This window comes from Paenibacillus spongiae, assembly GCF_024734895.1.
Taxonomy (GTDB): domain Bacteria; phylum Bacillota; class Bacilli; order Paenibacillales; family Paenibacillaceae; genus Paenibacillus_Z; species Paenibacillus_Z spongiae.
The window spans coordinates 6,555,557-6,613,227 of sequence record NZ_CP091430.1 but is presented as its reverse complement, the minus strand read 5'-3'; the positions used below and the strand labels follow the sequence as shown (position 1 = coordinate 6,613,227).

At 54.1% G+C, this 57,671-nt stretch carries 52 protein-coding genes (2 of these 52 running past the window's edge); 36 read left to right on the top strand and 16 right to left on the bottom strand.

Annotated features, from left to right (window positions below; all coding sequences use genetic code 11):
* The 14 genes from L1F29_RS29735 to L1F29_RS29670 form a co-directional block, all read left to right on the top strand.
* Window positions 1–948 carry the 3' portion of a hypothetical protein gene (locus tag L1F29_RS29735; protein ID WP_258385623.1) on the top strand. Its footprint begins 156 nt before the window's first position, so 948 of the gene's 1,104 nt are visible here — the last part of the coding sequence; the start codon falls outside the window, past its left edge; it ends in the stop codon at window positions 946–948.
* Window positions 949–1,031: 83 nt separating this feature from the next.
* Window positions 1,032–2,492 carry an ABC transporter substrate-binding protein gene (locus L1F29_RS29730; protein ID WP_258385622.1) on the top strand — a complete coding sequence of 487 codons (1,461 nt, stop codon included), beginning with the start codon at window positions 1,032–1,034 and terminating at the stop codon, window positions 2,490–2,492.
* Between the two features lie 117 nt (window positions 2,493–2,609).
* Window positions 2,610–3,722: an ABC transporter ATP-binding protein gene (locus L1F29_RS29725; protein WP_258385621.1), complete on the top strand. Its 1,113-nt coding sequence runs from the start codon at window positions 2,610–2,612 to the stop codon at window positions 3,720–3,722.
* 16 nt (window positions 3,723–3,738) lie between these two features.
* A complete protein-coding gene (locus L1F29_RS29720) occupies window positions 3,739–6,570 on the top strand; it encodes an extracellular solute-binding protein (protein ID WP_258385620.1) in 2,832 nt (943 codons plus the stop codon).
* Window positions 6,567–7,547, top strand: coding sequence for a carbohydrate ABC transporter permease (locus L1F29_RS29715; protein ID WP_258385619.1), 981 nt, complete (start codon window positions 6,567–6,569; stop codon window positions 7,545–7,547). The genes L1F29_RS29720 and L1F29_RS29715 overlap by 4 nt, the downstream gene beginning before the upstream one ends.
* Window positions 7,548–7,552: 5 nt before the next feature.
* A complete protein-coding gene (locus L1F29_RS29710) occupies window positions 7,553–8,425 on the top strand; it encodes a carbohydrate ABC transporter permease (RefSeq protein WP_258385618.1) in 873 nt (290 codons plus the stop codon).
* Window positions 8,426–8,442: 17 nt separating this feature from the next.
* Window positions 8,443–9,885 carry an NHL repeat-containing protein gene (locus tag L1F29_RS29705; protein ID WP_258385617.1) on the top strand — a complete coding sequence of 481 codons (1,443 nt, stop codon included), beginning with the start codon at window positions 8,443–8,445 and terminating at the stop codon, window positions 9,883–9,885.
* Window positions 9,885–10,511, top strand: coding sequence for a YIP1 family protein (locus L1F29_RS29700; protein ID WP_258385616.1), 627 nt, complete (start codon window positions 9,885–9,887; stop codon window positions 10,509–10,511). Before L1F29_RS29705 ends, L1F29_RS29700 begins: the two co-directional genes overlap by 1 nt.
* Window positions 10,504–12,810 (top strand): DUF5696 domain-containing protein, encoded by a 2,307-nt coding sequence (locus L1F29_RS29695; protein WP_258385615.1) that lies wholly within the window; start codon window positions 10,504–10,506, stop codon window positions 12,808–12,810. The genes L1F29_RS29700 and L1F29_RS29695 overlap by 8 nt, the downstream gene beginning before the upstream one ends.
* The gene (locus L1F29_RS29690; RefSeq protein WP_258385614.1) at window positions 12,807–13,709 is read left to right on the top strand and encodes a carbohydrate ABC transporter permease; all 903 of its coding nucleotides are present in this window, start codon (window positions 12,807–12,809) and stop codon (window positions 13,707–13,709) included. The genes L1F29_RS29695 and L1F29_RS29690 overlap by 4 nt, the downstream gene beginning before the upstream one ends.
* Window positions 13,710–13,728: 19 nt before the next feature.
* A complete protein-coding gene (locus tag L1F29_RS29685; RefSeq protein WP_258389852.1) occupies window positions 13,729–14,715 on the top strand; it encodes a carbohydrate ABC transporter permease in 987 nt (328 codons plus the stop codon).
* A 180-nt stretch (window positions 14,716–14,895) separates the two neighbouring features.
* Window positions 14,896–16,074, top strand: coding sequence for a prenyltransferase/squalene oxidase repeat-containing protein (locus L1F29_RS29680; protein ID WP_258385613.1), 1,179 nt, complete (start codon window positions 14,896–14,898; stop codon window positions 16,072–16,074).
* A gap of 310 nt (window positions 16,075–16,384) precedes the next feature.
* Window positions 16,385–18,346 (top strand): FAD-dependent oxidoreductase, encoded by a 1,962-nt coding sequence (locus tag L1F29_RS29675; protein WP_258385612.1) that lies wholly within the window; start codon window positions 16,385–16,387, stop codon window positions 18,344–18,346.
* On the top strand, window positions 18,346–18,645 hold the full coding sequence (locus tag L1F29_RS29670) for a hypothetical protein (protein ID WP_258385611.1): 300 nt from the start codon (window positions 18,346–18,348) through the stop codon (window positions 18,643–18,645). The genes L1F29_RS29675 and L1F29_RS29670 overlap by 1 nt, the downstream gene beginning before the upstream one ends.
* A 656-nt stretch (window positions 18,646–19,301) precedes the next feature.
* Here the strand turns inward: L1F29_RS29670 and L1F29_RS29665 are convergent.
* Genes L1F29_RS29665 through L1F29_RS29655 form a run of 3 tightly spaced genes read right to left on the bottom strand, consistent with a single transcriptional unit; the run spans window position 19,302 to window position 21,806 of the window.
* Window positions 19,302–20,867, bottom strand: a complete 1,566-nt coding sequence (locus L1F29_RS29665; RefSeq protein ID WP_258385610.1) for an MFS transporter — start codon at window positions 20,865–20,867, stop codon at window positions 19,302–19,304.
* Entirely contained in the window at window positions 20,864–21,304 is a 441-nt protein-coding gene (locus L1F29_RS29660; RefSeq protein ID WP_258385609.1) for an SRPBCC family protein, read from the bottom strand. The genes L1F29_RS29665 and L1F29_RS29660 overlap by 4 nt, the downstream gene beginning before the upstream one ends.
* Window positions 21,297–21,806 (bottom strand): MerR family transcriptional regulator, encoded by a 510-nt coding sequence (locus tag L1F29_RS29655; RefSeq protein ID WP_258389851.1) that lies wholly within the window; start codon window positions 21,804–21,806, stop codon window positions 21,297–21,299. The genes L1F29_RS29660 and L1F29_RS29655 overlap by 8 nt, the downstream gene beginning before the upstream one ends.
* Window positions 21,807–22,174: 368 nt before the next feature.
* Here L1F29_RS29655 and L1F29_RS29650 point away from each other — a divergent pair, with 368 nt between their 5' ends.
* Window positions 22,175–22,948 carry an SDR family NAD(P)-dependent oxidoreductase gene (locus L1F29_RS29650; protein ID WP_258385608.1) on the top strand — a complete coding sequence of 258 codons (774 nt, stop codon included), beginning with the start codon at window positions 22,175–22,177 and terminating at the stop codon, window positions 22,946–22,948.
* 198 nt (window positions 22,949–23,146) lie between these two features.
* Here L1F29_RS29650 and L1F29_RS29645 read toward each other — a convergent pair whose 3' ends face one another.
* Window positions 23,147–23,512 (bottom strand): winged helix-turn-helix transcriptional regulator, encoded by a 366-nt coding sequence (locus tag L1F29_RS29645; protein ID WP_258385607.1) that lies wholly within the window; start codon window positions 23,510–23,512, stop codon window positions 23,147–23,149.
* Between the two features lie 132 nt (window positions 23,513–23,644).
* Between L1F29_RS29645 and L1F29_RS29640 the strand changes: the two genes are divergently transcribed.
* From L1F29_RS29640 to L1F29_RS34565, 5 genes are all read left to right on the top strand, one after another.
* Window positions 23,645–24,364, top strand: a complete 720-nt coding sequence (locus L1F29_RS29640) for an NAD(P)-dependent oxidoreductase (protein ID WP_258385606.1) — start codon at window positions 23,645–23,647, stop codon at window positions 24,362–24,364.
* A gap of 25 nt (window positions 24,365–24,389) precedes the next feature.
* Window positions 24,390–24,845, top strand: a complete 456-nt coding sequence (locus tag L1F29_RS29635; RefSeq protein ID WP_258385605.1) for a DUF2269 family protein — start codon at window positions 24,390–24,392, stop codon at window positions 24,843–24,845.
* 385 nt (window positions 24,846–25,230) lie between these two features.
* Window positions 25,231–26,703, top strand: coding sequence for a glycerol kinase GlpK (glpK, locus tag L1F29_RS29630; RefSeq protein WP_258385604.1), 1,473 nt, complete (start codon window positions 25,231–25,233; stop codon window positions 26,701–26,703).
* A gap of 65 nt (window positions 26,704–26,768) precedes the next feature.
* Window positions 26,769–27,053: a YqkE family protein gene (locus L1F29_RS29625; RefSeq protein ID WP_258385603.1), complete on the top strand. Its 285-nt coding sequence runs from the start codon at window positions 26,769–26,771 to the stop codon at window positions 27,051–27,053.
* Window positions 27,054–27,158: 105 nt separating this feature from the next.
* Entirely contained in the window at window positions 27,159–27,284 is a 126-nt protein-coding gene (locus L1F29_RS34565; protein WP_373876449.1) for a DUF2203 family protein, read from the top strand.
* Between the two features lie 64 nt (window positions 27,285–27,348).
* On the opposite strand, the gene L1F29_RS29620 is transcribed toward L1F29_RS34565, so the two are convergent.
* Together L1F29_RS29620 and L1F29_RS29615 are read right to left on the bottom strand one after the other, a co-directional pair.
* The gene (locus tag L1F29_RS29620) at window positions 27,349–29,151 is read right to left on the bottom strand and encodes an MBL fold metallo-hydrolase (protein WP_258385602.1); all 1,803 of its coding nucleotides are present in this window, start codon (window positions 29,149–29,151) and stop codon (window positions 27,349–27,351) included.
* A gap of 179 nt (window positions 29,152–29,330) precedes the next feature.
* A complete protein-coding gene (locus L1F29_RS29615; protein WP_258385601.1) occupies window positions 29,331–30,200 on the bottom strand; it encodes an SDR family oxidoreductase in 870 nt (289 codons plus the stop codon).
* A gap of 267 nt (window positions 30,201–30,467) precedes the next feature.
* Between L1F29_RS29615 and L1F29_RS29610 the strand changes: the two genes are divergently transcribed.
* Window positions 30,468–30,734 carry a hypothetical protein gene (locus L1F29_RS29610; RefSeq protein WP_258385600.1) on the top strand — a complete coding sequence of 89 codons (267 nt, stop codon included), beginning with the start codon at window positions 30,468–30,470 and terminating at the stop codon, window positions 30,732–30,734.
* 171 nt (window positions 30,735–30,905) lie between these two features.
* Here the strand turns inward: L1F29_RS29610 and L1F29_RS29605 are convergent, their stop codons facing one another.
* Window positions 30,906–31,820: a glycoside hydrolase family 25 protein gene (locus tag L1F29_RS29605; protein WP_258385599.1), complete on the bottom strand. Its 915-nt coding sequence runs from the start codon at window positions 31,818–31,820 to the stop codon at window positions 30,906–30,908.
* Between the two features lie 256 nt (window positions 31,821–32,076).
* Here L1F29_RS29605 and L1F29_RS29600 point away from each other — a divergent pair, with 256 nt between their 5' ends.
* The 4 genes from L1F29_RS29600 (at window position 32,077) to L1F29_RS29585 (ending at window position 36,304) form a co-directional block, all read left to right on the top strand.
* Window positions 32,077–32,691: a phosphatase PAP2 family protein gene (locus L1F29_RS29600; protein ID WP_258385598.1), complete on the top strand. Its 615-nt coding sequence runs from the start codon at window positions 32,077–32,079 to the stop codon at window positions 32,689–32,691.
* A 410-nt stretch (window positions 32,692–33,101) separates the two neighbouring features.
* Complete coding sequence (locus L1F29_RS29595) at window positions 33,102–34,466, top strand: N-acyl-D-glucosamine 2-epimerase (RefSeq protein WP_258385597.1); 1,365 nt, start codon at window positions 33,102–33,104, stop codon at window positions 34,464–34,466.
* Window positions 34,467–34,783: 317 nt separating this feature from the next.
* A complete protein-coding gene (locus L1F29_RS29590; protein ID WP_258385596.1) occupies window positions 34,784–35,389 on the top strand; it encodes an RNA polymerase sigma factor in 606 nt (201 codons plus the stop codon).
* A 69-nt stretch (window positions 35,390–35,458) separates the two neighbouring features.
* On the top strand, window positions 35,459–36,304 hold the full coding sequence (locus L1F29_RS29585; RefSeq protein ID WP_258385595.1) for a phosphotransferase family protein: 846 nt from the start codon (window positions 35,459–35,461) through the stop codon (window positions 36,302–36,304).
* On the opposite strand, the gene L1F29_RS29580 is transcribed toward L1F29_RS29585, so the two are convergent.
* A complete protein-coding gene (locus L1F29_RS29580; protein ID WP_258385594.1) occupies window positions 36,291–36,623 on the bottom strand; it encodes a winged helix-turn-helix transcriptional regulator in 333 nt (110 codons plus the stop codon). The two genes, L1F29_RS29585 and L1F29_RS29580, sit on opposite strands and share 14 nt — an antisense overlap.
* A gap of 372 nt (window positions 36,624–36,995) precedes the next feature.
* On the opposite strand from L1F29_RS29580, the gene L1F29_RS29575 reads away from it, so the two are divergent.
* The 7 genes from L1F29_RS29575 (at window position 36,996) to L1F29_RS29545 (ending at window position 45,825) form a co-directional block, all read left to right on the top strand.
* Window positions 36,996–37,934: an aldo/keto reductase family protein gene (locus tag L1F29_RS29575; protein WP_258385593.1), complete on the top strand. Its 939-nt coding sequence runs from the start codon at window positions 36,996–36,998 to the stop codon at window positions 37,932–37,934.
* A 284-nt stretch (window positions 37,935–38,218) separates the two neighbouring features.
* A complete protein-coding gene (locus tag L1F29_RS29570; RefSeq protein ID WP_258385592.1) occupies window positions 38,219–38,905 on the top strand; it encodes a response regulator transcription factor in 687 nt (228 codons plus the stop codon).
* Entirely contained in the window at window positions 38,902–40,404 is a 1,503-nt protein-coding gene (locus L1F29_RS29565) for a sensor histidine kinase (protein ID WP_258385591.1), read from the top strand. The genes L1F29_RS29570 and L1F29_RS29565 overlap by 4 nt, the downstream gene beginning before the upstream one ends.
* 209 nt (window positions 40,405–40,613) lie before the next feature.
* Window positions 40,614–42,044, top strand: a complete 1,431-nt coding sequence (locus L1F29_RS29560; RefSeq protein ID WP_258385590.1) for a SulP family inorganic anion transporter — start codon at window positions 40,614–40,616, stop codon at window positions 42,042–42,044.
* A 263-nt stretch (window positions 42,045–42,307) separates the two neighbouring features.
* Window positions 42,308–43,120 (top strand): type II pantothenate kinase, encoded by an 813-nt coding sequence (coaW, locus tag L1F29_RS29555; RefSeq protein WP_258385589.1) that lies wholly within the window; start codon window positions 42,308–42,310, stop codon window positions 43,118–43,120.
* 133 nt (window positions 43,121–43,253) lie between these two features.
* Window positions 43,254–44,741 (top strand): stalk domain-containing protein, encoded by a 1,488-nt coding sequence (locus L1F29_RS29550; protein WP_258385588.1) that lies wholly within the window; start codon window positions 43,254–43,256, stop codon window positions 44,739–44,741.
* Between the two features lie 166 nt (window positions 44,742–44,907).
* On the top strand, window positions 44,908–45,825 hold the full coding sequence (locus L1F29_RS29545; protein ID WP_258385587.1) for a phosphotransferase family protein: 918 nt from the start codon (window positions 44,908–44,910) through the stop codon (window positions 45,823–45,825).
* Between the two features lie 152 nt (window positions 45,826–45,977).
* Here L1F29_RS29545 and L1F29_RS29540 read toward each other — a convergent pair whose 3' ends face one another.
* The 3 genes from L1F29_RS29540 to L1F29_RS29530 are packed head-to-tail and all read right to left on the bottom strand — an operon-like array spanning window position 45,978 to window position 47,463.
* Window positions 45,978–46,223, bottom strand: a complete 246-nt coding sequence (locus tag L1F29_RS29540; RefSeq protein ID WP_258385586.1) for a hypothetical protein — start codon at window positions 46,221–46,223, stop codon at window positions 45,978–45,980.
* Window positions 46,216–46,758, bottom strand: a complete 543-nt coding sequence (locus tag L1F29_RS29535) for an RNA polymerase sigma factor (protein WP_258385585.1) — start codon at window positions 46,756–46,758, stop codon at window positions 46,216–46,218. The genes L1F29_RS29540 and L1F29_RS29535 overlap by 8 nt, the downstream gene beginning before the upstream one ends.
* A 9-nt stretch (window positions 46,759–46,767) precedes the next feature.
* Entirely contained in the window at window positions 46,768–47,463 is a 696-nt protein-coding gene (locus L1F29_RS29530) for a hypothetical protein (protein WP_258385584.1), read from the bottom strand.
* Between the two features lie 751 nt (window positions 47,464–48,214).
* Here L1F29_RS29530 and L1F29_RS29525 point away from each other — a divergent pair.
* Window positions 48,215–48,355: a hypothetical protein gene (locus tag L1F29_RS29525; RefSeq protein ID WP_258385583.1), complete on the top strand. Its 141-nt coding sequence runs from the start codon at window positions 48,215–48,217 to the stop codon at window positions 48,353–48,355.
* 78 nt (window positions 48,356–48,433) lie between these two features.
* Here L1F29_RS29525 and L1F29_RS29520 read toward each other — a convergent pair whose 3' ends face one another.
* From L1F29_RS29520 to L1F29_RS29510, 3 genes are all read right to left on the bottom strand, one after another.
* Window positions 48,434–50,992 carry an outer membrane protein assembly factor BamB family protein gene (locus L1F29_RS29520; protein ID WP_258385582.1) on the bottom strand — a complete coding sequence of 853 codons (2,559 nt, stop codon included), beginning with the start codon at window positions 50,990–50,992 and terminating at the stop codon, window positions 48,434–48,436.
* A gap of 123 nt (window positions 50,993–51,115) precedes the next feature.
* On the bottom strand, window positions 51,116–52,201 hold the full coding sequence (locus L1F29_RS29515) for a HupE/UreJ family protein (protein ID WP_258385581.1): 1,086 nt from the start codon (window positions 52,199–52,201) through the stop codon (window positions 51,116–51,118).
* A 186-nt stretch (window positions 52,202–52,387) separates the two neighbouring features.
* Entirely contained in the window at window positions 52,388–52,570 is a 183-nt protein-coding gene (locus tag L1F29_RS29510) for a hypothetical protein (protein ID WP_258385580.1), read from the bottom strand.
* Between the two features lie 611 nt (window positions 52,571–53,181).
* Here L1F29_RS29510 and L1F29_RS29505 point away from each other — a divergent pair.
* On the top strand, window positions 53,182–53,925 hold the full coding sequence (locus L1F29_RS29505; RefSeq protein WP_258385579.1) for an alpha/beta fold hydrolase: 744 nt from the start codon (window positions 53,182–53,184) through the stop codon (window positions 53,923–53,925).
* Between the two features lie 418 nt (window positions 53,926–54,343).
* Complete coding sequence (locus L1F29_RS29500; protein WP_258385578.1) at window positions 54,344–54,706, top strand: hypothetical protein; 363 nt, start codon at window positions 54,344–54,346, stop codon at window positions 54,704–54,706.
* Window positions 54,707–54,848: 142 nt separating this feature from the next.
* Here L1F29_RS29500 and L1F29_RS29495 read toward each other — a convergent pair whose 3' ends face one another.
* A complete protein-coding gene (locus L1F29_RS29495; RefSeq protein WP_258385577.1) occupies window positions 54,849–55,652 on the bottom strand; it encodes a hypothetical protein in 804 nt (267 codons plus the stop codon).
* Window positions 55,653–55,922: 270 nt separating this feature from the next.
* Complete coding sequence (locus tag L1F29_RS29490) at window positions 55,923–57,149, bottom strand: peptidase (protein WP_258385576.1); 1,227 nt, start codon at window positions 57,147–57,149, stop codon at window positions 55,923–55,925.
* Between the two features lie 365 nt (window positions 57,150–57,514).
* Here L1F29_RS29490 and L1F29_RS29485 point away from each other — a divergent pair, with 365 nt between their 5' ends.
* Window positions 57,515–57,671, top strand: the beginning of a protein-coding gene (locus L1F29_RS29485; RefSeq protein ID WP_258385575.1) for a VOC family protein. The gene runs 218 nt beyond the window's last position; 157 of the gene's 375 nt are visible here — the first part of the coding sequence; the start codon lies at window positions 57,515–57,517; its stop codon lies off the right edge, out of view.

The following is a 57,671-nucleotide window of genomic DNA, read 5'->3' as shown; positions in this document are numbered from 1 at the left end:
CCATTAGCAAGCCACGGAGGCGAATATCGGGTCATCCCGTACTTCACGCATCTCGCGCTGCTGGGTCTGCTGGAACAGCCGGAGCATTCGCCCGTTGTGCGCAAGTATATGGACTGGTATTTCTCCCGTCTGATCCGAACGGCGACCGAGACGGCGCCTGCAGGCGCCGTATTCGATCATACGGTCGCAGCGGACCGGCTTACCTTCACTGCGACAGGCGATTTTGACTCGACCGACTCATATGCTTCAACGTTTCTGAACGTGCTGCGCAAATATGCGGAAACGACTGGCGATACCGCTTACCTGCTGGAGCGCCGAAGCGATATTGCTCTGATAGCGGGCGCAATGCTTGCCACGAAGCAGTCCGACGGATTGACTTGGGCGAAACCGAGCTACCGGGTCAAATATTTGATGGACAATGCCGAGGTTTACGAAGGCTTGGCCGATATGGAATGGATCTGCAGCGAGGTATTCGGCGATAGGACCGAGGCGGCCTTCTACCGGCACCATAAAGATGAGGTGGCAGCAGGCATTCAAACCGGGCTCTGGAATGAATCGCTGCAAGCGTATGCCTATGCGAAGAACGAAGACGGCTCGCTGCTTGAGCCGGAATGGGGCCGATTCTATCCGGATGCGACAGCCCAGCTGTTCCCGATCTGGACGGGGATGCTCCCGCCGGAGAGTGAGCGGGCGAGGAGGCTGTACGCCAGCTTCAACGCGCATTTTCCGCAATGGCCGCAGCTAAATAAGCGGGATTCGTTCCCGTGGGCGCTTCTTGCCTATACGTCGGCCGTCATGGGCGATGCGGAGCGAACCGTCCAGTTTCTTGAATCGGCCCAAGCAGCATTCATCGAACGGGGTCATCCATGGCCATGGTACGTGATGGAAAGCGGCGTCACGATGCTCGCTGCGGCCAGGATGAAGCGGCTTTCGGCGAACACGGCTTAACCTGTCTTCGCGATTATGCCTCATACTCAGCTCTTGGTTATCGATTGCGATTGGTATCATCCAAATCATGGGGAGGGCTTATTTTGAAAGCAAAGAAGTGGATCGCATTATCGTTGATTCTCATGCTTGTTACCGCCGTACTCGCAGGTTGTTCCGGGAACTCGTCCGAGAAACCGAATAATTCGGGCAACAAGGAGCCTGTCGCCGACGATAAGCCGTCGGAAGATAAGAAGGACGGGGAGAAGACAGCTCCGGAAGCGGCCGGGGATGGACTGATCCCGGATGTGAAGGGCGAGCTCACGACGCTTGTCGTGATGGGGCAGCTGAACGCTTCGGACCCGGATCTGGGCGGCGTATACGATTATTTCAAAGAATTTTACCCCAACCTGAAGCTGAAGCAGCTGGACATCGTGCATGAGGAATATGCGCCGGATGAGCTGACCAAGGCGATCGCTGCAGGGAATACGCCCGATTTGTACGTCACCGTTCCAGGCGATATCCCGGATCTGATCAGTAAGAAATATATCGAGCCTCTCGGCAGCCTGCTCGATGCGAATCCGAGTTATGTCGAGACGCTGAATCCGGCTGCGCTCGATATGAACAAGATCGGCGGGGAGACCTACGGCATTACGTGGATGACCTTGCCGCAAACCTGGATGATCAATACGGATCTATTCGAGAAGATGGGCGTTCCGGTGCCGACGGACGATTGGACGGTCGACGAGTTCATCGAAATCAACAAACAGATGGTCGACAAGGCGAACGGGATTACGGGCTCCAACCCGAACCCCGTAGATCCGTGGCTGCTGTTCTCCTTCCTGGAGGCTTATGGCGTCAAAGGGGTCAAGACGGTGGACGGGAAGCCGGTCTCCAGCTTCGCCGAAGAGCCGAACGCGATTCAGGCGGTGGAGAAGTGGATCGAGTATACGACGAAGAGCAACATCGCCTTCACGGCGGAAGAGATGTCCAAATTCGGCATTGCCGACCCATGGTCCGCTTATTGGCACAAAGGCCATGCCGGCATGGTGCCATGGTCGTTATGGGGGCAGCCTTACAATAACGATACGAAGAAGAACTCCTTCAACTGGACGGTTGTCCGGCAGCCGCAAGGTCCCGGGGGCAGAGGCGCTATCGCTTACGGCATTACGATGGCCGTCTTCCCGACTTCGGAGAAGAAAGAGCTGGCGATGAAATATATCCAGATCGTGACAAGCAAGCATTTCTACGAAAATGCGAAAATGAAGGATCCGAAAACGGGCATTACGAGTCCGCTTACGCTCAGCCCGAACGAGCCGATATTCCCGGTCGGCATTCCGGCAATCAACGTGCAATTCAAGACGGCGGAGGAAAACCAGTCCGCTCTCGACGGGTTCGTCAGAGCGATGCAGGATGCCAAGATCGTCGACTACGGCGGCTTCGGTCAGACTGCCCTTAATGAAATGACCGCCAGACTCCCGGACGTCGCAGCAGGCAAAGTGCAAATTCCGGATATGCTGAAGGACCTGGATCAGGTCATGAACACCACCTATTACAAATCGAAATAACCGCAATTCCTTAGCATGAAGAGCAGCGGGCCGATCGAGCTTATACGGCCCGCTGCGCCCTCATGCGGCTGCGGAAAGGCGGCGCTTCACCGACTCGGATGATAAGGGGAGAGAAAGTTGGCGAGAGTCGTACTCAGAAACTTGTGGAAAAGGTATCCGGGCGCCAAGCATGTGTCGCCGGCGGTGCAGGACTTCGAATTGGACATAGCCGATCGTGAGTTCGTTGCCCTGATCGGTCCGTCGGGCTGCGGCAAATCGACGACGCTTCGCATGATCGCGGGCCTCGAGAGCGCCTCGCAGGGGGAGATTTACATTGACGATCAGCTTGTCAACGATTTGACGCCCAAAGAGCGCAACGTATCGATGGTCTTTCAGAATTACGCGTTATATCCCAGCCTCAGCAACTTCGAAAATATCGCCTTCGGCCTCAGAGTCGGCAGAATTCAAAAATATTTGATCGAGGAGAAAGTAAAGCGGACGGCCAAAAATTTGGAGATCGACCATCTGCTTGAAAGGTATCCGCGCCAGGTGTCCGGCGGACAGCGCCAGCGGGTTGCGCTGGGGCGCGCGATCGTTCGCGATCCGAGAGTGTTTCTAATGGATGAACCGCTCTCCAATCTCGATGCGAAGATGCGCGTGCAAATGCGGATCGAAATTATCAAGCTCCACAAAACGTTGAATGCGACCACGATATATGTAACCCACGATCAGATCGAAGCGATGACGATGGCAGACAGAATCGTGATTATGGATAAAGGCGTCATTCAGCAGGTCGGCACGCCCGAGGATGTGTACAACTATCCGGCCAATACGTTCGTAGGCGGGTTTATCGGCAATCCGCCGATGAATTTCATTCCGGGCAGCATCGAATGGCGGCCGGACGGCTGCTTCTTCGAGAACAAGACGATGTCGCTGTCTATTCCCCGCGACATCGCGGTACAGCTTGAACGCCGGAAGGTCCACTCGGTTCTTGGCGGCATCCGGCCCGAGCAAATGCGGATCGAACGCGGAGCGGGCTCCGGCGGAGATAATGCGTTCACAGGGAAGGTAGAGGTAACGGAGCTTGTCGGGGCGGATCGCCATGTGCATGTCGATCTGGGCAACGCCGGAAGCGTCATTGTCCGAACCGGGGCCGAAACCCGGTTCAACGAGGGCGAGAGCGTCACGCTGAGCGTCAATCTGGCTAAATTTTTGTTCTTCGACCCGAACACGGGAACCCGCATCCAGTAAGGGAGTGAAACGAAAATTGATTCCGTTCAAGAAGATGGTGCCCTTATTGTGTCTCTTTGTGCTGGGGTCCGTGTTTCCGCCGCATTCGGTTGCGCAAACGGAAAAACAGCCGAGCACAGAGGTTTACCCGGTAATGGTGAAGGAGCTCGAACGGGCGGGCACCGCAGACACGGCCGGCCAGAGGATTGAAGTCGAGGGGGGACGGTTTGCTGCCATATCCGGCGACGGCATACGTGCCGGCGAATGGGAGGACAAATCGAATGTGCTTCTATGGGATAGCGCAGCCGGCGAGGTGGAATATGCCGTTACCGTCCCGGTAGGCGGCTTCTATAACGTGTATGTGGAATACGCGGATACGAACGCGTATACCGAAACGATTGAAAGAGGTTTGCTCATCAACGGAGCGCCCGCCTATGCAGGCAACGAATCCTTCATTCTCGGGCAGCGGTACCGGTACGATGCGTATCCGTTCGTCAAGGATGCCGCAGGGAACGAGAAGCGGCCCAAGCAGCTGGCCGTCAAAGAATGGCTGACGGAGCCGGTCCGGGACAAGTCCGGCATGACGAGCACTCCGCTCAAGTTTCCGTTCGAGCAAGGCGTCAACTCTGTAAAGCTGACCGGAATCAGAGGCAGCGTGGCGATCGCCAGGCTGATCGTCCGTTCGCCCGAGCCGTATCCGGCCTATGACGAGTATGCGTCCGGACAGCCTCCCAGCACGTCGCCGGCATCGTTCATTCAGACGGTCGAGGGCGAGAATCCGGCGCTGGTTTCATCCAAAGGCATTCAGCTCTTCGGCATTTCCGAGGCGGGCGTAAGCCCTGAAGCTTACGGGAAACGAATATACAACGCCATTGGAGGGCTGTCATGGAGACATCCCGGGCAGTGGGCGGAATGGGAGATCGAGACGCCCGAGGACGGCGTGTACCAGCTCGGCATCAAGTACAAGCAGAGCGACAACAATGCGCTCAGCTCCTTCCGGATCGTCGAGATCGACGGTCATGCGCCGTTCCGGGAAATGCTGAACGTCTCCTTCCCCTTCAGCGCGTCATGGGCGATCAAGACGCTCGGGGACGAGGAGCCTTACAGCTTCTATCTCACGAAGGGCAAGCATCGGATCCGGCTGTCCGTTACGTCCGAGCCGTATCAGGAGATCCATGGGGCGCTGCTGCAAATGGCGGACGCGCTGAACGAGACCGATCTGGAGATCAAGCGGATTACAGGCATATCGACGGACAAACAGATCGACTTGTTCAAGCGGTACGACTTGAAGAAATATATTCCCGATCTAGATCAGAGGCTGACCGGCATGGCGGAGGAAATCGAGAAGCAAATTGCCGCCCTCTCTGCGCTCACCGGCTCCGCCAAGAGCGGGTTCGACGTGCTGGGAACGGATGCAGCCCGGCTGAGAAGCTATGCGGCCGATCTGAACGACATTCCGAGGAGCGTCGATTCGCTCAGCAGAATACAGGCAAACGTGGCCAACTTTGCGGCAAGTCTGGCGTTTCAACCGCTGCTCGTCGACTATTTGACCGTGAAGAGCACGGATGAACGATTCCCCGACGCGAAAGCAGGCATGTGGAAGGCGACAAGCTATTTCTTCAAGAGCTTTTTCGCTTCCTTTACGAATGATTACGACACGAAGAAAGGCTCCAAGGGCTCGATCGAGGTTTGGGTGCAGCGCAACCGGGACTACGTCGACTTGATGCAGCAATATGCGAATGAATATTTCACACCGCTGACGGGCTACAAGGTCAACATCAACTATATTCCGGGCGCGGACGTGCTCGTGCTGGCGAACGCCGCAGGCAAGCAGCCGGACGTCGTGACCGGCGCCTCGATGGATACGCCGTTCAATTTCGCATTGCGAAACGCGGTCGTGAAGCTGAACGACTTCCCGGAATTCGCCGAAATTAGCGGCCGGATCTCGCCGGGGACGGCGATTCCGTTTCACTATAACGGCGGCGACTACGCATTGCCGGAAGAAGCGACCATGAGCCTCATGTATTACCGGGAGGATATCCTGAACCGGAACAACATCAAGGTTCCGCAGACATGGGAGGAGGTCAAGCAGATCATTCCTTCCCTGCAGCAGAACAATATGAATTTCTGGGCGCCGCAGGGCGACTGGCTGACGTTCTTCTATCAGCACGGAGTCGATCCCTACACCGCAGACGGTGCGGACGTCGGCTTCGATACGCCCAAAGGCTTCGCTGCCTTCAAGTATATGACGGACCTGTACGTCAAATATAATTTGCCCCAGGTCATCACGAGCTTCTACCAGCATTTCCGGCAGGGGGACGTTCCGATCGGCATATCCGGCATGAGCGACTATTTGTTGTTCCGGCTGGCGGCTCCCGAGATTTCCTCAAAATGGAAAATATCGCCGATACCCGGCACGATCGACAGCACCGGCACCAATGTCAGATGGCATGGCGGCGACGTGCGGGGCGTCATGATGATGAAGACGGATGAGCAGCGGCAAGAACGGGCGTGGGAATTCGTGAAATGGTGGATGTCCACCGAGACGCAGGCGCAATTCGCGAACGACCTGGAGAATAACTACGGCATCGAATTCAGATGGTATTCCGCGAATCCGGAAGTGGTGGCGCTGACGCCATGGACGCCGCAGGATAAGGAAGTCGTCCTGGAGCAGCTGAGATGGTTCAAAGGCGTTCCGTTCGTTCCCGGTGGCTCGTATATGACCGGGAGAGAATTGACGAACGCGTGGACCGGTACCGTCATTGATAAAGGGCATTACCGCGAGGAAATGGAGCAAGCGGTGGACAGCATCAGACGGGAAATTGCCAGGTACCGTCGGGAATACGGACTCTCGGAGGGATTGCGATGAACGGCGCTACGGAAATTCCCGCGGCGAAGGGGAAGATCGGCATGGGCAGGCGGAGGCTGGCGAACAAGGCCGCCTTCGTTTGGGATGATATGAAACGGAACAAACTGGCCTATTTGTTCCTGGCCCCGTTTCTGCTTTGCTTCTTCATTTTCATAATCGTGCCGGTGCTTTCGGCGTCCTTGCTGGCGTTTACGCGGTTCAACTCGATCGAGGCGCCGGTCTTCGTCGGTCTGCATAATTTTAAGGTCATGTTCACGGAAGACATCGTTCTGATGAAGTATGTCATTGCGAATACGTTCTTCTTCGCCGTGTTCGTCGGGCCGGTCGGCTATGCGCTGCAATTTCTGATGGCGTGGCTGATTTTGCAAATCCCGAAGAAGCTTCGCTCCTTGTACACGATGGCGATCTACGTGCCTTCGATTGCGGGCGGCGTTATGATGTCGGTCATCTGGGTCATTGCCTTCAGCGGCGACCGTTACGGGTATTTGAACCAATTTCTGCTCTACTGCGGCTTTATCGACACCCCGATCGCTTTTACGCAATCGAGCGGCTATCTAATGGGGGTCATGATCTTCGTTACGCTATGGAGCAGCATGGGAGTCGGCTTCCTGTCGCTGCAGGCGGGGATGATGACGGTGGATCCGCAGCTGTACGAGGCGGGCAAGATGGACGGGATCCGGAATCGAATCCAGGAGATCTGGTACATTACGATTCCGGCGATGAAGCCGCAGATGCTGTTCTCGGCCGTCATGGGCATCGTAGGCGCGCTCAAGGCCGGCGGGATCGGCGTGCAGCTGTCCGGCACGAACCCGACGCCGAACTATGCCGGGCAGATGCTGCAGAACCATATCGAGGATTTCGGCTTTATCCGCTACGAGCTTGGCTACGCAACGGCGCTGTCGCTCATGCTGCTCGTGCTGATGTACATCATCAATCGGGCATGCTTCCGGCTGCTTGGCACGAAGGAGGATGAATAAGGCGCATGCTGCTTAAGAAACGGCTCAAGAAGCTGTATCCGTTAACGGTACCGGACGGGCTGAGACTGCTGTTCGTCACGCTATATGCGATCATGTCGGTCATTCCGATCATCTATATCTTCAATACGGCGTTTAAGCCGCTGTCCGAGCTGTTTTTGTACCCGCCGAGATTTTTCGTCAACAATCCTTCGTTTCACAATTTTTACGATCTGTTCTTTGCGCTCAAGCTGTCGGTGCTGCCATTCTCCCGATACGTCTTCAACAGCGTCGTGGTCACCGCCATCACGATCATCGCGGCTGTCGTGATCAGCACGATGGGGGCGTATTCGCTGTCGAGAATGCGGTTTCCGGGGAAGGATTGGATCTTTAGCGTCATCATTATTTCGCTGATGTTCTCGCCGGAAGCGGTCAAAATTACGCGTTATCTGGTCGTGACCAAGCTCGGGCTTATGAATTCGTACAGCGGGCATATTTTGCCGCATCTGGCGCTGCCGATCTGCATCTTTCTGATCAAGCAGTTCATGGATCAAATCCCGAGAGAGCTCAGCGAAGCGGCCAAGATCGACGGGGCCAGCGAATGGAGAATATTCGCCACGGTTGTCGTTCCGAACGTGAAGCCGGCGATCGGCACCGCTGCGATCTTGACGTTCCAGGCAGTATGGGGGGATACGGAAACATCCACCTACTTCATGACGGACGAATCGATGAAGACGCTGCCGTACTTCGTGCAGACGATGACCGGAGGCCTCACCACCGTAGTCGCGCGTCAGGGAGCCTCGGCGGCAGCCGGCCTGCTGCTGTTTATTCCGAATTTGATTATTTTCGTTATTCTACAGCGGTGCATGATCAACACACTCGTAAATTCGGGAATTAAGTAGGACGGGGGGGATGCTGCTTGCTTAAACGGAAATGGATCTTCGCTTCGCTGCTTGCCGCCATGCTCGGATTGTACGATGGGAACGGGACGGCGGATGCGGCGGCTCCTTACCGTTCACACGGTTATTTCGAAGGCTCCCGTTACAGCATCCAGTCGCTTTACGTGCCGGAGCGCGTCATAGGCGACCGGTTGTATAAGGGCGTAAACGGCGGCCAGGAGAGCGTGCCGGGCTTGAACGGTCCGACCGGATTGTTCATCGATGGCGAAGGCTATCTCTATGTCTCGGATACGAACAACAACCGGGTTGTCAAAATGGACGATAGAGGCGGGCTCATCCAAGAGTTCGGAACCGGAAGCGATGCCAAAGCGCAGCTGAAGGCGCCGGAAGGCCTCTATGTATCGGCAAGCGGGGACGTCTATGTATGCGATACGGGCAACAATCGCATCTCGGTCTATAACAGCAGGGGAGAATGGATCGACGAGATCGTGAAGCCCGACGCTCCCAGCTTAAGGGAGGTCATCTTCATCCCTTCGGGAGTGTCCATGGATATCCGGGGCTTCCTATACGTCGTCTCCAAAGGCGTGAATGAAGGGCTGATCGTCATCTCGCCCGACAAGAAGTTCAACGGCTTCTTCGGCTCCAACAAGGTTCAGACGTCCGCATTGGACCGGGTGAAGAACATGCTGTACACGGAGGAGCAGAAAGAAACGGCGGGCGTCAGCGCAGCGAGCGTATCCGACGTGTTCATCGATCACGAAGGCTATGTCTATACGAGCACGAAGGGCGCTGCGACCGAGCAGATCAAGAAATACAATGTCGGCGGCCAAAATCTGTTTGCCGGCAAGAACATGCAGGTCGGCAGCTCGACGGTCGGGCTCGTCGGCTCTTATTCCGGCATTACGGCGGACCGGCTCGGCAATATATTCGGCATCGATACGGGAGCGGGCAAAATCTTTCAGTTCTCTCCTACGGGAGAGCCGGTATTCTCATTCGGCGCCAAGCTGCTGGATAACAAGCTGCGCATGGGATTGCTCGGCGATCCGGTTAGCATCAAGACGAACGGCAAGGGCTATGTGTTCGTTACCGACCGTATGTTCAATGGTGTCCAGGTGTTCCGGCCTACGGAATTAGCGGGCAAAATCAACAAGGCCAACGAGCTGTTCAACGAAGGGCTGTACGAGGAAGCGAAACAAAGCAGCCAAGAAGTGTTGAAGAGCAACGTCTTCTACTCGAAAGCGCACTATATTATCGGCAAGGCGCTCTATCGGGAAGGCGAGTGGGAATCGTCAATGGCCCGCTTCGAAACGGTGTACGATCCCAATGGTTATTCCGACTCGTTCTGGGAATGGCGCATCCGCTGGGTACAGGCCAATTTCGGATACGTGGCCGCAGGCGCCGCCACCGCTGCCGTTATCGCGGTCGCCACTGGCAAATTGGCAAGAAAACGGAGGAGAGACTGATGCGAAGATTGGGAGAACAGCTGGCCTACTCCTGGAAGTTTCTGCGGCATCCGATCGACGGCTTCTATGATTTGCGCTTCTCGGGGAAAGGGAGCGTCTTGTCCGCCTCCGTGCTGCTCGTACTCTTCTATATTAGCCAGCTGCTGAAGCTGGAACTGACCCATTTCGTATTCGAGCCGTTCGGTCTTGCGTATACATCGCCGATCCAGCAATTGCTCATCTGCCTGCTGCCGATATTCGTCTGGGTGCTGGCCAACTATCTCGTCAGCTGCATTACGAAAGGACAGGGCACGTTCAAGGCCGTCTACATCTCGACCGCATACTCGATGCTGCCCTTTATTTATTTCGCCGTTCCGGTTGCGCTCTTGTCCAACTTGTTCTCGAATGCGGAAGGCGCGATCTACGGCTTCATGAATTTCTTTATTTCGGCCTGGATTGCCATCCTGTTCTACATTCAAGTGAAGGAAGTGCATGGCTTCGAGGTGACGGAAACGTTCACGAACATCTTCTGGATGCTGTTCGCGGGCGTCGCGATCATCGCCTTCTCCTTGGCGCTGTTTGCGATCGTGATCCAGTCCGTCAATTTCGCGGTATCGTTCCTCAGGGAGGCAATCGGCTATGTCTAGAAGCGCATGGATACGGAAGCTGAAGATCGTAGCTGTTCTGGGGTTCATCGTGGCGGCGTTGTTCACCGTAAGGCTGCTGCTCGTCAAGCAGGGTGAAATCGGGCTTCCGCAGGATACGGGCGCGCAGTCGAATCATGAGCCCGTAACGAATGACCGGCTGAAGCGGGTCGAAGGAGCCGGGCTGGTGAGGATGGCGGAGAACGCCCGCTTGGCCCTGGCGGTCGACTTGAAGGACGGCAGCATCGAGGTGCTGGACAAGGAAGGAGGCCATGTCTGGCGCAGCAAGCCGACCAAGGAAGCAGTCGAGAAGGACGGCTCCAACAATTTGTGGAAGAACAATCTGCAGTCGCCACTTATTGTCGAATATGTAAAGAGCTATACGGAAACGGTGCCGACGTACGCCAACGCGTTCACGCCGAATACGAAGGTAAGCGTCTTCGAGATGACTGGCGGGGCAAGAGTCTATTACGAGTTCGAGGGCCTCGGGATCCGAATGGCCATCGACTATTACTTGCATGAGGATCATCTGGAGGTTGAAGTGCCCGACTATATGGTCGAGGAGCCCAAGGACGAATATGTCACCGACGAGCAGGGCAAGAAGACGCTTGATAGCGGCAATTTCCGCAAAATCGTCGGCTACAGCGTGCTGCCCTTCTTCGGCGCGGTTCAGGCCGGCGCATCGGATGGTTATCTGCTGGTGCCGGACGGTCCGGGCGGGTTGATCAAATTCGAGAAGAACCAGGCGCACAAATTGAACTTTACAGGGACGGTATATGGCCATGATCTGTCTTATGCGAATGCATTCGATTCGTCCCTGAACAGCCAGCGGGAACAAGCCACGGTCTTCTATCCGGCATTCGGGCTGAATAATGGCGGCCGGTCGATGCTGGGCATTATCCATAGCGGAGAAAGCGGGGCGGAGATCATCGGAAACCCTGCAGGAGCGGGCACGAGCTTCTATAACGCCTATGCGCGGTTCAAATTCCGCGAGAAATATAAGAAGCTGACCGATCTTACGGGAGCGGGCGTCTTCCTGTACGCGGATTTCTCCGTCAACGTCACGCGGAACATCAGGTATTACTTGCTCACCGGGGACCATTCCGACTATTCCGGCATGGCGCAGGCGTATCGGAGCTACTTGATGAAGGAGAAGGGACTGACGAAGAAGCCGAAGAAGGAAGGCGATATGCCGCTGGAGCTTCATATTACGGGGGGAGCGGAGAAGACGGGCTTCCTCTCCTCATCCTTCATCCCGATGACGACATTCGGGCAGGCGGGTGAAATGGTGGACTATTTCAAGCAGAACGGCATCTCTAATATGACTGTCATCTACAAAGGCTGGGCGAGCGGAGGGACATCGGTCCCCTATCCGAACCGGTTCCCGGCCGCTTCCCGACTCGGTGGGACGAAAGGACTTCAGCGCTTCATTGAACAGGCGCAGTCGTACGGCTATAAGGTGCTGCTGGAGGACGACCATATGCGCGCGCTGACGGGAAAAGGAATCTCGGAGCGGAAGGACGTGGTGCGCAACATTCAGAACGCACCGCTCGATATCGGCGAATGGGACAGCCAGCAGGTGCTTAATGCGAGCGCGGTCAAGCGGTATCTGGAGGACAGCTTGCCGGAATACGCCAAGCTGGAGGTCGACGGCATCCAGGAACGCGGGTTCAACATTCTGAACTCCGATTTTCAATCGTCCGCCCCGATGAACCGGGAGCAGGTCAAGATGTACTACAAGGATGTCATCTCCTCTATGGTCGAAGATCTAGGCTCCGTCCGGGTGAAGAACGGGATGGCTTATCAGCTGATGAACGGCGTCTCGATCGAGAACGTCGCATCCGAATACAGCTTCTCGCCGATTATCGACGAGATCGTCCCCTTCTATCCAATGGCGCTTCACGGGCTTGCGGATTACGTCTCCGTTCCGTACAACCAGATGGACGAACCGAAGCAGGAGATGCTCAAAGCAATCGAGTATGGGGCGAACGTCAGCTTCGCCGTAACGGCGGAGAAGACGGAGCTGCTGAAGGATGCCAAGATCAACGATCTGTACAGCTCGGCGTTCCCGCTGTGGAAAGAAGATATTCTGAAGCTCTACAAGAAGGTGAACGAGGCGCTCGGCGGCGTATCCGGATCTTTCATTACCGGGCACGGCCAATTGGCCCCGGATGTTTACCGCACGTCGTACGAGAACGGTACCGAGATCGTATGCAACTATTCGGATGCGCCCTATGCATACGAAGGGAAGACGGTTGCGGCCAAAGACTTTATCGTCATCAAGGGAAGTGACGGGCCATGAGAAGAATGAGCATCGAGAAGAAGCGAAGGCTGCACGGGCTGTTGTTCATGTCGCCTTGGATTATAGGACTGCTTCTATTCTGGTTGTATCCGCTCGTGTACTCGCTTGTCATGAGCTTGAACAAAATCGTCATTCAGGCTGAGGATTTGGTGTGGACCTTCATCGGGTTTGCCAACTACAACGACATCATGCTGAAGGACACCGGGTTCTGGGACCAGTGGATACCATTCTTCATGAAGTCCGTCTTTATGATTCCGATCATTATTCTGTTCTCGATCATTTCGGCGCTGTTCCTGAATCAGAAATTTCCAGGCAGAGGCTTGTTCAGAGCCGTCTTCTTCCTGCCGGTTCTCTTCACGACCGGAGGCGTCATTATCAGCCTGCTGACAGCCAATTCCGGCGGAGGGGTAGGCGCCGTCGGGACGACGAACACGCTCACGCTGGAATTTCTCCAGGATCAGAATTTGCGGGCGTTCATTCAAACGAATTTCGATGCGCGGCTCTCGAACACGATCATCGATATTTTGAATTCGTTCGTCATCATTCTCTGGTATTCCGGCGTACAGACCGTCCTGCTGCTGGCCGGGCTGCAGAGCATCTCGCCAAGCGTTTACGAAGCGGCGACGATCGACGGCGCGAACGGGTGGGAGAGACTGTGGAAAATCACGCTGCCCGGCCTCGTCCCCTTCATCCTCATCGTGGCGGTTTATTCCGTCGTCGATCAGTTCACGATGCCTTCGAACCCGATGATGGGGCTGATCAGCCGGAATATGTATGAGACGACGAGGGGAATGGGCTACGCTTCGGCAATGGGCTGGATCTATGTGGCGTTCATCATGTTCCTGCTCGCCATCATCTTCCTTGTTTTCCGCAAGGCGTTCGTCCAAAAAGTAAGGTAGGAGGTGCTTTCGGTTGCAAGTGTGGCATAAAATACGGCACAATACCGCCAAGATCGCGCTGAACAAGCAAACGGTCCGCTATAAAGCGAAAGCGTTTGTCCTCGGCACGAACAACGAGAAGCAGGGTATTCTGAAAGCCGTTCTTATTTATTTTGTCCTGATCAGCCTGGCCTTGATCTATATCGCGCCGATCGTTTCGATGCTCAGCACGTCGCTCAAGGTATTCTCCGATCTTATAGATCCGACGACCAAGTGGATTCCGAAGAGCTTGCATTACATCAACTATAAATATGCCTTCGATGCGCTTAATATCGCGGTTACGTTCCATGACGATTTCAGCCTGTGGGAAAATTTGCGGCGCTCCACGCTGTTCAATACGCTGACCATCGTCGTGCCTACCGCTGCGCTGCAGGTGTTATCCTGCGCCGTTGCGGGCTATGCGTTCGGCAGAATGACGTTTCCCTTCCAGAAGCTGCTCTTCGTGATGCTTCTGCTGACGTTCGTCATCCCGCCGCAAACGCTGATGATTCCGCTAATATGGACCTACAAGTCGTACGGCCTGCTGGACTCGCCCTTTGCGTTCATCGCCCCGGCGCTGTTCGGTCACGGCATTAAAGGCGCCTTGTTCGTGTTCATGTATATGCAGTTCTTCAAGAAGTTTCCGAAGGAGCTGGAGGAAGCGGCCATTATCGACGGCGTCGGGGTTGTAAAGATGTTCTGGAGGGTCATGCTCCCGCTCGCCAAGCCGGCTATTGTCGTCGTCTTCTTGTTCTCCGTCGTGTTCCACTGGAATGAAAGCATGCTGACGTCCTATTTCTACAGTGCGCTGCAGACGCTCCCGATTAAGCTTGGAGCGCTTCAGCCGGAAGGCGATCCGACCCAGCTGTTCGTGCTGCCGGTGAAGATGGCGGCGGGCATCATCGAGCTGGCGCCGCTGCTCATCCTGTATTTCTTTACGCAGCGCTGGTTTACGGAAAGCATCGAGCGGACCGGACTAGTCGAGTAAGGGAAGATCGCTGGAGAAACGGGTGCGTGAAGAAAAATGCAATTAAATCAATAAAAGGGATAATATTCCTTAAATGTTTGCGCATTCTGCCTCGGCGTTATCTCAGCCCTCTATGCGCAAGATTGAAACGGCGAAGATACGGATTCTTCGCTGATCGATGGACTCCCGGGAGGATAGATAATGATGTTAAACAAAGGAAAACGAAGAATTACGCTCGCGCTGGGGCTTTGCCTCCTATTCGGGCAGGCTTGCTCCGGGGGAGCACCTGTGCCGGAAAAGCCGGTAACGGCATCGCCTGTCAGCTTAGAGAAGAGCGTTAATCAAGCGAAGCCGCCCGCCGCTAACCCATTGTATGAAGACATTCTGAATCGTGAGGCTGCATGGCTCTCCAGCCTGCAGCTGGAGAACGGCGCCATTCCGATGTCGCCGGGCGGCGGACCATACCGCGTCGTGCCGTATTTTACGAACATCGCTTTGCTCGGTCTGCTCGAGAAGCCGGAACAGGCGCCGGTCGTCCGCAAATATATGGACTGGTATTTCGCGCATCTGAACCGGACGGCGGGTCCGGATGTTCCCCTTGGCTCGATCTTCGACTATACCGTCGAGGCGGATCAGCGGACCGAGAAGGCATCGGGCGATTTCGATTCGACCGATTCCTATGCATCGACATTTCTGAATTTATTGCGCAAGTATGCCGAAGCGACAGGCGATACCGAATACCTGCTGACGCATCGGAGCGATATCGAGCTGATCGCGGGTGCGATGCTCTCGACGAAGCAGGCCGACGGCTTAACGTGGGCGAAGCCGGCTTACCGGGTCAAGTATTTGATGGACAATACGGAAGTGTATAAGGGCCTGGTCGATATGGAGTGGATAAGCGGCACCGTATTCGGCGACAAAGCGGGCGCGGCTGCCTATCGGAAGCATAAGAAGGATGTATTCGCAGGCATCGAGAAGATGCTGTGGTCGGATGACAAGAATGCGTATGCCTTCGCCAAAATGGAAGGAGGCGAGTTGTCTTATCCGAATTGGGACACCTTCTACGCCGATGCGACGGCGCAGCTGTTCCCGATCTGGACGGGCGTGCTCGCACCGGACAGCAAGCGCGCACAGCAGCTGTACGCAGCCTTCAATGAGCATCACCCCGGCTGGCCGCAGCTGAACAAGGGCGACGCGTTCCCATGGGCGCTCCTTGCTTATACGGCGGCGATCATGGGCGACCGTACCCGCGTCGACGCTTTTCTCGAATCGGTCCGGACCACCTATCTCGACCGCGACCACCCGTGGCCTTGGTATGTAATGGAAAGCGGCGTTACGATGCTTGCAGCGGCGCATATGGCGAATATGAAGAAGGAATAGCCTGGGCGCCGGCAGGGATTAGAGGCCATCCTATTGGATGGTCCTCTTGTCGTGATGTGATCCGTTCGACTGCCTCTCCGGCTGTTATCATGGGGCAGAAAGGATCGATGTGCGTAGGGATGGCATAGAAAGGCACGGCGGGTGAATTGACCCGCCGTGCCTTATTTGAATAGGCAAAGTTAAGTTGTTTGCTGCGGAGGCGTTAAGCATTTATTAAGATTTACATAAGGATTCACTAAGAGAGAAGGGAGATTGTTGTTAAGTTGTCCTCTCTATACTAAAGCCCATGAAGGATTGGGAGGAGAACATTATGCTAACAAGAGGCAGAATCCTGATGATTGCCATGGCATTGGCGTTAGTCGCATTTGCAGGAGTATTCATGGGCTTGAAATGGTTGGACGAAATGAGACTGTCAAACAAAGTAAGCAAGACGGACGGCATGGAGAAGCGGGAACGAATTTCGGCGGCATCGGTTAGCGGACTTCAAGACCGGTATGACGTTATCGTGGTCGGGACCGACCCCGAGGGCGTTGCAGCCGCCGTGTCCGCTTCGCGAAACGGGGCCAAGACGCTGCTGATCGAGCCGAGGACGGGGCGCGAAGTATTAGGCGGCCTGATGACCGTAGGCTGGCTGAACAGCATCGATATGAACTGGGACAAGACGGTGAGGAGCCCCGGCAAAGGGGAGGGACCTTATTTTAACAAAGGCATCTTTACCGAGTGGTACGAACAAATCGAGGGTCATTCGTTCGATGTGACGACAGCGGCCAACGCTTTCTACGAGCTGGTACGGGCTGAGCCCAATATCGATCTGTACATGACCGGGGCAGCAATCGAGCCGGTTACGGCAGTCGTTAATGAGATGATTGTCGTCAGAGGCATGAAAGTTACGCTGCAGGACGGCACGGAACAGACCATACTCGCGGATTCGGTGATCGATGCGACGCAGGATGCCGATTTTGCCGCCGCGGCGGGCGTACCGTTCACCATCGGCCGCGAAGATTTGGGCGATCCGGATTCCCGCATGGCCGTGACAGCGGTGTTCCGTCTGCGCAATGTGGATGACCGTTCATGGAAGATGATCGCGAAGCGGCTTGATTCCAACGGTGACAGCGCCGTCAGCGGTATCAATAATTGGACCGCTTGGGGCTATGACAAAGAAATGAAAGGGTACGAGCCGATCAATAAGGAGAGGACCGCGATGAGGGGCCTCAACATCGGCCGTCAACGGGACGGAACCGTACTCATCAATGCGCTTCACATTTTCGGCATCGACGGGTTAGACGAAGCCTCCCGGCAGGAAGGGCTGGAAATCGCCCGGCGCGAAATTCCGCATGTCATCGAATATTTGAAACAATACGAAGAGTTCGCCAACATCGAGCTGGATGCCGTCGCCCCCGAACTGTACGTACGCGAAACGCGTCACATGATCGGGCTGTACCGCCTTGGTGTCGTCGATCTGCTCGAAAACCGCGATCAATGGGATCGGATCGCGTTCGGCTCCTATTCGTCGGACATCCAGCGCACTTCGCCCGATAATTATGGCACTGTTGCGGTGCATCCGCTGAAATATGCCGTTCCCTTCCGCAGCATCGTTCCTAAAGGCGTCGACGGATTGCTGGTCGTCGGGCGTTCGGCCAGCTTCGATACGCTGGCTCATGGCAGCGCGCGCGTCATTCCGGTCGGAATGGCAACCGGGCAGGCGGCCGGAGCTGCCGCGGTATTGGCACCTGAAGAGGGCGCGTCTTTTCAGGAAATGGCGCAGTCGAAGGAAATAATCGGGAAGCTGCAGGAGCGGTTGAACAATCAGGGCATGGAGCTCGAGCCCTATGAGCTGCCTCAACAGCCGTATATGAAGCATAAAGCTTATCCGGGTCTGCGGGTCGCCGTCGAGATGGGAGTTGCCAGCGGCGGCTACCGGAATGAAGCTTTTTCGCTGGACGAGCCTTCCAACACGCAGCGGATGGTGAACATGATGAATGCGGCGGGGAAGGAGCATCCCGACCGGCTGCCGGGTAAACCGGCCGATGCCTTAAGCGGGATCTCCGCACCCGAAAAGACACCTCTTGGCTTGCAGCAGGCTGCACTCACGATTGCATATGCGCTTGGAGTGGAGACGGATCGGGACAACGCCTTAAGCGAGCTGGAGAAACGGGGGATATTGACCTCTGCTTCATTGCAGCTGATTGACGATCGTGATCGGCTGACCGACGGTGAGACCTACCTCCTGCTTAGAGATGTGATGAACAGTATTGGAGGAGAAACGACTTGATGCTTGGCGTGTACTTTGTCCTGTTTTGTTTTCTGATCTACATCGGCTGGGTATCCGTACATGGCTTGAGGGATATGAAGCGGCACAGAGAAATCGCCCGATTGATTCCGTTTCGGACGCTTCCGGGAAAAGCGCTTCGCGAGAAGATACTCGTGGACTTGAACTATAAATATAAGATGGAAGAGGCCTTGATGGAGCAAGCCGACTTGCCGAAGCTCGAACGCTATAAGCAAGCGATCGAATTCCTGGAGCGGAGCGATCCGCGATCCGTGTTCTTGATTAATGACATTTACGCATGAGGATACAGAACGCTCCGGTTTCTCCGTCGGGACGGGATTAGGAGGGAGGCAGTCTGCAATTCAAGCGCTGAATGGAAATTCCGAGGACTTATCGCATATATAGAGTGTATAAGAGCCCTCATCTTGATAACAAGGTGAGGGCTCTTGACGTATGTCACCGTATCGGTTTTTCAACACGGCGACCGCGTTTACCAGGTCATTGTTCAATATCCGGAAGATTGGGAAGAGGGGTTCATACCCCGGGTCATGAAAATGTTCGAAGACATCGTGTGGCACGAGGCACCCTAACGCCGCAGCCCATACTAACGGATTGCGCGGCGGCGTCCGAAATTGTGCAGTAACGTAAAACTCCAAACTATTAGACATTAGCAAAGTCATATTTTTATTCAAAGTTCGTATTTTCGGGCAATAGTTGGTAACCCGATGATACGAACTTTTTCGTTTTGTAACACATAAGTGCAAACTTAACCGAGAAGTCTACATTTTTATTTTATTCTATCATTGGCGGATATGGGGTAGGGAAAATGAGCAATAAGTACCCCGGTGGCGGACAAGCTGTCCGCGCGAGATGAAGAGAAAAGGGAGAATCAAGATAGGCCCTCCGGAATTCTCCGAAGGGCTTCGCTTTTAAGAAAGGTACGGTTGAGAGATCTCGACTAATCATGAATCGGCACTTTCGTCCCACCGGATGCTTTCTGCCCTATTGGCCGTACATGCCGGAGCTTGATCATGGCGAGAATGGCGATACAGATCATGATCCCGCCGCTGACCACCGCGACGGCATGCATGCCGCCGGTAAAAGCTTCACGGGCGCCTCGCAGGAGCGACGAGCGCATTGGTTCGGGCAAGCTCTGCGCTGCCAAAATAGCGCCTGGCAGGCCTTCGCGGGAATCCCTTGCCGCAGATGCCGTCATATCGCTCGAAATGAACCCGGCGACTTGACTACGGTAAATGTATGTGCCGATGCTGCCCAAACCAGCAATGCCTAACGCAAATGCGAATTCGCCGCTCGTTTGCAGCAAGGACGCCGCCGATCCCGCTTTCTCTGACGGGGCCGATCCTATGATAAGGTCGCTCGACAGGCTTGGGAGCGGGGCAGCCCCGATACTAAACAAAATATAGCCCACGACCAGGTTGGCGAGTCCGGATCCGGTCCCCACTTGGGACAGCAGGACGCAGCCTGCGGCCGCGACAGCGAGGCCTGCTCCGATGAGAAGCGCAGGTCGGATCCGCCGGGCAATGAGCGGTGACAGCAGCATGCCTGCCATCGACGCGGCCACTCCCGGGAGCATCCACAACGCCGCTGGGAGCGGCGACATTCCTTGCACGAATTGAAGATGCTGTGCGATGAAGAGCATGGAAGCGCCTGTCAAGGTAACCCCGAACATGCTTCCCAATGCCGTGCTGAAGGCGGGTCTGGCGAACAGGCGCAGGTCTATCAAGGGATTGGCCAGCCTTCGCTGACGCCATACGAACACCGCCCCGACGGCAACTCCCGCCGTTACAGCAAAGAGCGGAATTATTTGCAGGCCTTGCTTGGCGATTTCCTTGAGGCCGTATATGAATGGAAGTATGGCGCCGAGCGACAGTACGACACTTATCATATCCAAAGGGCCCGGAGCAGGGTCGCGGTATTCGGGCAGCAGAAATGGCGCGGTCAATATCAGCAGCGCCATGACCGGAACGCCAAGCAGGAACACCGAGCCCCACGGGAAGTGCTCCAGCATCGCCCCGCCGACCACCGGTCCAAGCGCCATGCCCCCCATCGAGCACATGAACCATATCCCAAAGGCGAGGGAGCGCTGTTTGTGATCGCGGAACATGTTGCTGATCAAAGCCATGGCGGAGGGTAATACAGTCGCTCCTGCGATGCCAAGAAGCGCTCGGGCGGCAATCAGCATTCTGGCACTGCTGGAAAAAGCGGCCAATAACGAAGCCATGCCGAATGCCGCCCCGCCGATCACCAGCAGTTTACGTCGGCCGAGCCGATCTCCAAGCGTGCCCATCGTGATCAGGAATCCGGAGAGCATGAAGCCGTAGATGTCCATGAACCAGAGCTGCTGAGCGCTATCGGCGCCGAGGCCGACGCCAATGTGAGGCAGGGCGAGAATCATCACGGACACGTCAATCGAGACGAGTAGGGCCGGAAGCGCCAGCACGGCAAGCCCAATCCACTCCTTCAAACCAGCTTGGATGTTGGATTCCTTCGCAGCAACCTTCATTGGCCGTCCAGAACGTCGCCGAGCTTATCCAAGAATATCTTCGTTCCGTGTTCGCGCTGTTCGGGCGTGTCGTGACCGTCCAGAAAAACGCCCTGCTCTGTGTAGATCAGCCGCGTACCGCCGTCCTCAGGTTTGAATTCTACCGTCGTCACGGAGACGGATAACCTCGTTTCTTCCATATCCAGCGTGTACGAGTATACTATGCGTCTGTCCGGGACGATCTCCTGATAGCAGGCGTCGAAAGTGAAAATCGGGCCTCCCGGCGGACCTCCGCGGTTGTACTCTCGTCCTCCTACGCGGAAATCGAACTCGTCGGCTTTCGGGAACCAGGCGGCTTTGGCGGCCTGTCCCGCCCAAGCGGCGAATAACCGGGCAGGCGAATGCTTATAGTTCCGTTCGATGACGAATGTGGAATGTTTGGCAGATGGTTCATTCATGGTCGAATCCTCCTTGGCCGGGTTCTCCCGGATGTTCGTCTAAGTATGTGCCAAGTCGGTCGAGGTGGAGATTCCAGCTCGACTTCCTCTCGTCAAAATACTTCTCATGATTCATCCGCATCGTTCGCATGATGTTGGTGAAATTTTCTACGGTCAACGGTTCGTTCCTTTGCATCCGGCTTGATACATTCTCGAGCTCATGCAAAAGCTTCTGTTGCATGCGGATATTTTCTTTCAGCCGGGCTATTTGAAGGGATACAATGTCTGAAAGGCTGAGTTGATCACCGGCCATAACGGCTTTGATTTGCTCCAGAGAAAGGCCTAACTCCTTTAAGGACAGAATTTGCTGCAGACGCGAAATGTCCTTTTCGGTATAGAGCCTGTATCCGGAATTAGAATGACCGGATGGAGAAAACAAACCGATTTGATCGTAAAATCGCAAAGTGCGAATGGTTAATCCCGCCAATTTCGCAAGTTCTCCGACTTTCCACTCTCGTTGCATGATCATCCCCTTTCTGGGGTGCTAGCTTTTTACCGGTATATTCACTATATACCGTTACGTAACGTAAGGGTCAAGTTCATTGTCAAAAAAAGCATGTGCCATTACCCGAAAAAACCGAACGTCAGTATTCGTAATTGAGTAGAAGAAAAGGGATCTTCGCGGCGGGGTCGTCGCCATACATTTATTGGTTATCCAAAGGGGATCTTATGGTAAAAGGAAATGTGGTTATTTAGTTGATTGTGCCACGGTGGGTCTCATCGTGATGGCCTATGCTTTGATCGGAGCGGGTAGCGCTAGCGCCCTGTTGTCCGCCGTAAGTAAATTAAGTATTATTTATAGGTAGAATGTTAAACCAGGAGGTTGCAGCCATGGACTTAAAGCTATCTGGAAAAAAAGCACTTATTGTAGGAGGAAGCCGTGGCATTGGTAAAGCGATTGCCCGCCAAATGGCTCTGGAAGGCGTAGACTGTACGATTTGTTCAAGAAACGAATCCTCGCTAAAAATCGCTGCAGAGGAATTGGCTCAGGAAACAAAAAGAAATATCTATCCGATTGTGGCAGATACCACGAATCCTGACTCTATCCTAAATTTAGTTGAACATTCAGCTAAGGCGATGGGGAGTATTGATGTTTTAATCAACTGCGGGGCCCGTGTCGGCGGTCAAGTGCCAGAGGATTTTAACAGCATTAAAGATGAACTTATTCTGAAAGATTTTGAAGAAAAGTATTTGGGCTATTTTCGCAGTATCCGTGCCGTAGCACCTTATATGATAAAAAATAATTGGGGACGTATCATTAATATAAGCGGTTTGGCTGCCAGAATAGGCGGCAATTATTATAGTTCCGGACCGCGTAATGCATCTGTTGTCCATCTAACAAAATCCGCATCATTGGAATTAGGGAAGCACGGAATTACCGTCAATGCGGTTTATCCAGGGATCGTAAGTACGGAAGCATTCAAGGAACGGGTAACTGATGAGGATGCTTTACGCCAGATGGCGGCAATGAATACGCTCGGTCGCTTGATTACAGCGGAGGAAATTGCTAATATCGTTACCTTCCTGGCTTCACCTTTGTCGGCAGCGATTAACGGCGATGTCATTTCGGTAACCGGCGGCATTGGAAATACCGTTCATTACTAAGAAGTTCGGACGATGCTGTTAACTGTAACGCAGATTATCAATAATACAAAAAAACGAGCCTCGCTAAAAATCTGAGGTTCGTTTTTTGTTTCCTGATTCTCCAGTTAGCTCAGGAATCTCTATGAACACGAACGAATGTTTGGTGAAGTGGAATCAAAGGTACGTTCGGGAGAGCTAGTTGGATAATAAAATTTGCATTTATTGATTCGCCGCTGCCTGGACTTGCTGCTTTGCAACCGGCCGTTTATGATTTTCTCCCCAGTCGCACATCGTTTGCAGAACGGGAATCAAGGTTTCGCCATACTCGCTTAGAGCATATTCCACTTTAGGCGGAACCGAAGGATATATGGTACGGGTAATGAGCCGGTCTTTCTCCAGCTCCCTTAAATGCTGCGCAAGCATCTTCTGGGTAATTCCGGGGATTCGCTTCTCCAACTCGCTGAATCGTTTGGCGGAATCTAACAAAAGCCAAAGAATGGTGGGCTTCCACTTGCCGCCTAATACGTGTATGACCGTTTCAATCGGGCATTTTCTTTCTTCGGTAAGCTCCTTATTGGCATTCATGGGAGTCCTCCTCCGTCTTGCTTACTTTCAAGTAAGTAACCTACTTTAAAGTCGGTTCTTACCATGATTTTAGAGCCGTGATATTCTGAAGTCAATCCAAAACTTTGCCAATAGAAAGAAGGAGAGATAACCATGAAAATCATTGTATTCGGCGCTACGGGAAATACGGGAAGACGTGTGCTGGCGTCAGGCGTAAAAATGGGGCACGAGATGACCGCCTTTGTGCGCAATCCGGAAAAACTGATTGAGCAGCAAGGCGAACAGATCGCGGGGCAAGTGAAGATCGTGGCGCAAAACATCCTGGATCCGCAGAGCGTTTATCAAGCGCTTAGCCTTCAGGATGTTGCGATTATCGCAGCAGGCAGCGTCGCTAACGGCGAAGAGTTCATCCGGATTGTGGACAACATCGTGACACCGTGCGAAGATCACCCTCAGTTCTCCGGACGGGTATGGGTAATGGGAGGTGCGGGGCTGCTTGAGATTCCCTATACCCAAATAATAGGAAACGACCTGCCCGGCATCCCGCCCATGTTCAAATATCATAACGATAATTGGAACCGGCTGCGCCGCACGAAGCTTGATTGGTCCTTCATGTGTCCGGGAACGATGGTGGACGGCGCGGAACATGAGAGGCCGGGCCTTTTGCACGTTTCAGCCGACATTTTGCCGATACCGTTCCCGGAATCCACGAAGGATCTGTCCGAGGCCGAGCTATCCGGTCTCCTGTTCAGCCGGCTTCATGAAATCGATGTGGCTTATGAAGATGTAGCGGATGTCATGCTGAGCCACCTTGAGCTATCGGGGCCGTTTAAGGGCAAAAGAGTAGGCGTTGCTTACCGGAACGAGATGTAATTTCGAATAGAACAGAGGTTATGAGATGAATAGTTTATACGGAATGTTCGTCGTACTGCACGTATTAGCCGCCGTTGTAGGGATGGGTCCCACCTTCGTATTTCCCCTCATCAGGAAATCCGCAACAACCGGCAGCCAGCTCCGCTTTGCCGTCGGATTGATTCAAAAACTCGAACAATTGCCTAATATTGGAGGAGCAGTGCTCGTTGTTACGGGGATTTTGTTAATGATCCTGAATAAAACGGGTTTTTCCCTGATGTGGCTGAACGTCTCCATCGTTTTGTTGATCGTCATGATCGTCCTTCTGATCGGATTTATCGGACCGCGGATGAAAAAAGCCACCCAATTGGTGTTGTCGAGCCAAGGCGAACAAATTCCAGCCGAGTATATGCAATCTATGAAAGCAATTACACAGCTCGAGAAGGCTATCCAGGCGATCATCGTTGCCGTAATCGTTCTGATGGTCTTAAAGCCGTTCTAACTGTGCCAAAAGAGGCTATCGCCGAAGTACCGCAGGCGACAGCCTTTTTTTTTCATGTGGTTAGGCGTTGGCAGCCCTAGAACCGTTAGCGCATCGCCGTTCGTTTCTTGGAATTTTGAAGTGAGCCAAATTCGAAACGCTTTTTTGCCGTCTTCCGCGCTTTTAATCGGGCAATCGGCATTCACTTCAGCATAGCATAAAGAACTACCCGGCCGTTAAATATCGCAGACTTGCGTTGCTCAGTAGAAGGTTTGTAACGCACGATGATGGAATTATAACAAGATCCGTGACGTGTCCGATCCATCCGTTCCGATGGAGGGGCACTTAACTGCAGGTGATATAATCTGAGCTCGGAAGCATCAATTAAGACGGGAGAGATACTTGGATGGAACAATTTATTATGGCCTTGGACGCCGGTACGACGTCGTGCCGGGCGATTCTGTTTGATCGGAGCGGGAAGATGGCGGCAGTGGCGCAGCGGGAGTTCACGCAGCATTTTCCGAAGGCGGGCTGGGTGGAGCATGATGCGGATGAAATCTGGCAGACGCAGCAGCTCGTCATGCGAGAAGCCGCAGCGGGGATCGAACCGGGCCAACTCGCTGCAATCGGCATCACGAACCAGCGGGAGACCGTCGTCATCTGGGATCGAACGACGGGAGAGCCGCTTCACCGCGCAATCGTCTGGCAGTGCCGCCGTACGAGCGAGCTGTGCGAACGGCTGAAGGCTGAAGGCTGGGAAGCGGACGTGCGGGCGAAGACCGGGCTGCTGCTCGATCCGTATTTCTCGGGTACGAAGCTGAAGTGGCTGCTCGATGAAGTTCCCGGCTTGCGCGAGAAGGCCGAGCGTGGAGAGGCGCTGTTCGGAACGGTCGACAGCTGGCTGATCTGGAAGCTGACGGAGGGTGCCGTGCACGCCACAGATGTTACGAATGCGTCCCGCACGATGCTGTACAATATTCATACACTGGAATGGGACAGCGATATTCTCGCGAAGCTTGGAATTCCCCGTGCGATGCTGCCAGAGGTTAAGCCGTCGAGCGGCGTGTATGGTCATACCCGGCTGCTTGGCGGGAACCAAGGGATCCCGATTGCGGGAGCGGCCGGCGATCAGCAAGCGGCCTTGTTCGGGCAAGGCTGCTACGATAGCGGGATGGCCAAGAATACGTACGGCACAGGCTGCTTCCTGCTGAAGAATACTGGAGACCGTCCGGTATCTTCCGATAAAGGACTGCTGACAACGATTGCATGGCAGCTGGGCGACCAGGTCACCTACGCCTTGGAGGGCAGCGTGTTTACAGCCGGGGCGGTCGTTCAGTGGCTGCGCGACGGGTTGGGGGTGTTGGCGAACGCTGCGGAGAGCGAGGCGCTGGCGGCATCGGTTGAAGATACGCAGGGCGTCTACTTCGTGCCCGCCTTCACCGGACTTGGCACGCCATATTGGCGTCCGGATGCGCGCGGCATGATCACGGGTCTGACCAGAGGCACGACAACCGCGCATATCGTGCGCGCCGCCTTGGAGGCCATTGCTTATCAGACGGCGGACGTGCTCAAGGCGATGTGCGCCGAGTCGGGCATCGGGCTTCGGGAGCTGCGCGTGGACGGCGGTGCTGTCGCGAACCGGCTGCTCATGCAATTCCAGTCCGACTTGCTCGGCGTCTATGTCATTCGGCCGAAGACGCTGGAGACGACCGCGCTGGGGGCGGCTTACTTGGCCGGTCTTGGCGTAGGCTTCTGGAGCGGAACCGAGGAGCTGCGATCCTTGTGGGAGAAGGATGCCGTGTTCGTGCCGGAGCGCGGCGAAGACTGGAGCGAGCGGATCTATAAGGGCTGGCTCGATGCGGTAGGCTATCAGCTGTAAGAAAGCGCGGATGTGCCTCCTGAGCGGCAATCATGCTATAATGAGCAAAAAACTGAGGTGATCGTATGGCGAAAGCGAAGAAAAAAGGTCCGGCTTCCGGCCGGAACGACCGGACGAATGCAGCCGAGAGAGCCGAGGATAAACCGGCAACCTTGAAGGATTTGCTCCGGCCTGAGATGCTGGAGAAGCTGAAGGCGGCTTCGGACGAGATGAAGTCGGCGGAAGCGACGCGCAGGGAAGAAGAACGCAAGCGGGCGGAAGAGGCGCGTCTGGCAGAGCAGAAGCGGCTCGAGAATGATTTCGGACATCTGCTGGAGAACAGCAAGCTCGACTGGCGCAAGCATAAATAAGCGAATTCATGGATGACTTGTCTTCATTGAAATGCAGACCTGCCGTAACGTCTTGACATAGCGCAGCTGCAGAAGGATTAGAAATCTAAGCGTCCTAGCCGATGTATGGCTAGGACGCTTTTTTTAAGGGGAAGATGTGTTGTCTGCTGGAAGGAAGGGGAAGAGCGGATTACTCACGATCATGGCTGGCATGACGGGTTTGCCCGGACGTCTCGGAACAATAAACGCTAGGAAGCCTGAAGGACCGCAGTATCCCGAGCATCAGGCTTCTATTGTTATACAGCTGCTGGACGGGTTAGTTCTCTACGGTCACAAGCGCTTCGGCTTGCTGACCGAATTTTTTCCTTCCTGCTGTAACATCAACCGCGATCCGGGCCCGCTGCGCCGAAATGCCCATAGGTGCGGTGAACAGGAATCGCAAGGTACCGACCGCTTGCGGATCGAGCTCCAGGGCTGCTTCCTTCGTCATCGCTTCCCATCCTGACGGAAGGATCAGCTGTGCGGTGACCGTTTCCCGCCGAGGAAGCGGATTTAACAGATCCACTTCGATTTCAACCGCATCCCCGCTCTTGACATGCAGCTGATACGGTTTGATCCATGCACAGAAGCCCTCCGCGCCCATATCGACGTGTTGAATCGGAAGCAGCGCGTCATGCAGCGTCTTTAACCGTTCTCCGCTTCGGCTCAGCTTCGCCAAGTAGGCTTCGTCCACCCAGAGCGGATCCCAATGACCGGACAGAATCAAATCCGGACGCAGCTTTCGGTACAGATTCGCGCTAAGTTCATAATCATGGGAACGGAATTTGTTCATGTACACGTAATTGTTCAAGTCTCCCTGATTATCCTGCTGATCCCCGACGGCCAGCACACGTTTTCCATCCGTTTCGAATGCAATCGCCACCGCGTAGAGCGCATGCCCCGGCTGTTCAAAAATGCGGATCTCATATTCTTCCCACACGATCGTTTCACCGGAAGGGAGCCGACGGTCGACCGGGATCGGATCGTACCAGATACAAGGCACGTTGTAATGCGAAGGCCGTTCGAACAGGTCTGCAAAATGCTCCGGCACCCAAGTTTCCGCACCTTCAACGTCTCGCAGCAGATTAAAGCCGGCAATATGATCATCATGATAATGGGTCGGAATAACGACATCGATTTTGGAGATGCCATATTTCTTCTTCAACGCTTCAATCGGCTGAAGCGACGGACGCCGCGACGACCGATCCGTACCCGCATTGCTGATTGCATTCAAATTCGGATATCCGTAATCGATGAGAAGCGCTTTGCCGCTCTCGGACAGCAGCACATAGGAATTGGCGAAGCTGCGGGCATTCCACAGCAGATGGGGCGTGACTTCAACAAAGTCCGGTTCTCTGATCCAATTCAGCTGCCCGTGTTGATTCCTTAGCTCTAGGAGCTGCTCAAGGTTGTCTACCAGCGGATCGATGGCATCCGCCGGCTGTTCCATGACTTCGCCGTGCGAAGGAAGGAGTACGTCCAGGTTGCTGCCGCGCAAGCGCTGCAAGGAAAGAATCGAATGAATGACACCTTCGCAGCCGTTGTAAGACCACTGGGTCGCCGACATTGACCACACCTTGCCCGGCGCGGCGATCAAATCGCCGGTGAAGGCCAGCACTCTGTCGTCCAGCGTAACAGCCAATGTAATGGATCCGGTGGTGTGGCCGGGAGTTGGAATCACTTGAAATGTATAGCCGCCGAATGTGCAGCTGGCGTAATCCTTCAGCGTACCTGCGATAGGAACCGGTTCGAGCAGTGAAAACTTGTCCTGTCTGACGTTGTAGTTATTGTAGATTTCGCGGCCTTGAAAATGACGGTCGATGTACTGGAACAAATCTTGTTCAATATGCGGCACCCACACATTGGCTCCGATTTCCGCCGCTTTGGGAAGTCCTTGGCCTTGATCCCGATGATGATGGGTCATGAGAATATCGGTCACTTTATTGACGCCTATGGCTTGTAACTCCTCCAGTACCGCACCGGATCCGAAATCGATCAAGACAGCTTCGCTGCCGTTTCTGATCACGTATACATGGCAAGTGTCCTCGTACTGATATAAATGTTCGGAAAGCTGCAGCATGGCAGATGCCCCCTATAATATAGGAAAGTTTGGTTCATACGGAGTAAATTCCATATGCCGGTGCGGAATTCCTTCCCTTATCGGACATATTAATCCAAGCGAGCCCGATTTGCCGATCGATGGAAGAAACTTGCTTCTTCGCCAAGGACGGCATCAGCGGTTTCATCTTATAAGCTGTGCTAGAAGCCTTGCTCCGCGGCATATTTGCCCCAGTGAGGGCGTCGTCCGTCCGCGTCGGTGAACGGGTATTCCTCCGACAATCCCCATGTCGTGAGCGCACGTCCGCTCTTCGCGAGTATGTCCGGATCGGCAGCCAGTGCCGCTGCGGCCCGGCCGATATAAGCCGGGGTCTCGGATTGAAGAAAATGAATATCCTTCTGCGCCGCATCCCGCCAGTTCGCTTCCGTGACGCCGAAGTGATCGAGCATCGCCTCCGACCGGAGGAAGCCCGGACTGAGCGCAACGGCAGCGACATGATGAGGGCGCAGCTCCTCTGCCATCCCCTGGGCGAGATGAATGGTCGAGATTTTGGCAAGGCTATAGTATAAATTGCCCCGGTAGTTGTAGTTGCTGCCATCGGTGATCTCGATCACGAGTCCATGCTTGCGGGCGACCATTAACGGTAATAAGTAGTGGCTGGCGACCAGATGGGTATGGACGGCGCGCTGCTGCATCAGGATTCCATCCTGCAGCGAGTTCTCCCAGAACGGTTTGCCCCACTCGGTAAGCGAATCGCCGCCCCATACGTCATTGACGAGCAGGTCCAGCTGGCCGCTGTGTTCTTCAATTAGAAGCTTGGCCAGTGCCTGTACGTCCGCTTCCACGCTATAATCCACGCGAACGGGAATGCCCCGTCCGCCGTTTGCGGTTACGAGCTCGGCGGTTTCCTCGATTGTCTCGGTTCTGCCCATATCCGATGGCCGGCCGCGCACGCTCCTGCCTGTGACGTAGACGGTCGCTCCGGCCTCGCCCAGCATGACCGCAATGCCCCGTCCTGCCCCTCGCGTCGCTCCGGCAACGACGGCTATTTTACCTTCCAATGGTTTCACGGCATATCGCTCCTTTATTCTCGTATTGTGTGCTCATTCCCCATCATTATAAACACGCATACATGACATCAACTGACATATAATTCTTATCAAAATCGGGCGAAATGCGTTTTTTTTTCTATATACCCCGGCCGAACATGCCGCAACATTGACAACGCAATACCATAAACGATATTCTATTTCTACATTCCCTTCTTCTTGTATGAGAAGAATCGGCTTGTACCGCATTCGAGAGCGGTACAAAATCTTAAATAGGCGGTTTGAACAATGGCATTTAACCCGAAAATAACGGACATACAAGTTTCGGATTCGAATGAAAAGACGAAGCTGTACCAGTATGTCGTCACGCTGGCGGATAAGTCCAAATATCGTCTTTTCCTCAGCAAAAATCCGGATTGGACGCTGAACAGCGCGAACCGGCTGCTGAACATTCCCTGCCCGATGTGCCGTAAAGACTACTATTGCAAGTGCATGGACAAACATCTTCCTCAGCTGGAAAGCGAGTTTCTGTCCAAGCTCGGGGAACAAGCTTAACGCTCTAGCCGAACGCAAAGAGACCGGTTCATCAAGCGAAGCCGCTTGATGAACCGGTCTTTTGTCTACTATAGAGGAAATTGGCCATGCTCATTCTACTGTGGGAAGGAACTTGTCCCGCCGCCAAAGATGAACGTCCGGAGTTTCCTTCTGCTGCGTGTGAATGGTGGTCTAGTACCGGACAGAAACTTCCCGGAAACCTGCGTTCCAAGACGCGGTACCGCCCAGCAGTGCGGCGGCTGACCGGGCCGAAATATAGACGGTATGGTCGAGCATGAAATATTCATCGACAAACTTACCATCCCACAGCGGCGCTTTCCTCATATTATCCCACGCTACATGGATGCCGATTATATTTCCCAGCTTTCGCATCGGAACGTATACATGTCCATTAATGCTTCGGCCGTAAACGGTTTTATCGTGATTAAGAATAACCTTGATCGAATCCGCCGGCTCTCCGGACTGCAGAACGATGCTGTATTTCGCGTAGAATGATTGCTCCATCACATTAAGATCCACGTTTCCGCAGATGCCGTCGACCTTGCCGCTGTCTGAATATTGAAATGATGACCATGAGCTCCACGTGCTGTTGCCCATCGGTATATTTACGCCATAATTCGCAACCCACAGCGGGTAACCCGCTAATCGCTTGCCCAGATACGTCTTGGCGAAGTAAGCGCCCGTGTAGATCATGACCGGATGTCCGGTCCGCAGCCGCACCTCTTCCAGCCATTCCGCAGCCCAAGCGGTCACGGCTGCCGGTCCGAGCGTCGCTGCTTCTCCCTCGATGTCAAGTACATGGGGAAGGTTCACTTCAAAGCGATTGACCGTCTCTGCGAAGTGAGCCGCTTCTGCAATCGGCGTATTTAACTCCGGGTGCGCGTAATGGTAGAAGCCTGTTATCAAGCCCGCGTCCACAGCCTCAACCGCATTGGTTTCAAAGCGGTGATCGACAATGCTTGTACCCTCTGTAGCTTTGATCCATGCGAAGCGGATCTGATCCGCCTTCACCTTGGTCCAGTCGATGTCGCCCTGCCACCGGCTTACATCGATGCCTTTTATATTGCTTGTACGTTTTGCTTGCAATTTGTCCACCTCCTTCTCTTCCTTTATATGATTGCGATTTGGAACGCGATACGGTCAAATGCCGGAGCCCGTGCTAACACAGGCGGGATTAATCCTGGCTTACAAGCAATAGTCTGGGACAAGACTCGCCGCATGCAGAGGGGGAGCGTTCTTCCGACACTGCGCGCTGTGCCGCGGACTGAATCTTATTTTGTATGGCGGAGTTGATGACGTATAATGTGAAAATGAAACTGGCGATAGCGAGGGGTTAAACGAAATGTGGTTCATCTATATATTGCTGGCCATTGCGGGGTTTCAAGGCCTAGCGATGCTGGTTACCCGGGATAAGCTGATGAGCTTCGACCTGGCGATTATCCGCACCGTTCAAGGCTGGGAGAATCCGGCGCTGACCCGCGTAATGAAAGCTGTGACCAAACTGGGCTCATCGTCCGTCGTCATTCCGCTCGTGCTTCTGACCGCCGTCGTTCTCTTCGTGGTGCTGAAGCATCGCAAGGAGCTCGTGCTGCTGATTGGCGCCATGGTTGGCTCGGCTTTGCTTAATGAGCTGCTGAAGCTCCTGTACCATCGCGCCCGTCCGGATATTCACCGTATCATTGAAGAGACGGGTTACAGCTTTCCGAGCGGACATTCGATGGCGGCCTTCACCTTCTACGGCATTCTGACTTATCTGCTGTGGCGGCATATGCCATCGCGGGGATGGCGGGTCGGGCTTGTCATCATCGCCGCCTGTTTCATCCTGACAATCGGATTAAGCCGCGTCTATCTGGGCGTTCATTATCCATCCGATCTTCTCGGCGGCTATTGGGCCAGCGCTTGCTGGATCGCGGTATGCGTGAAGCTGTTCCGTCGTTACGGCGGCGTAAAGTATTAGGCGTTCGTGTAGACGCAGGGCAAAATGTGCTGCGCATAAAGTCAAAGACCCTTTCTCTCATCATGGGATGAAGGGTCTTTATTCTATAAGTACCGGTGTAGGCGGTTTTCTTATATTTTGCGCGAAGAGAAGGTCTCAGGGAGAAAGCAACTCCGCCGCCTAGGATGGCGAGAACCTTCTCTTTCTGAACAAAAAAGAAATTTTTCCTCCATTTTTTGAGCCGTTTTTGAACAAATGTATAGAACACTGCCATGAAAAGTGCTATTTTCATGTTAATGGGATGTCCTTCGCGCTCGGTGATCGTTCACCAGATCTAGTGAAGGAGATTCCCAGCGCTGACAAATAAATAGGAGCAAGCGTCATAGGAGGCGAGTGCAATAAAGAGCATGCAGCAGAGGACAAGGGAAGGGATGCTGAAGGGGCCGAGCATCCAGATCGATCCCCTGTTTCCGTATTACCGGAACCGGTCTGCCGACAGCATCGCGGAAGAGATCGAGCTGGCCGGCTACCGGAGCGTCCATTACTTTGTGGTAAACGAGAATGTCGTCGATAAAGCGCTGATCGATGCTTTTCACGGCAGAGGGATTGGCGTTTGGGCGATGGTTATCGGCAACGGAACCTTCTCGACCGCGGATTATCCCGATGAGTGGCCGTCCTGGCAGATGGGTCTGCTGAAAGAAACGAATGACGGCTTTCAGCGCTTCTCCCATTTCAGTCCCGGTTATGCAAGGTGGAAGAAAGCCGCGATGGTCAAACTGGCGAGCGGCTACCCCTTCGACGGGATCGAGATTGCCGAGCCTTACTTCCCGGAATGGGGCGGTATTGAACGAGGCGTCTATGGGGATGTCGGCCCGCTTGCCCAGAGCGCATTTCTGAAACAGTATGGATTGGAGATGCCGGAATTTACGGATTCCGAATCCCCCCGATACTATTTGACAGACACGGAGACTTATATGAAATGGGCGGAATTCCGCGTCGATGCGGTCAACGGCTTCATCGACGAAATGATCAACGCAAAAGACGGCGTCAGAGCAGCCCGTCCGGACATTCTCGTCGCCACCTGGTCGCTGGCGATCGATGCCGGTCCCGATTCGATGGAAGCTCTGCGCGTGGAGCAGGGGATGGATGCTCCCTCCATGATCGCCCGGGTCCGCCCCGATATGCACATGCTTCAGACGCATTGGCCCGATTGGATCAAGGGCGACTTGCCTCCCGACTATACCAGGAAGTACATCCCGTTCATGGACGCGATCCGCACTGCTTTCCCGGAGCTTCCGCTCGGCGTTCAGGCGGACATCGGATCGGGAGAAACGATGATCAAAGGCGGGCAGTGGCTGGAACAGTTCGAAGCTGCGGCTTACGATATCGGCTTTACATCCTGGACGGCCTATGAATATCACATTGGCGGCTATATGTACGAGTCGGCGCCAGTCCCGCTGCGGGCGCGGCGGAATGGCCCGGACGAACTTATCCTATCCTTCAACAAACGTATCGATGAACATTCCGCGTCAGACGGAGCTCACTATGCCATAATAGCGGACGAACAGCGGGAATCCGGCGGCTGGACGTCGGTTGCCGTGGATGGAAACCGGGTTGCGCTGCGGGCGGAGAAGCTGCCTGCGGAGCCGTTCGAGCTGGAGATCGGCACAGGCATCACGGACACGCCCGACAAGTGGTTGTTTAAAAACCGGCCGGCCAACGCCGTTCCCGCCGGCACCCGGATTCGCATTGCCGGGGCAGGAGCGGAGGATGCGGACACTCGAGCTCGCCTATAACGTTGGGCAGTGAATGATTCTTATGGCCTTCGGTGGAGCTGCCGCCGCGCCTTACGAATTAAGACAAGAGCTTCGTCGATGCGATTCGCGGGGAGCATGAGGTGCTCGTCTCCGGTGAATACGCACTGAAGGGCAGCAAGCTGCGGATAGGTGAAGCAGGCTGCTGCTTTGCCTATGAACGGTAAGCAGGCGATGAAAGAGGGCGGTCTCACAAGCAGAGTCGGCTGCTTGGAGGAAGCCCTCTTCGTCGTTTTAATCATTTATTCATAATGCTCTGTTACACTTGTGCTTGAATGGCATGATCGGAGGAGGAGAGCATGAGGGTGCGGGAAGAATTCGAGGAAGTCGTGAAGCCGCATTTCAGCCGGCTGTGGACGTACTGTCTGTATTTGAGTGCAACACAATGGGAAGCGGAGGACTTGTTCCAGGATTCCCTTCTGCGCGCATTTCAGCATTATCGCAAAATCGGCGCATTCCGCCATCCGCGTTCGCTGCTGTACAAGATTGCCCGCAACTTGTCCATTGATGCTTACCGGAAAAACCGCGGTACCCTTGTCCCGTTGGAGGAAGGGGTTCAAGCGTCTTATTATGATCCCAACTATGCTTCCGTTCGAGGATTTATGGAGTGGTTGACCGAACAACTGTCCGAGCGCGAGGTGGACATGCTGCTGCTTGCGGAGTGGTACGGGTATTCGTATCAAGAAATCGCGCAGCATCAGGGCTGTACGGTCCCGGCGGTCAAGATGGTGCTGCACCGTTCGAAGCAGACGCTCCGCAATGGAGCGGACAAGCAGCCTTACGGGAAGGGGACGGATTACCCGCGTGGAAAAGCATCGACCGTCGAGCGGTGGACACGGGCGTGCATAAGTATGGGTGAACGGCCCATTGCTCCGCCTTCACAGCTGGTATCGATGCTGATTTAAAGTCATCGTGCTGCAGCTATTATTCGGTGGCTATATGTCTGCACAGCAATCAGGAAAGGGGGATACAGGTTGGATAACGAGGTAGAAAAAGGCAAGCTGATCGGCAAAGGAATGACGGCTGAAGTATACGAATGGGGCGTGAACCGGGTCATAAAGCTCTTCTATCCGTCCATTCCTCTGAATTGGATTCAATATGAAGACAGGCTCTGCAAGGTTGTCTCTTCAGCGGGCATCCCTGCTCCGGCCGTGTTCGGAATCGTAGAGACAGAGGGAAGGTGCGGCATCGTATATGAGCGTGTCGCAGGCCGCACGATGCTTAAGTTCATTAATTCCAAGCCATGGAAGACCGCGGCATATGGCAAAATGATGGCGCAGCTGCATGGAAGGATGCACCGGTCGGACGGAACGGGGCAGCGGCTGCCGGAGCAGAAAACGAAGCTCGCCGAGGCGATTCGGCAGTCCGATGCCGTATTAGGCGGCAGAGCGGATGCGATTTGCGCGTATATGGAGAAGCTGCCCGGCGGCAGCTCGATCTGTCATGGCGATTTTCATCCGGATAATATATTGCTTCGGGGTGCCGGGGAATCGGCCGCGGTCATTGACTGGACGGACGCCTATGTAGGCAACCCGCTGGGAGATGTGGCCCGAACAAGCATCCTGCTCAGCAGCCCGTTCATCCCTCCGGGTTTGCCCAAGCTTCTGATCCCTGCACTTCATATCGTGAAGAAGGTGCTGAACCGAAGCTACCTGCATACATATTTCATGCAAGCGGACACATCGCAGGAGAAGCTGGACGATTGGCTGCTGCCGGTGGCTGCGGCCAGACTCCGTGAAAATTTGCCCGGCGAGCGCCAGTGGCTGCTTCAATTGATTGATGCGAGATGGGCGCGGGCAGAGCAATCTAAGTCCATTTAGCTGACCATAGCTTCATCTCTTTGAGGATTTGATGCAAATCCTCGCCTTTAGGCGTCAACGTATATTCTACCGTGACGGGAACCGTCGGGAAGACATGACGCTCCAGGACGCCCTGCTCCTCCAAATGCCTCAGTGTACTGGTCAGCGCCCGTGGGCTCACCGCCGGAATGAGCCGCTGAAGCTCGCCGAATCTTCTCTTCCCGCAGAACAGCTCCCGAAGCACGAGAAAAGCCCATTTGCCTCCGATAACATGCAGGGTCCGTTCGATATTGCAATCGATAACGGTAGGCTCTTTGGGTACATAGTTACTAGCCGACATTAGACAGGCCCCCTTCTATGAACATAAGTATACAGAATATAGCACATATACTTCTTATAATATAGAGATAAAAATTTCACTACTTTAAAATTCATATAGCTCTGATTACAATAGGTCTTGTACTGGGAAGCCTGGAAGCCGTTACCGCCGATGAGCGTGTGCCTTCAGAGCAAGCTTTGCTCGGTTTAACTTTTTCAATGAAGCAAATTAGCTCCACAAAACCAAGCGTATGCTTACGAAGCCAGTTTTGCTCGATTTCGCTTCGATTGAAGCGAATAACTCTCACAAAACAAGGCGTATGCTTACGAAGCCAGTTTTGTTGCGTAGTAAAATCTGGAAGCTAAGCTCCACAAAACTTTTAGGAGGACGACCATGATCTATCGTAAACTTGGCGGCAGCGGATTAAAGGTTAGTGAGATCAGCCTCGGCAGTTGGTTGACATATGGCGGATATGTGGAACGCGAGAATGCGGTCAAGTCGATTCATACCGCTTACGATCTTGGCATTAATTTCTTCGATACGGCAAATGTTTATGAACGGGGAGCCGCCGAGAAGCTGCTTGGCGAAACCATCAAAGCGTTCCCGCGCGACTCTTATGTGCTGGCGACGAAAGTGTTCGGTCAGATGGGCGATGGGCCGAACGATCGCGGCTTGTCGCGCAAGCATATTATAGAGCAGTGCAATGCCAGCCTGCAGCGGCTCGGCCTGGACTACATCGATATTTATTATTGTCACCGCCATGATCCGGAGACGCCTCTCCATGAGACGCTTCGCGCGATCGATGACCTCGTCCGTCAAGGCAAGGTGCTGTATGTGGGCGTAAGCGAATGGACCGCAGCCCAAATGTCGGAAGCGCTCGGCATTGCGGACCGCTACCTGCTGGACCGCATCGTTGTGAACCAGCCGGTCTACAACATGTTCGACCGGTACATCGAGAAGGAAGTCATTCCGTTCGGCGAGCGCAACGGCATCGGTCAAGTGGTCTTCTCGCCGCTCGCGCAAGGTCTGCTGACAGGCAAGTACAAATCGGCTGCCAATCTGCCGCCGGACAGCCGCGCGGCAAAGCTGGAGTGGGTCGGCAAGGGCATTACCGAGGAGAAGCTGGCGAAGGTAAACGCCATGTCCGACCTTGCCGCAGAGCTGGATATTACGGTAGGCCAACTGGCCCTTGCCTGGATTCTTCGCCAGCCGAACGTGGCGAGCGCGCTGGTCGGCGCAAGCCGTCCGGAGCAGGTGGCGGAGAACGCCAAAGCATCGGGCATCGTGCTCTCGGAGGAAGTAAGAAGTCAGATCGAGCTCATCCTGGAATAGGTTGGTCAAATGCATTCAGGCAGCATTCGTGCTGCCTTGGATGCGTTTTTTTTTGTATCCAATCGGCCTTCAGCCGGCCTTCAGTTTTCTTTCAGCCGAATTTCAGGTTTGGAAGCGATAATATAGTATGCTATATAAGTTGAACCAAGGATTGGAACACATCCCGCTGCGCAGGCAGAATGTTATTACGAGCGCTGCTCCGGAATCATTCTTCCTGCTTCACTCTTCTGTACCCTTCTTTCGTTCAATTTATATAGCAAGTATAGGGTTGGAGGAGGTACGGGATGCGGCCATCGAACGGAATCAAAATTTTACTCGTGGACGACGAGCCGAATATATTGCAATTTATTGAATTAGGGCTATTAAATGAAGGTTTCGAGGTACTAACCGCTCAGGACGGTGCAAGCGCGCTGGAAATGGTTAAAGAATACCGGCCGCATGTTGCGGTACTCGATATCATGATGCCTGGCATGGACGGCTTCGAGCTGTGCGCGCGGCTCAAGGAGAGCGAGCGCAGCATCGGAATTATTATGCTGACGGCTAAAGAACAGGTAGGCGACCGGGTGAAGGGTCTTTCCCTGGGAGCTGACGATTATATGATCAAGCCGTTCAGCTTCGCGGAGCTGCTGGCCCGCATCCAGGCGCGGCTGCGCAACCATCATCCGCATCTGTTCGGCGAAGTCGTTGCGGAGCCGTTCCGGATCGATGACCGGCGCAAGGAAATTCGTTACGGCGAGCGCACGCTTGAGCTCTCTCCCACGGAATATGAGCTGCTTAAATTTCTGGTGAGCCATCACGGGATTGTGCTCAGCAAACCGACAATTCTGGATCAAGTGTGGGGGTATGATTTTGGCGGGGAGGATAACATCGTCGAGGTATATGTCCGCTCGCTGCGCGAGAAGCTAGAGGATCGCGAGCACCGGCTCATCCGGACGATTCGGGGTGCGGGTTACCGGGTGGATTTGCCATGAAGCCGGCGAGGCTCAAGGGATGGTTCTCCCGCATGGTACGCCCCGGTTCGCTGCGAATGCAGCTGCTGTCACGCACCTTGCTGGTGATGGCCGGACTTCTTGCGCTCATAGGCGTGTTCCAATACGTGCTCATGGACCAGTCTCTTATTCGGAATAAAGCCGAGAGTCTGCGGGGGCAAATAATGGCGTTCCCTGCCGATATGTGGATCCGGTCGATGAAAGATGCGGACAAGCATGCGGAGGATAGCTTCAAGTCCGGTGGCGGCCGCATGCCGGTCATACCCGACGCGACGATGGCGTTCATCGACCCGGGCGGCCGGTTTAAGGTGCTGTCTCAAGGGAATGCGGCGGAATCTTCAGCGCCGGAGCTATCGGCGGAAAGCTATAAGCGGGTGCTTGCCGATAAAAGGTGGACGTATGAAAGAGTGACGGGCGAAGACGGAACCGAGCATCTTGTCGTGCTTCAGCCTATAGGCGGACGCGGGGCGGCGGTCGGTATTGCGCAGGTAAGCGTGAGCACGGGTCCGATCCGCGATGTGCTGGTTCGCCAGCTGGTCATATTCCTGGGCTTGTCGTTATTGGCCATGCTGCTTGGCTTGGCCGCCTTCGTCCCCGTGTTGAAGAGAACGCTGGTTCCGCTATCCCGCATGATTCAGACCGTAGAACATGTGAATGCCGGGAGCCTGGCTATTCGTTTGTCCGACCGGCAGGGACAGATTGAGATCGACCGGCTCTCCGCCTCCTTCAACGGCATGCTGGAACGGCTGGAGATGTCCTTCGAGGCGGAGAAGGAAGCCAATGATCGGCTGCAGCGATTCGTGGCCGATGCTTCTCATGAGCTGCGCACTCCGCTCACGTCCATCCACGGGTTCGTCGAGATCCTGCTAAGAGGAGCGGCGCACCAACCCGAACAGCTGCACCGCGCGCTGGGCAGCATGCAAGGAGAGACCAAGCGGATGATCAAGCTGGTTAACGATTTGCTGCTGCTGGCCCGCTTGGACCGTTCTCCCGAGCTGGAGCTGGAAGAGGGTGAATTGGCGGATATGGTGCGGGAGATGGAGCCTCAGCTCCGGCTACTGGCCGGCAGCCGGAAGGTGAGAGTCGATACGGCAGCCGGAATCGCAAGCTGGTTCGATCCGGACAAAATGAAGCAGGTCGTATTGAATTTATTCCAAAACGCGATCGATCATACGGATCCGCTCGGCGGGGTCATCGAGCTGTCTGTCCTTCCTGCTGCGGATACCTCGCCACCGGAGGAGGTCCTGCTTACGATACGGGATAATGGACCGGGTATCGAAGCGGAGCATCTGCCGCTGCTGCACGACCGGTTTTACCGGGTGGACACGTCACGATCCCGTCAATATGGAGGGGTAGGGCTTGGTTTATCCATCACGAAGTCCATCGTCGACATCCACGGGGGCCGAATTGAAGTGGAGAGCCGTGTAGGGGAAGGCTCCATCTTCACGGTTCGTCTGCATGGCCGCCGACGACCGACGTAACGATATTCTGGGTTGGCAATTTTCCATTGACCATGAATATCTGAGAGGGTATGCTAACCAAAGCGATGAACAGTAACGGCTATATGAAATGAACGGTGGGAGGGTACAAGCGTGGAGCGACCGTTAGAACATTCTTCCCGCGCAGCGGGTTGTGTTCCAATCCATGGTTCAACTTATTTAGACTAGTCCGTCTATATTTACGAAATGAGGTGACAACTATAATAAGCCAATCATCGTGGCGGGAGCAGTGGACAACCGGCATCAGAGCGAATGTGCTGGCAGGCATGACGGCCACGTTGGCGCTTATTCCCGATTCGCTCGCCTTCTCATTCATGGCCGGCGTGCCGGCTACCGTGGGGATTTATGCGACCGTTTGCATTCTGCTTGTCATTACGTTTCTCGGAGGCCGTCCCGGCATGATCTCCGCATCGGCGGGATCGATGGCTGTTCTGATGCTTGCCCTGGTGAACGAGCACGGCATTCAATATTTATTCGCCGCGACCGTTCTGACCGGCGTCCTTCAATTTCTAATGGGCGTCTTCAAGCTGGGCAAGCTTATGAAATTCGTCCCTCACGGGGTGCTGACGGGATTCGTTAACGCCTTGGCTATTCTCATTTTCATGTCGCAGCTCCGTTATTTCTCCGGCGCCTCGTGGACGATGTACGCGCTTGTGGCGGTAACGCTTGCCATTATTTATGTCCTTCCGCGCTATTTCAAGGCGATTCCTTCGCCTCTTGTGGCGGTAGTGCTCTTGACCTTTGCGGTGTGGGCCATGGGGATGGGGGATGTGTCGCGGATAGGCGATATTGCGAAGATTGACGCTTCGCTGCCGGCCTTCCTGCTGCCTGATGTGCCGTTCACATGGGAAACGTTCATGATTATTTTGCCTTACGCATTGTCGCTTGCGATTGTCGGCTACACGGAGACGCTGCTTACGCAAAATTTATTGGATGAGATGACCGGAGAGAAGACCGACAAGAACAAAGAAATGCGCGGCCAAGGCATCGCGAATTTCATCGCGGGCTTCTTCGGGGGCATGGCGGGCTGCGCGCTCGTCGCGGAATCGGTCTTGAATGTGAAGATGGGCGGGCGCAACCGGCTGTCTACGCTCGTTGCCGCCGTGTTTCTCCTGCTGCTGGTCGTCGTGTTCGGCAGCCTGCTCGATCTGGTTCCGATGGCCGCGCTCGTTGGCATCATGCTGATGGTTTGCGTCGCGATCTTTGACTGGAAGTCGGTGTTTCGTCCCCGCAGCGTACCGGCCAGCGATACAGTCGTTATGATCGTGACGGTTGGCGCGGTGATCTTGACGCATGATTTGGCCATTGGCGTTCTGGTGGGTGTTCTGATCAGCTTTGTGTGGTTTGCGGTGAAAGCGTCCAAGCTGCAGGTGCATAGCGAATGGAACGGCTCCAGACGGACTTACCGCATACAAGGTCAGCTGTTCTTCGGCTCTGCGGCAGAAATCCAGGAACGGATCGAATACGGCTGCAAGGCGGAGGAGGTCCATATCGATTTGACCGAATCGAAGGTTTGGGATCATACGGCCGAGCTCGCGCTGAGCAAGACAGTCGAGCGGTTGGAGAATGCCGGCAAGCGCGTGGTTGTCTGGAAGCCCGAAGCTCAGTCCCCTACCGGTTAGAATCGAAGGCAGCTTCGCAATTGCGCAAGCTGCCTTCTTCGGGTAACGGGCTCTTGCGAACCTCCGGTTAAAGGGCGGAAGGGAAGGATTACACCGGAGACGGATGCTGTGGTAATGTAAGAGTTAGCTAAGAATAAACGATGAGCGTCAGGAGGAATGATTCTGGCGAAGCGATCGTAAGAACATTCCGTTTGCGAAGCAGCATTTTACATATGAAACTGGCATTCTCAGTACATGGTTAACCTAGGAAAGGAAGTGAAACGATGAACATCGGTATCGATGCGGGCGGGACACTCATTAAAGTTGTATGCCGGAACAGGGGAGGGCTCAAATATCATAAATTTCCCAGCGTCCAATTGGACTATGTGGCTTCGTGGATCAATGGGTTCGATGAAGCTCAAGTTTGTGTGACCGGCGGCAAGGCCGCTTTGTTGAAATCGAAGATGAAGCGGTCCGCTGCGGAGATTGTAGAGTTCGAGGCAACCAGTCAAGGCGTGCGCTACTTTCTCGCCGATCACGACTTCACTGAGGACGCGTATCTGGTAACGAATGTAGGAACAGGCACTTCCATTCACCATGTGACGGATCGTCACCAGAAGCGGATTGGCGGAACCGGAGTGGGCGGCGGAACGATGATGGGGCTGGCGCAATTATTAACCGGGATAACCGATTATGAGCAAATCGTGCGGCTGGCAGCCAAGGGCGCGCGGGACCGAATCGATCTGAAGGTGAGCCATATCTATGAAGGCGCGGAGCCACCGATACCGGGAGACTTGACGGCGAGCAATTTCGGGCATTTGCTGCCTTCCGCATCGCTTGCTTCTCTATCGCAAGAGGAGCTATTGGCGGCTGTGATCGGCTTAGTCGGCGAGACCGTGGCGACGACGAGCGTGCTTGCCGCCGGGCAATGCGGCGTGTCCTCCGTTATATTCATCGGCTCATCGTTTCTCCGGAATAACCTTCTCAAAGAGGTGGTCATCCGGTATACGAAGCTAAGAGGAGGAAATCCTCTATTTCTCCGAAATGGGGAGTACTGCGGCGCCGTCGGAGCATCGTTATACGAAGCTTCTAAATAAGCGGGAGGAATAGTCGGGAAACAGAACAGCGAATATTTTTGTGCAACCTTTGCGTGCGCGAGTACGTCAGTACGGTGTAAATAATAAGCAGAATGTGTTTATATTTCCTGTACCGGAAGGAGTCACGCGCGTAATGAAGAAGTTGATCGCTGTTCTAAGTCTGGTCTCCTGCTTGTCCGCAGCCTCGCTGGCCAGTGCTGCCCCGGCATCGGAGACGAATAGCAGTATTCGTTCCTTCGAGCCGACATCCCTCGTAAAATCGGATGGAACCTATTGGGAATGGGGGCAGAATCAGTCGGTTCCTACGCAGGTTCATGGGCTGACAGACGTGTCTCGTTCGTTAGCGGGACAGCTTGTCATGAAGGAGGATCATTCGGTCTGGTATTGGGATCGAAGCGCTCTCTCTTCGGCCGCTCAGGTGCAGCCGGTCAAGGAGCTGGATAACGCGGCCTTCGTCTATTCCAATTGGGACGAGCTGCTGGCTGTCGATGCGCAAGGGAAAGTATCGGTCCTTCCGAAGAAGGATGGAAAATGGGATATCACCCAAATTAATCCGCTTCAGGGAATCGATAACGTAACGGCCATCAGCAATTATTACGAATCCTATCCTAAGGACGGTTATCAGCGGCTGGTCTTCCTGAAGAAGGATGGAACCGCCGTGAAGGATACGGAATCGCCGCAAGTGTTCAGTCCGATTCAAGGGCTGGACCGCATCATTGCAATCGACCGGAATCTGGCGCTCAAAGAAGACGGGACGGTCTGGACCTGGCAGACGGAATTTACCGGGGCCGAGACGCCGGCCAGCCAAGTGAAGGCTGTCCAGATCAAAGAGCTGTCGAATATCCGGCAAATTCGAACGAACGGGAACACCCATCTTGCCATCGACAGTCAATCCCGTCTCTGGTATTGGGGAGCGACGATTACCGGATTCTCGGACGGGACGACATATCATAAGGGAACCGTGCCGATTCTATTGAACACGGTCAGCGATGTGAAGGATGCCGTCATCGCGGAACGCTCCCTGCTTGTGCTTACCCATAAGGGGAAGGTTCTCATGGCTTCCATCGAGCGGGAAGCGATGCCGAGCAATCCGGCCTTCGAGCAGCTTGCGACGGATATCAGCCAAATCAAGAGCGGCGGAAGACATGCAATTATGCTGAAGAATGACGGAACGCTGTGGGGCTGGGGCGTGAACAAGAATGCCGAGCTGGGGTATGGCGACTACGAATTTATGCATAGCGAGGCGGTACCGGTTCAACAGGCGATTCAGGTCGAGTTGAACGACGAACCGGCGATCTTGACAAGCGGCGTCATCACCCGCAGCGGGCAGGCATTTATTCCGCTTCGCTCCATCTTCGAGAAGCTGGGTGCATCTGTCGAATGGGACGAAATGAAGAAAACGGTAACGATCGTCCGGAAAGAAGCGGGCAAGCCAGGCGTCACCATCCTCATCGATTACAAGACGGGCGAGATGAAGCTGAACAATGCGATTGTGAAGCTGGCCAATGAGCCCTTCGGCATCAATGGCACCTCCTACTTGCCGCTTCGTTTCATCAGCGAATCGCTGGGGGCCAAGGTCGACTGGGTCCAGAAGGAAGACCGGATTTCGATTACGATGTAATTGTTCAGGTTTTGTTAAGAGATGTACAAAATGGGGCAGGACGCCGAGGCGATCTGCTCTTTTTTTGTATGAATAAATGAAAAACATGGATTGTTGACAATATTTCTGGAAGAAATATGAAAATTTTTGTGGTACTCTATTAGGAGTAAATCAAAGGGGGGCTAGCATGAACGTAAATGATATTCATGAGCACATTCCTATCTTGCGGAACATTACAGCCATCAAACAAATACATAAAGGGTTCTCGTTCGACGAAAAGTTTCTGTTATTCGAAGGAGAGAGCCGTCAGCCTCAATATGTTCTCCGGACCTCCGGCCTGCAGCAGATGGATCGCAAACGCAGCGAATATGATCTCATTCACCGCGTGCATAACATGGGTGTCAAAACATCGGAACCCATTGCCTTCGGTACCGTCGAATCGCTCGATATCTGCTACATGCTGCTTCGGTTCGTGGTCGGGGAAGACGGAACCGACGTGCTGTCGGCCTTGTCCGCAGGCGAACAATATCAGATCGGATCCGAGGCAGGGCGGGAATTGCGGATCATGCATGAGCTTCCCGCACCCGCGGGGATGGAGCCTTGGCATGTACGCCGGCAAGCCAAGCATGAGAAGCAGTATCTTGCGTACCGTAACTGCGGTGTCAGGCTGTCTGAAGAGGAGGCGATCGTGTCGTATATTGAAGAGAATTTGCCTCTGATGAAAGGCCGGCCCGACCGGTTTCAGCACGACGACTTTCATCCGAGCAACCTGCTCATTCACAATCGGAGCTATGCGGGCGTCATTGACTACAACCGGTACGATTGGGGCGATCCATACCATGATTTCCTGAAAGTCGCTTACTTCAGCAGAGAAGTAAGCGTCCCTTTCTCCATCGGGCAAATTGACGGTTACTTCGGAGGGAAGGTGCCGGAACGATTCTGGAAGCTGTACGCTCTGTATACGGCACTTATTGTGTTTCCTACCGTCACGTGGACCCTTCAGGTCGTGCCCGAGCAGTTGGAATCGATGCTGGAACGCATACGTGTCGTGCTGGACGATCACCGGAATTTCGAAAGCGCGGTGCCGGCATGGTACAAGCCGTAACAACAAAGAAGTGAGGACGTTCGGGATCGAACCGTCCTCACTTCTTTGTTATTTGGGCCAAGAGGGGGCTAGGCTCTCTTGGCTCTTTTCTTGTTCGATTTCGATTCTAGCAGAAGAATAACGGGACGGAGATGCCGACTAAGGTGTCGCCGCTATCCTGCATTTTCCTTGAAGGGCCATCCGGCAGGAAACACAGGGAGCGGATTGAACCGGGTTTGAGCGTACAGACGCTGCCACCACTCGTAGCTAAGCTCGTTGGAGATCATACATATATGATCATAATCAAGGTCGAATTGCGTTTGCGGCGTAGGGATTTGTTCAGCCCAGCTCTCCAGGAGCTGATCCAGCTGGCGCTGAACATGCGCGGGAAGCATGGCTTCCATCCATTCTTCATCCATTGGGTTTCCTCCTTTCGACCCTTTCTTCGGCGGGCAGGATATGAAGCTTGTCGGCGAGCAGCCGCCTGGCTTGCGCGATGCGATAGCGTACGGTCCCTGCGGGTACGTTCAGGGAGTCGCCAATCTGAAAGCTATTCATTCCGCCGATAACTTTCATCAACAGTATACAGCGCAGCTCCTCCGGAAGTTCGTTGATCGCGGCTTCGAGCTCGCTGAACCTCTCTTTGCCCGCTAACCATTGCGAGAGATCGCCGGCGGTTTCCGCCCGTTCGGCGCGAATTCTTTCATCTGCCTTCTTGCGGGTTGCAGATTTGCGGTAGTAATCCTTCACCAGGTTGGAGGCGATCGAAAAGATCCAGTGCAGCCGTTCATCTTCATGAATATGTCCGGCTGTGTCGATGCGGTTCCAGACCCGGAGGAAGGTGTCCTGGAGTAAATCGGCCGCCGTATCTTTGTTCGTGGTGCGTCCCAGCAAATAAGCAAACACCTTCCTGGAGTGCCCGGCATAAAGCTCCTGAAACAGCGCTTTATTCATCGGCTGCCGTTAAGCGTCTTGTTCGTCTCGTGCTTCGATCGAACCGAGCAGTGCAACCGCAAGGAATTGCGTAACGGGAACAAGCGCTTTCGGAACCGACAGCTCGCCGATCAGCACGATTTCCGATACTTTCTGTTTTAGGGTTGCCGCGTCCACATCGTCCGCGATTTCATGATCCCCTATTAGCACCATAGCCATCTTGTCGTCGATAAGGTCAAAGAAGCCCTTCGAGAATGTCTCGTCGCCGATAAAAATCCGCGGGGAGCCGGAGCTGTAATAGACGATCTGGCCGGACAGCTGCGTCACCGCGCTGGCGATCATCGCCTCATCGCTCTTAGGGGCGATCATCTGACCCGCCACAACGACCTCGCTAAAGCCGACCTTTGGGATGGGGGACGTGATGACCACTTGACCTACAAGGACAAGAATATCTTCCGGCGCGCCTGTATGGTTTGCGAACACGTCGCCGCTCAAGGTTAGCTGGCCGTTGAACATTTTGATTTTCCCAGCCGTCTCCGGCAATGAAATCGTCATCCCGATGTTTCTCTGCGTGATCTTCATCAACGTGCCCGATAACGATGCGGGAGCGATCAGGATGCCTACGCTCTCAATAAGCGTGATGCCTTCCAAGTCCTCCGGCTTCTTCCCCGTGAGATCGAGAATGCCCAGATTCGAAATGCTGCTCGCCTGCTCCATCTTTTCCATGTAAAACCCTCCAATTCGTTATTGTAGTTGGTTCTACACAGTAAAACGTATATCCTCGCAAAGTGTTGGAACAAATGGAGCTTTTCCGTAAAAATATTTCGGGCGCGAATGCGAATGCTCCTCTCTTCGAGTATAGCAACTTTTTCCAAGTCCGGGGCGTCTAGATAAGTTGAACGAAAGTTTCGCACGGCCGAACGGCAAACAGGCATGAGATGGTCAGCGGCGACCCGCATTGGCGACCGTATCGATTGTTATCGATTATTACGGACCGTGAGTCCGCTATTTCGCCTTGTCGGCCCAATTTTGTTGCACTTGCGGACCCTCAGTCCTCTATTGGCTGCGAAACGGCCTCGATCCCCCGCATTTGCGACGAATAGCGGACTCAGGGTCCGCAGCACCTAATAAAAGTCGGGTTTCCTGCAAATTGAGGACTGTATGTCCGCAGAGATCGTGCCGTACGAGACACAATCGAAGTTCTTTCGTTCAACTTACATAGATGGCAAGATCTATTAGATGAGGACGCTTTGGTACCGACAGGCGAGGGGTTTACTTTCGACTACACACTCCCGAAAGGAGAGGCCCTTCGCTTTTATAAGGAGTATAAGGGGCTTAAGAGTTATATCGAGATCAATGAGGATGGCCTCGGGGAAGTTAGTGGCAGAGGGACGGATCGGGAGCTTCCACCGAGCATCGCGAGCGAGGGACGAAACCGGCTCCATTCTGCGAAGCGGTTTATATCGCGGATATGTTCATGCTGGATCTAACCATCTACGGCACCGTGGAAAGTGCGGGCAATGGGAAGGAGATCGGACGGCTGGACCGGACGGAAGAGGCGAACAAGGATAAGATTATCGTTCCCATCGACGGAGAAACGAGAATCGATGCGAAATAACCGAGGATGGCAATAGAAGAGGTAAGCCCACGGCAAAGAAAAGAGGCCGATCCCGCCGGGATCAACCTCTTAGGCGTGTTATTCCTTCTTCGTGGAGGTGAAGGCATAGACGTTGCCGTCAAATGCGCCCACAACAAGGGTGTTGCCGGAAATGGCAGGCGATGAAGCAATCCATGCGCCGATTTCGTAGGACCACTGGACCTCTCCGTTCTGTTTGTCCAGCGCGTACAAGAAACCGTCGTTCGAGCCGACGTACACGGTACCGCCGGAAACCGCCGCGGACGAGATGATGCCGCCCTCGGTCGCCGCGCTCCAGAGCAGGGCGCCCGTTTCGGCATTCAGTGCCTCGACTTTGCCGTTCGGGAAGCCCATATAGACGACGCCGTCGACTACCGCCGGGGATGAGCCCGTCGTATTGCCGGCAATGTAGGATGTGCTCATGTCGGTTTTATAGCGCCATTGTTCCTTTCCGGTTTGAGCATCGAGCGCGACGATCAATCCGCCGCCGTAGCCCATATACACCTTGCCGTCCGCGATCGCCGGCATCGAATGCATCCAGCCGCCGGCAGGGCGCGCACGCCATAGCTCGTTCCCGGTCTTTGCATCGATGGCGATCAAATAGCCGCCGTCGGCTCCGACGTATACTTTGCCATCCTTCACAACAGGAGTCGACTCGGTGATCCAGCCGCCCGCGAGCTTGGCGGTCCATACTGTTTCTCCCGTCTTCGCATCAAGGGCCATCATTTCCCCGCCGCGCATCGAGCTATACGCTTGGTACACGATTCCATCCTCAACGGTAGGCGAGTAGTACATCCAAGCGCGATTGACTTCGCCCGTTCCAATCTTCTTCTCCCATACCTTGCTTCCCGTTTCCGCATCCAGCGCATACAGGGTTCCGCGGATCGTAGATGCGTAGACGATGCCGCCGGCTACCGCAGGGGAGGCTTGAACTTGGGCATCCGCTTCAAGCTTCCACTTCTCGCGGCCTGTCTTCAAATCCAACGCGAGCACGGTATTTTCTTTCGTGTCGTCCTCGTCTCTCGTGCCGATATAGACGCTGCCGTCTACGATCGCCGGCGACGAAGTGAGAATGGTGCCTTCGGTCAAGTGGCTCCAGGCCAGCTTCAAATCAGGCGCCAGTTCGTCCAATGCTTCTCCCGTATGCTGGGCATTGCCGTGGAACATCGGCCAGTTCTCGCCCTGCTGCGGCACGACCGCTTCAGAAGGCTCGACCAGGGTGAAGGTGCTGCTCTCCGACCATGTTTTTTGGCTGTCGTCCGTCACCCGGACTTCAATCGTATGCTCGCCGAGCGCTTCTTTGCCCGCTTTCCATAAGGCCGACCAGGTCATCGCTCCGCTGCCTGACAGGGAATGCCACTTGCCGCCGTCAATGCGGTATGTCGCCTCCGTCACATTGCTCGACGTGTTATAGGCGTTGACCTGCACTTGAATGTCTGCCTGCGGCGCTTTGCTGCCGGGTGCCGGATTGACGATGGCCAGACTTTGATTGACGTCGTAATACTTGAACGGATTGGACTCCTCATCGCCCTTGAAGGAGATGACGCGGAAGCCGTTCGGCGTCTGGTCGATCGTATAGGAGCTGGAGTTGGTGACCACGTGTTTCGCCGTTTCAATCGTATCCGTCGACACGTCGTTCACGTGCGTATGACCCATCAGCAAGAGGCGGGTGTTATATTCCCCAAGCAGGTCGATGTACTGCCGGGCTTCCTCCGGATGCGGCGTTTGCGGGTTGTTGAACGGCCTGTGCGTGACGACCACGACTTCCTTGTTCTTGGCGTTCTGGGCCAGATCCTCCTTCAGCCATTGGATCTGATCCGCTTCGCGCATGCCCAGGTTGTTCTCCAGAATGATAAAATGCTTGCTGCCGTAATCGAACGAATACCATTCCGGACCCAGATAATTCCGGTAGCGGTCGATTCGGGCCGAGTAGTTCGCCCCTCCGGTAAAATCATGGTTGCCTACCGCCGGATAAACCGGCAGCTTCGACGTGGCCGTGCTGGCAACGAAGTCCTTGAACTCCGCGTCCGTCGCGTTATTCGTAATATCGCCGCTGATGGTGATGAAGGCGGGGCTGCCGGAGAGCTCGTTCAATTGCGACAATTGGTTCGTGAAACGCTCGCGGTTGTTGGTCGTTCCGGCCTGGACGTGAACGTCGGCAATCCCGACGAAATCAAAGTTCGGGTTGGACGTTTCAGGCGCCTTTAGTAGTCCGAAATGAACATCGCGGTTCTCGCCGGGCTGAAGCTGACCTAGATTTTGGTAAAACTTAGGGATTCTATACTCGTCGGTCGGTATCGTGTAGCCGTCTGGAGTGGTAATAAACACCATGTCCGTCGCGCGGCGGTCCGGGTTGACCGGCAGCATGTATTTGCCTTGGGCGTCCGAGAGGACGATGGTTGCCCCGTCCGAAACGCTGATTCCCGGAAGGCCGTTTTCGTTTGAATCCTGTACGCCGTTCTCGTTCTTGTCGACGAATACGATTCCGCTGACCGTAGCTTGAGGCGATTCCGCCATAACCGGCTTGAAGACGGCGGCAAGGGCCATGCCGAACATGGCGGCGGCGGTCAAAGCCTGGATTTTTTTCTTGCCTCGTTTGACTTGACGAGCAAAAGACATACGATCTTCCTCCTTATGGATCCGATGATTTGATTGTTCTTCTCATTAATAGCGACAAACCGCTGAAATAATGGCGTTATGATCTTCCCTTGGCATCACCTCTTTCAATGCGCTGTTCAGGAATTATGCAAGCATCCGCTCCCAATACCAGAAGAAACCGAAGGCGAACACGGAGACCATGGCCGCAACCTCAACCGGACGATACCATCTGGATTTACGCAGCAGGAGCATCACAAGGAACATCGCGCATATGACGAGCAGCTGTCCAAGCTCTACGCCGATATTGAAGGCGGCCAGCGGCAGGATGGAACTGGCTTTGAACGAGCCGGTCATCTCGAGAGCGCCGGCAAAGCCGATGCCATGCATTAGCCCGAAGCCGAACACCACGTATGGACGGGCTTTATTAAGCCGGATTATAAATGCCTCGACCGCCACATAAGCGATGCTTAACGCAATGAGCGGCTCAACGATCTCCGGAGGCACCGAAATGACGTTCCATGCCGTCAATCCGAGCGTCACGCTATGGGCCAGCGTAAAGATGGTCACGGTTTTAAGCACGTCCTTGACCGTCCGCGACGTTAGAACCAAAGCGGCAACAAACAGAATATGGTCCAGGCCGATCATGATATGATGGAAGCCGAGCTGGATAAATCGCACAGCTTGACCGACAAACCAGGTTTCCCCGAGAGGCAAATCCCGGTTGCCGGAGCTGAACACGTACTGCCCTTCTTTGCCTCCCCATTGATAGGCTGCAATGTTGCGGTGCAGCTCATCGTTGTCGTCGAAGAAGATCCCATAGTTCACTTCGACCGCCTCGGAGCCCGACGGGTTCGGATATTCGAGAACAAGGTTCGCGTACAGGCGTCCGATTCTCGTATCCATCCCCGTATGTACCAATTCGCCGGCTGCGGCTTCGCCGTTGATGAAGATTTTTAAATTCGAATGGACGTAATCCGCGATCGCCTGCCGATTGTCCTCCAGCTTCCGCTGCAATTCGGGCACGGGATCGTTCGGCATGGCGTCGAGCATGACGACGCGGCCCAATTCGAAGTAATCGAGCATCAGTTCATAACGCAGCTTGCCCGGTTCGCCTGAAATCTTCGAGAAGCCTTCGCTGTTGTCCGTATGCGCCGACACCGGGGAAATCGGCAGCAACCCGGCGAACAGCAGGAAGAGGGCGATCAATAATCGGCTGCCCTTCTTAATCATCAAGTAAACCTCCTTTTAGTTGCTCGATAGTGAGCATTTTTTCAATTGTATATTATTGGGTGATGGCGATGAATAACAGTGAAGTTATCGTAAATGCAGGTCGGGCAAATACAAAAGAAGCCTTCAAAGCCGCGAGCGTATTCGCGGTTTTGAAGGCTTTTTGGTAAGCGGGGAGGTTGATCGAATTTATTGGGGTTCCTCCAAAATTTGTTCACCGGCCTCAACAAATGCAGCAAGGCACTCTTTTATCGTTTCAAGGTCGGGATTGTCTTCTAATATAATTTTAATTGATCTTATAATTGACTCGAGCTCGTAGTATTTTTTCAACGATTCTGTAATCGCTTCCGTTTGCGAGTCCGAGGCTGCCATGAAACGCACGCTCCCTTTTTCAGTCGATGCTTATTATCTTCTCTAGGGTTGTTTATAAAATATATCAAAACCAAAGCAAGATGTCAGCCTACAATGGATCGGAATAACAAATAAATACGTCCGTCGAGAGATAAGGATGCAATCGGATGATAAAAAAGAAGAAGAGCCCCCAAACCACACTGCTCACGCTTGCCGTTGACCGGTAATCCGCTGACTCTGCACGTCTGCGCGGCGGTCCGGCTTGAATAGGATCAGCCCCAGGAGGGTAACGAGCAATCCGGCGCAAATGAGATAAGGAATGATCCTCTCTCCCTACGCCAATCTTTGCTTCGATCAAGCATGATTCTTAAGCGCTATGCATAGGACTATTATCCGGTACTCCGCTCTACGCCGGCTACCTGCCGAAGGAGCAATAATCCCTGCAAGAGGAGTGAGTCATGCGGCCTGCGGCAACTAAAGCCGTTTATGAATTCATTCCGAGCATGGTCCCGCGTTGAGGACAGGGGCTTAAAAATATTTTATTTTACGATCGCCCAAATAAGACAGAACATGTCATATTTAGATGATATGATCATTTTAGGAGAACAAATAATCGAGATCGAAAGAGGAGAATGCAGACGAAGCCTACAGCGGCCGGTGAACAGGAGCAGACAGGAATCGTATTCGTCCATGGAGCGGGACTGGCAAGCGGAATCTGGAGCAAAGTGGCGGAAGGGCTCGACCGTCCTTGCCTGCTGGCCGATTACCCGTTTCTGAAGGGCGGGGAGCACACGTCCAGACAAGCGCTCGCTCTGGACGATTACATAAGCGGTATGAAAGGGCAACTTGACCGGTGGAAGGTGAAGCGGTTTGTAATCGTGGCGCATTCCATAGGGGGCGTGCTTGCCCAGAGGCTTGCCGCGGATCAATCCGGCCGATTGGCGGGCTTCGTAGGCGTAGGAGCGGCGATACCTAAGAATGGCGGATCGTTCCTCTCGGTTCTGCCGCTGCCGAAGCGGTTCATCATGTCCATGATCATGCGTAAGATGGGTACGAAGCCCCCGGAGTCGGCTATTCGTACGGGGCTATGCAACGATCTGACCTCCGGGCAGGCGGAGAAGGTTGCGCGGAGCTTTATTCCCGAATCGTTGGCGATCTATACGAGTCGCATCGAAGCGGTTCTGCCCGAGGTGCCCAAGCTCTATGTGAAGCTGTTGAAGGATAAGGAATTCGGCCAGTCGCTGCAAAATAAAATGATCGCGAACCTGTCTCCGCAAACCGTAGCGACTCTGGAGACCGGACACCTGCCTATGATTAGCGATCCGGAAGGCTTGCAGGCCATTCTGCAATCCTTCATGTTTGAAATAGAAAGATAAGAGAGGCGGTTCCGCTAGGAACAAGATGCGGACTAATCGCGATTATTTCTATGGATATATTGTGGGAGCAGCGCTCAGCGCGATTCCTATACCGAAGTTCTTCTTCTGAGAAGATGTGATGGAGCATGTAAGCGCCTTATAAGATCTATTTAATAAGAAAATATTTACAATACGAACATATGTACGTATGGGGGGGCTGGTACAATCAATTCAATGAATGCGAGGGATGGGAAGATGGTGTTTCAAACGATGCGGCGCGGTCCGTTTGTATTGGCCGGTATTCGCGTGGAAAGCGAATTTCCGGGTTGGGACCGGAAGAGCGTATGGCTCGGCGAGGCGTTTCGGCAGCTGGACCAACGGCTGATCGGTTCAGGTATGGAGGGGATGGCCGAGCAGCCGCAGACGTTCGATTCCATATGTGCCAGCGAGGTCCCAGTACTTCATTTATCATATCGTGCCGTGGGAAGGTTTTATCGTCGGGGTAGGAGCCGCAGCGGAGTTCGGACGCGAGGCCGCGGCCGGCAACGGCTTCGATGCCGGAAAGATCCTTGGTGCCGGTGCGGGCGGAGCGGGCCTTGGCGCGTTCGTAAGCTTCGGCGGAAGCAGCGGCCTGCCGGTGCTGGACTTCTTGAAGCCTGAATTGACGGGAGCCGTAAGCAGCTTGTTCGCCCAAGGCGTCAGTTCCGTATTCGTGCTTGATTACGCCGATGACCTGTGGAAGTTCCTGGTCGACAACGATCTTGCTAAGGCAAGTAAAAGCGGTACATTCAATTATCCGTAATGGTTGTTCGAAAAGGCTCTCCTCTGCAGCAACATCTGCACAAGGGAGCGCCAGTATGCCAACATCAAACAAGGGGGAGCATGCCAAAGGCATGCTCCCCCTTGGCAGCTTACGGCTGCGCGAATTCATGGGCTTGCGGCGATCACGATTCGACCTTTTGTATCTTGGAAGGATTGTTGATTTTGTAAGGCACGGGATGCTTCGTGAGCTTCTTCGCTGCAATCTTGGCTTCGAATGTAATGATGTCCCCGATCTCCAGCTCCTGCTTCTTGAGGGTGGCGCTGTGGCTGGACCATGCCAGGCCGACTTCGGTCTCCGGGTCTTCCTTGATGAACACGGACTCGTAGATGACGACCTCATCGTCTTCCTCGGCAAAATGATTCGGCACCGTGGTAAACTCCTGGACGGTCGCGATCATTTTTACTTTCGCCTCGGGCAGCTGCAGCTTCGGCGCCCGTTTGGATTTTCCCTTCGGCGCTTCTGCAGCCGTAGGCCCTTCCTCGCGGGGAGCTTCCGCCTTCGGAGCCTCGGCCTTCACTGCTGTGACCTTAACCTCTTCGATCTTAGGCTCGTCCAGCCGGGAATCGTCAACGGATAGAACGTCATCCTGCTGCTGCGACTCCGACTCACCGCCCTCTGTCGTCTCAGCCGATTTATCCGCAGAAAACGACTGCCTCTGACCATAATTCGAAGCCTGCATCTCCTTCAGGTAAGAGGGGTGGATGCAGTGAAGCTGATTATTATCGAATTGAATGACCGCAATCATGCTGTCGACATACCCGATAATGCTGCACGGCAGATTTACCCCGCCGCCTTTATAGTAGAAGGTTTTCGTCTTGGATGCCTTTTCGGAGAGCAAGCTCCATTCCTTGCATTTCTCAATCTGCTCCGCCTCGTCCTCGAAGGCGATATACGTATTTGGCTCAATAAAGAACGCGTGTCCCATATGATCTCCGCCTTTATCTTAATATATAAACATTTTATCATTTTTTTCGATACAACAACTATATCCTGAACGAACGCGCGTAACAATGAGCGGAGCATAAAGAATAATTCTGGTGAAGTGCAAAGTGGAAAATTTAAGGGAATTCGGGAACAACAGCGATCGTAAGGGCGTTCTGCCTGCGGAGCGGTTTGTTCCCAGCGCAAAAAGCCAGCCGTTCCCCGAAGGTGAACGGCTGGCTCGCAGGTATTTCTTTTTTTCAGGATACGGCTATTACTTCGACTCTGCTGCGTTATCATCAGGAGCGACGATGATAATTTCGGCATTCGTAATTGGAGGGAGCGATCTGGTCATGATGGAAGAATGGTAAGCGAGAATCTTAGTACCGGGCTTCAGCTCGCTTTCCAGACCGTCCGGAGTGATTACTTGAGTATCTTCCGAAATGTTGAGAATGACGTCGTTGTCCGTGGATTTATCCGATGCTACGTCAACATGGATTTGGTCTTTCGCCTCACGGTCGGTATCGGCGATGGTGCCTTCCACTTTATTGGTTGCTTCCGCTTTGACAACGATCTTATCCGCATGCGTCCGAGCCGGATAGATCATCGTCATCACTTCGCCGTAATAAGCATCGACCCGAATATCGGCTTTCAATGCATCCGGCTTCAGCGCGTTGCCGTCTTCATCGACGATTTGGGTATCCTCATCCACCGTAAGAAAGACATAATTCACGCCGCCTTGCTCTAGCGGATTTCCGATTACGGTAATGATGCTGTCGGAGACATTCGTAATAATGCCGTTCGTGCCTGGCGCTTCTTTCTTAACGGACTCCGTGTCCACGATGACATAATTCGTTGTCGATTGAGGCGGAAGGCTCGCCGTAACGGCAGGGCCGTAGAATGCTTTGACGCTCATGCCGGGCTTGATCGCGCTTGCTTCAACGGCTTTGCCGTCCGTGCCGAGGATTTGAGCTTTGTCGGCAAAGTGCAGCACGATCTCTTCCTCATGGGCGGAGTAGATGTTCGTGCCTTTCACGACGATTCCGGTATCTCTCACTTCGGTTACCGTACCGTCAATGCCGGTAAAGCTCTGATCTTGAACAACCAGCGTCAGCGCGGTTCCGCGGGCAGGAAGGCTCTTCGTAATATTAGGACCGTAGAATGCCTTAACGATTTTTTTCTCATCGATAATCTTCTTTAATGGCACTGTTTTGCCTTTGGCATCGATGATCTTGGTATCCTTGGTGATGGCAAGAATGATTTCGCTTTGATCGGTCGGAGCCAATCCGCGACCGGTGACGGTAATGAATTTGCCTGATTTATCGTTTACAAAATTAGTAATTTGACCCATTGTGCCAGGGACGACCTTCACTTGATTGACGATGGCTCCTTGTCCATTGTGAATCGTTGCCGTCGGAACGTTCTGTGCGCTAGCTGCGATCGGCACGGCTGTCATTGCTAGAATAGCTGTTGTTGCTAACGCTTTGTGCATCTTCTTCATTAGTCATTCCTCCAACGGTTACACAAGATGTTTGAAGTGTGGCCACACTTGCTTTCATTGTCTTAGACGGCGGGTTTTTCTGGAATGTTGCAATTTTTTTGATCAGTTCCGATCTTTTTGCGAGAAAGAAATAGTTTACAGCGTTTAGAAAGTAAGATAATCTTTTTATAATGGTAAATATTACAATGTCTGGGTAAGGTATTTCGACCGGTTTAGTTCGCGTTGTGAAGCGTCATGGAGCACACTCGGTCACAGGTTATACCAGATGATCTGCTTGCAGGAAAGGTTAAGTTTACCTTTTTTGATCTTGTTTAGCGGAAGAAACATACTTGGGCGAGAGCCTTCCTACTTAGGAGGTCATGAGGGTGGCAGAGGTGAAGTTAACGGGGTCTTCAACGGTTCTGCTCGTCAGCGATCTGGATACTTCGGTCGCATTCTACACGAGACTTGGGTTTTCTTATGAGCTTGTGGGCGGGCCGGATGTTCAGCATGTGCATATGACGCGTGATGCGATAACGTTCA

Bases quoted from the DNA above. Each gene is read 5' to 3' on its own strand.
- L1F29_RS29680 (WP_258385613.1), top strand. From the start codon at position 14,896: ATGATGTTAAACAAAGGAAAACGAAGAATTACGCTCGCGCTGGGGCTT.
- L1F29_RS29645 (WP_258385607.1), bottom strand. From the start codon at position 23,512: ATGAATGCCAATAAGGAGCTTACCGAAGAAAGAAAATGCCCGATTGAA.
- L1F29_RS29655 (WP_258389851.1), bottom strand. From the start codon at position 21,806: ATGCAACGAGAGTGGAAAGTCGGAGAACTTGCGAAATTGGCGGGATTA.
- L1F29_RS29495 (WP_258385577.1), bottom strand. From the start codon at position 55,652: ATGGGACACGCGTTCTTTATTGAGCCAAATACGTATATCGCCTTCGAG.
- L1F29_RS29565 (WP_258385591.1), top strand. From the start codon at position 38,902: ATGAAGCCGGCGAGGCTCAAGGGATGGTTCTCCCGCATGGTACGCCCC.
- L1F29_RS29715 (WP_258385619.1), top strand. From the start codon at position 6,567: ATGAACGGCGCTACGGAAATTCCCGCGGCGAAGGGGAAGATCGGCATG.
- L1F29_RS29620 (WP_258385602.1), bottom strand. From the start codon at position 29,151: ATGCTGCAGCTTTCCGAACATTTATATCAGTACGAGGACACTTGCCAT.
- L1F29_RS29610 (WP_258385600.1), top strand. From the start codon at position 30,468: ATGGCATTTAACCCGAAAATAACGGACATACAAGTTTCGGATTCGAAT.
- L1F29_RS29535 (WP_258385585.1), bottom strand. From the start codon at position 46,758: ATGAATAAAGCGCTGTTTCAGGAGCTTTATGCCGGGCACTCCAGGAAG.
- L1F29_RS29570 (WP_258385592.1), top strand. From the start codon at position 38,219: ATGCGGCCATCGAACGGAATCAAAATTTTACTCGTGGACGACGAGCCG.
- L1F29_RS29675 (WP_258385612.1), top strand. From the start codon at position 16,385: ATGCTAACAAGAGGCAGAATCCTGATGATTGCCATGGCATTGGCGTTA.
- L1F29_RS29690 (WP_258385614.1), top strand. From the start codon at position 12,807: ATGAGAAGAATGAGCATCGAGAAGAAGCGAAGGCTGCACGGGCTGTTG.
- L1F29_RS29550 (WP_258385588.1), top strand. From the start codon at position 43,254: ATGAAGAAGTTGATCGCTGTTCTAAGTCTGGTCTCCTGCTTGTCCGCA.
- L1F29_RS29700 (WP_258385616.1), top strand. From the start codon at position 9,885: ATGCGAAGATTGGGAGAACAGCTGGCCTACTCCTGGAAGTTTCTGCGG.
- L1F29_RS29600 (WP_258385598.1), top strand. From the start codon at position 32,077: ATGTGGTTCATCTATATATTGCTGGCCATTGCGGGGTTTCAAGGCCTA.
- L1F29_RS29595 (WP_258385597.1), top strand. From the start codon at position 33,102: ATGCTGAAGGGGCCGAGCATCCAGATCGATCCCCTGTTTCCGTATTAC.
- L1F29_RS29525 (WP_258385583.1), top strand. From the start codon at position 48,215: ATGCTGGATCTAACCATCTACGGCACCGTGGAAAGTGCGGGCAATGGG.
- L1F29_RS29520 (WP_258385582.1), bottom strand. From the start codon at position 50,992: ATGTCTTTTGCTCGTCAAGTCAAACGAGGCAAGAAAAAAATCCAGGCT.
- L1F29_RS29590 (WP_258385596.1), top strand. From the start codon at position 34,784: ATGAGGGTGCGGGAAGAATTCGAGGAAGTCGTGAAGCCGCATTTCAGC.
- L1F29_RS29625 (WP_258385603.1), top strand. From the start codon at position 26,769: ATGGCGAAAGCGAAGAAAAAAGGTCCGGCTTCCGGCCGGAACGACCGG.
- L1F29_RS29695 (WP_258385615.1), top strand. From the start codon at position 10,504: ATGTCTAGAAGCGCATGGATACGGAAGCTGAAGATCGTAGCTGTTCTG.
- L1F29_RS29635 (WP_258385605.1), top strand. From the start codon at position 24,390: ATGAATAGTTTATACGGAATGTTCGTCGTACTGCACGTATTAGCCGCC.
- L1F29_RS29660 (WP_258385609.1), bottom strand. From the start codon at position 21,304: ATGAATGAACCATCTGCCAAACATTCCACATTCGTCATCGAACGGAAC.
- glpK (WP_258385604.1), top strand. From the start codon at position 25,231: ATGGAACAATTTATTATGGCCTTGGACGCCGGTACGACGTCGTGCCGG.
- L1F29_RS29505 (WP_258385579.1), top strand. From the start codon at position 53,182: ATGCAGACGAAGCCTACAGCGGCCGGTGAACAGGAGCAGACAGGAATC.
- L1F29_RS34565 (WP_373876449.1), top strand. From the start codon at position 27,159: ATGGCTAGGACGCTTTTTTTAAGGGGAAGATGTGTTGTCTGCTGGAAG.
- L1F29_RS29490 (WP_258385576.1), bottom strand. From the start codon at position 57,149: ATGAAGAAGATGCACAAAGCGTTAGCAACAACAGCTATTCTAGCAATG.
- coaW (WP_258385589.1), top strand. From the start codon at position 42,308: ATGAACATCGGTATCGATGCGGGCGGGACACTCATTAAAGTTGTATGC.
- L1F29_RS29545 (WP_258385587.1), top strand. From the start codon at position 44,908: ATGAACGTAAATGATATTCATGAGCACATTCCTATCTTGCGGAACATT.
- L1F29_RS29515 (WP_258385581.1), bottom strand. From the start codon at position 52,201: ATGATTAAGAAGGGCAGCCGATTATTGATCGCCCTCTTCCTGCTGTTC.
- L1F29_RS29580 (WP_258385594.1), bottom strand. From the start codon at position 36,623: ATGTCGGCTAGTAACTATGTACCCAAAGAGCCTACCGTTATCGATTGC.
- L1F29_RS29640 (WP_258385606.1), top strand. From the start codon at position 23,645: ATGAAAATCATTGTATTCGGCGCTACGGGAAATACGGGAAGACGTGTG.
- L1F29_RS29510 (WP_258385580.1), bottom strand. From the start codon at position 52,570: ATGGCAGCCTCGGACTCGCAAACGGAAGCGATTACAGAATCGTTGAAA.
- L1F29_RS29540 (WP_258385586.1), bottom strand. From the start codon at position 46,223: ATGGATGAAGAATGGATGGAAGCCATGCTTCCCGCGCATGTTCAGCGC.
- L1F29_RS29575 (WP_258385593.1), top strand. From the start codon at position 36,996: ATGATCTATCGTAAACTTGGCGGCAGCGGATTAAAGGTTAGTGAGATC.
- L1F29_RS29650 (WP_258385608.1), top strand. From the start codon at position 22,175: ATGGACTTAAAGCTATCTGGAAAAAAAGCACTTATTGTAGGAGGAAGC.
- L1F29_RS29530 (WP_258385584.1), bottom strand. From the start codon at position 47,463: ATGGAAAAGATGGAGCAGGCGAGCAGCATTTCGAATCTGGGCATTCTC.
- L1F29_RS29665 (WP_258385610.1), bottom strand. From the start codon at position 20,867: ATGAAGGTTGCTGCGAAGGAATCCAACATCCAAGCTGGTTTGAAGGAG.
- L1F29_RS29670 (WP_258385611.1), top strand. From the start codon at position 18,346: ATGCTTGGCGTGTACTTTGTCCTGTTTTGTTTTCTGATCTACATCGGC.
- L1F29_RS29710 (WP_258385618.1), top strand. From the start codon at position 7,553: ATGCTGCTTAAGAAACGGCTCAAGAAGCTGTATCCGTTAACGGTACCG.